The sequence below is a fragment of the Algibacter miyuki genome (assembly GCF_030409805.1).
GTDB classification, from domain to species: Bacteria; Bacteroidota; Bacteroidia; order Flavobacteriales; family Flavobacteriaceae; genus Algibacter; species Algibacter miyuki.
Genome location: NZ_JAUFQP010000010.1, coordinates 754,730 through 812,400 on the forward strand (window position 1 = coordinate 754,730; position 57,671 = coordinate 812,400).

59 protein-coding genes, 1 tRNA gene and 1 pseudogene (1 of these 61 cut by a window edge) are annotated in these 57,671 nt (G+C 33.6%); 42 read left to right on the forward strand and 19 right to left on the reverse strand.

Annotation, left to right across the window (positions count from 1 at the left end; translation table 11 throughout):
- The first annotated feature begins 6 nt into the window (after nucleotides 1-6).
- The 6 genes from QWY92_RS11190 to QWY92_RS11215 all read left to right on the forward strand — a co-directional run bounded on the left by QWY92_RS11190 (nucleotide 7) and on the right by QWY92_RS11215 (nucleotide 4,755).
- Complete coding sequence (locus tag QWY92_RS11190; RefSeq protein ID WP_290271273.1) at nucleotides 7-1,134, forward strand: peptidylprolyl isomerase; 1,128 nt, start codon at nucleotides 7-9, stop codon at nucleotides 1,132-1,134.
- Between the two features lie 62 nt (nucleotides 1,135-1,196).
- Nucleotides 1,197-2,123 carry a prolipoprotein diacylglyceryl transferase gene (gene lgt / locus QWY92_RS11195; protein WP_290271275.1) on the forward strand — a complete coding sequence of 309 codons (927 nt, stop codon included), beginning with the start codon at nucleotides 1,197-1,199 and terminating at the stop codon, nucleotides 2,121-2,123.
- A complete protein-coding gene (locus QWY92_RS11200) occupies nucleotides 2,110-2,610 on the forward strand; it encodes a DUF192 domain-containing protein (protein WP_290271277.1) in 501 nt (166 codons plus the stop codon). The genes lgt and QWY92_RS11200 overlap by 14 nt, the downstream gene beginning before the upstream one ends.
- 176 nt (nucleotides 2,611-2,786) lie before the next feature.
- Complete coding sequence (locus QWY92_RS11205) at nucleotides 2,787-3,044, forward strand: thioredoxin domain-containing protein (protein ID WP_290271279.1); 258 nt, start codon at nucleotides 2,787-2,789, stop codon at nucleotides 3,042-3,044.
- Nucleotides 3,023-3,541: a peptide-methionine (S)-S-oxide reductase gene (locus QWY92_RS11210; RefSeq protein WP_290271281.1), complete on the forward strand. Its 519-nt coding sequence runs from the start codon at nucleotides 3,023-3,025 to the stop codon at nucleotides 3,539-3,541. The genes QWY92_RS11205 and QWY92_RS11210 overlap by 22 nt, the downstream gene beginning before the upstream one ends.
- A complete protein-coding gene (locus QWY92_RS11215) occupies nucleotides 3,538-4,755 on the forward strand; it encodes a bifunctional alpha/beta hydrolase/OsmC family protein (RefSeq protein WP_290271283.1) in 1,218 nt (405 codons plus the stop codon). Before QWY92_RS11210 ends, QWY92_RS11215 begins: the two co-directional genes overlap by 4 nt.
- A 102-nt stretch (nucleotides 4,756-4,857) precedes the next feature.
- Here QWY92_RS11215 and QWY92_RS11220 read toward each other — a convergent pair whose 3' ends face one another.
- Nucleotides 4,858-5,439 (reverse strand): NUDIX hydrolase, encoded by a 582-nt coding sequence (locus tag QWY92_RS11220; RefSeq protein WP_290271285.1) that lies wholly within the window; start codon nucleotides 5,437-5,439, stop codon nucleotides 4,858-4,860.
- Nucleotides 5,440-5,569: 130 nt separating this feature from the next.
- On the opposite strand from QWY92_RS11220, the gene pyrE reads away from it, so the two are divergent.
- Nucleotides 5,570-6,214 (forward strand): orotate phosphoribosyltransferase, encoded by a 645-nt coding sequence (gene pyrE / locus QWY92_RS11225; RefSeq protein WP_290271287.1) that lies wholly within the window; start codon nucleotides 5,570-5,572, stop codon nucleotides 6,212-6,214.
- Nucleotides 6,215-6,296: 82 nt separating this feature from the next.
- Nucleotides 6,297-6,692 carry an SRPBCC family protein gene (locus QWY92_RS11230; protein ID WP_290271289.1) on the forward strand — a complete coding sequence of 132 codons (396 nt, stop codon included), beginning with the start codon at nucleotides 6,297-6,299 and terminating at the stop codon, nucleotides 6,690-6,692.
- Between the two features lie 10 nt (nucleotides 6,693-6,702).
- On the opposite strand, the gene QWY92_RS11235 is transcribed toward QWY92_RS11230, so the two are convergent.
- A complete protein-coding gene (locus QWY92_RS11235; protein ID WP_290271291.1) occupies nucleotides 6,703-7,434 on the reverse strand; it encodes a biotin--[acetyl-CoA-carboxylase] ligase in 732 nt (243 codons plus the stop codon).
- Nucleotides 7,435-7,527: 93 nt separating this feature from the next.
- Between QWY92_RS11235 and rsfS the strand changes: the two genes are divergently transcribed.
- The 6 genes from rsfS to QWY92_RS11265 all read left to right on the forward strand — a co-directional run bounded on the left by rsfS (nucleotide 7,528) and on the right by QWY92_RS11265 (nucleotide 12,410).
- Nucleotides 7,528-7,899, forward strand: a complete 372-nt coding sequence (gene rsfS / locus QWY92_RS11240) for a ribosome silencing factor (protein ID WP_290271293.1) — start codon at nucleotides 7,528-7,530, stop codon at nucleotides 7,897-7,899.
- A 9-nt stretch (nucleotides 7,900-7,908) separates the two neighbouring features.
- Nucleotides 7,909-9,858 carry an ATP-dependent zinc metalloprotease FtsH gene (gene ftsH / locus QWY92_RS11245; protein WP_290271295.1) on the forward strand — a complete coding sequence of 650 codons (1,950 nt, stop codon included), beginning with the start codon at nucleotides 7,909-7,911 and terminating at the stop codon, nucleotides 9,856-9,858.
- A gap of 127 nt (nucleotides 9,859-9,985) precedes the next feature.
- On the forward strand, nucleotides 9,986-10,594 hold the full coding sequence (locus QWY92_RS11250) for an LUD domain-containing protein (protein WP_290271297.1): 609 nt from the start codon (nucleotides 9,986-9,988) through the stop codon (nucleotides 10,592-10,594).
- 89 nt (nucleotides 10,595-10,683) lie between these two features.
- Nucleotides 10,684-11,505 carry a phosphatidate cytidylyltransferase gene (locus tag QWY92_RS11255; protein ID WP_290271299.1) on the forward strand — a complete coding sequence of 274 codons (822 nt, stop codon included), beginning with the start codon at nucleotides 10,684-10,686 and terminating at the stop codon, nucleotides 11,503-11,505.
- Nucleotides 11,495-12,154: a phosphatidylserine decarboxylase family protein gene (locus QWY92_RS11260; RefSeq protein ID WP_290271301.1), complete on the forward strand. Its 660-nt coding sequence runs from the start codon at nucleotides 11,495-11,497 to the stop codon at nucleotides 12,152-12,154. Before QWY92_RS11255 ends, QWY92_RS11260 begins: the two co-directional genes overlap by 11 nt.
- The gene (locus QWY92_RS11265) at nucleotides 12,144-12,410 is read left to right on the forward strand and encodes an acyl-CoA-binding protein (RefSeq protein ID WP_290271303.1); all 267 of its coding nucleotides are present in this window, start codon (nucleotides 12,144-12,146) and stop codon (nucleotides 12,408-12,410) included. The genes QWY92_RS11260 and QWY92_RS11265 overlap by 11 nt, the downstream gene beginning before the upstream one ends.
- A gap of 123 nt (nucleotides 12,411-12,533) precedes the next feature.
- Here the strand turns inward: QWY92_RS11265 and QWY92_RS11270 are convergent, their stop codons facing one another.
- Nucleotides 12,534-15,170: a valine--tRNA ligase gene (locus tag QWY92_RS11270; protein WP_290271305.1), complete on the reverse strand. Its 2,637-nt coding sequence runs from the start codon at nucleotides 15,168-15,170 to the stop codon at nucleotides 12,534-12,536.
- A 306-nt stretch (nucleotides 15,171-15,476) separates the two neighbouring features.
- On the opposite strand from QWY92_RS11270, the gene QWY92_RS11275 reads away from it, so the two are divergent.
- Complete coding sequence (locus QWY92_RS11275; protein WP_290271308.1) at nucleotides 15,477-15,893, forward strand: DUF1573 domain-containing protein; 417 nt, start codon at nucleotides 15,477-15,479, stop codon at nucleotides 15,891-15,893.
- A gap of 54 nt (nucleotides 15,894-15,947) precedes the next feature.
- Here QWY92_RS11275 and QWY92_RS11280 read toward each other — a convergent pair whose 3' ends face one another.
- Nucleotides 15,948-17,285 (reverse strand): aspartyl protease family protein, encoded by a 1,338-nt coding sequence (locus tag QWY92_RS11280; RefSeq protein ID WP_290271310.1) that lies wholly within the window; start codon nucleotides 17,283-17,285, stop codon nucleotides 15,948-15,950.
- Nucleotides 17,286-17,403: 118 nt separating this feature from the next.
- Here QWY92_RS11280 and QWY92_RS11285 point away from each other — a divergent pair, with 118 nt between their 5' ends.
- Genes QWY92_RS11285 through QWY92_RS11300 form a run of 4 tightly spaced genes read left to right on the forward strand, consistent with a single transcriptional unit; the run spans nucleotide 17,404 to nucleotide 20,990 of the window.
- Nucleotides 17,404-18,594 carry a pyridoxal phosphate-dependent aminotransferase gene (locus tag QWY92_RS11285; protein ID WP_290271311.1) on the forward strand — a complete coding sequence of 397 codons (1,191 nt, stop codon included), beginning with the start codon at nucleotides 17,404-17,406 and terminating at the stop codon, nucleotides 18,592-18,594.
- On the forward strand, nucleotides 18,594-19,607 hold the full coding sequence (murB, locus tag QWY92_RS11290) for a UDP-N-acetylmuramate dehydrogenase (protein ID WP_290271314.1): 1,014 nt from the start codon (nucleotides 18,594-18,596) through the stop codon (nucleotides 19,605-19,607). Before QWY92_RS11285 ends, murB begins: the two co-directional genes overlap by 1 nt.
- Before the next feature lie 52 nt (nucleotides 19,608-19,659).
- Nucleotides 19,660-20,190 carry an RNA polymerase sigma factor gene (locus tag QWY92_RS11295; RefSeq protein ID WP_290271315.1) on the forward strand — a complete coding sequence of 177 codons (531 nt, stop codon included), beginning with the start codon at nucleotides 19,660-19,662 and terminating at the stop codon, nucleotides 20,188-20,190.
- Between the two features lie 11 nt (nucleotides 20,191-20,201).
- Entirely contained in the window at nucleotides 20,202-20,990 is a 789-nt protein-coding gene (locus QWY92_RS11300; protein WP_290271317.1) for an anti-sigma factor, read from the forward strand.
- A 376-nt stretch (nucleotides 20,991-21,366) separates the two neighbouring features.
- On the opposite strand, the gene aqpZ is transcribed toward QWY92_RS11300, so the two are convergent.
- The gene (aqpZ, locus tag QWY92_RS11305; protein ID WP_290271319.1) at nucleotides 21,367-22,053 is read right to left on the reverse strand and encodes an aquaporin Z; all 687 of its coding nucleotides are present in this window, start codon (nucleotides 22,051-22,053) and stop codon (nucleotides 21,367-21,369) included.
- Between the two features lie 225 nt (nucleotides 22,054-22,278).
- Here aqpZ and QWY92_RS11310 point away from each other — a divergent pair, with 225 nt between their 5' ends.
- The 6 genes from QWY92_RS11310 (at nucleotide 22,279) to QWY92_RS11335 (ending at nucleotide 28,437) form a co-directional block, all read left to right on the forward strand.
- Nucleotides 22,279-22,482, forward strand: a complete 204-nt coding sequence (locus QWY92_RS11310; RefSeq protein ID WP_290271321.1) for a membrane or secreted protein — start codon at nucleotides 22,279-22,281, stop codon at nucleotides 22,480-22,482.
- 6 nt (nucleotides 22,483-22,488) lie between these two features.
- Complete coding sequence (locus QWY92_RS11315) at nucleotides 22,489-23,601, forward strand: glycosyltransferase (protein WP_290271322.1); 1,113 nt, start codon at nucleotides 22,489-22,491, stop codon at nucleotides 23,599-23,601.
- Entirely contained in the window at nucleotides 23,592-24,137 is a 546-nt protein-coding gene (locus QWY92_RS11320; protein WP_290271323.1) for an RNA polymerase sigma factor, read from the forward strand. The genes QWY92_RS11315 and QWY92_RS11320 overlap by 10 nt, the downstream gene beginning before the upstream one ends.
- A gap of 139 nt (nucleotides 24,138-24,276) precedes the next feature.
- Nucleotides 24,277-25,155 carry a lipoyl synthase gene (gene lipA / locus QWY92_RS11325; protein WP_290271325.1) on the forward strand — a complete coding sequence of 293 codons (879 nt, stop codon included), beginning with the start codon at nucleotides 24,277-24,279 and terminating at the stop codon, nucleotides 25,153-25,155.
- A 3-nt stretch (nucleotides 25,156-25,158) separates the two neighbouring features.
- Complete coding sequence (gene gap, locus QWY92_RS11330; protein WP_290271608.1) at nucleotides 25,159-26,175, forward strand: type I glyceraldehyde-3-phosphate dehydrogenase; 1,017 nt, start codon at nucleotides 25,159-25,161, stop codon at nucleotides 26,173-26,175.
- Nucleotides 26,176-26,202: 27 nt separating this feature from the next.
- On the forward strand, nucleotides 26,203-28,437 hold the full coding sequence (locus QWY92_RS11335; RefSeq protein ID WP_290271327.1) for an ATP-binding response regulator: 2,235 nt from the start codon (nucleotides 26,203-26,205) through the stop codon (nucleotides 28,435-28,437).
- Here QWY92_RS11335 and lpxK read toward each other — a convergent pair.
- Nucleotides 28,434-29,438, reverse strand: a complete 1,005-nt coding sequence (gene lpxK, locus QWY92_RS11340) for a tetraacyldisaccharide 4'-kinase (RefSeq protein WP_290271610.1) — start codon at nucleotides 29,436-29,438, stop codon at nucleotides 28,434-28,436. The genes QWY92_RS11335 and lpxK overlap by 4 nt on opposite strands.
- A gap of 47 nt (nucleotides 29,439-29,485) precedes the next feature.
- Between lpxK and QWY92_RS11345 the strand changes: the two genes are divergently transcribed.
- The 8 genes from QWY92_RS11345 to QWY92_RS11380 all read left to right on the forward strand — a co-directional run bounded on the left by QWY92_RS11345 (nucleotide 29,486) and on the right by QWY92_RS11380 (nucleotide 37,502).
- On the forward strand, nucleotides 29,486-30,580 hold the full coding sequence (locus tag QWY92_RS11345; RefSeq protein WP_290271329.1) for a Nif3-like dinuclear metal center hexameric protein: 1,095 nt from the start codon (nucleotides 29,486-29,488) through the stop codon (nucleotides 30,578-30,580).
- 3 nt (nucleotides 30,581-30,583) lie between these two features.
- On the forward strand, nucleotides 30,584-31,363 hold the full coding sequence (locus QWY92_RS11350; RefSeq protein WP_290271330.1) for a zinc ribbon domain-containing protein: 780 nt from the start codon (nucleotides 30,584-30,586) through the stop codon (nucleotides 31,361-31,363).
- Nucleotides 31,364-31,648: 285 nt separating this feature from the next.
- A complete protein-coding gene (msrA, locus tag QWY92_RS11355; protein WP_290271332.1) occupies nucleotides 31,649-32,308 on the forward strand; it encodes a peptide-methionine (S)-S-oxide reductase MsrA in 660 nt (219 codons plus the stop codon).
- An 81-nt stretch (nucleotides 32,309-32,389) separates the two neighbouring features.
- Nucleotides 32,390-33,352 carry an MBL fold metallo-hydrolase gene (locus QWY92_RS11360; protein ID WP_290271334.1) on the forward strand — a complete coding sequence of 321 codons (963 nt, stop codon included), beginning with the start codon at nucleotides 32,390-32,392 and terminating at the stop codon, nucleotides 33,350-33,352.
- A gap of 131 nt (nucleotides 33,353-33,483) precedes the next feature.
- Nucleotides 33,484-34,902, forward strand: a complete 1,419-nt coding sequence (locus tag QWY92_RS11365) for an FAD-dependent oxidoreductase (RefSeq protein WP_290271613.1) — start codon at nucleotides 33,484-33,486, stop codon at nucleotides 34,900-34,902.
- A 123-nt stretch (nucleotides 34,903-35,025) separates the two neighbouring features.
- Nucleotides 35,026-35,589, forward strand: coding sequence for a TetR/AcrR family transcriptional regulator (locus tag QWY92_RS11370; RefSeq protein ID WP_290271336.1), 564 nt, complete (start codon nucleotides 35,026-35,028; stop codon nucleotides 35,587-35,589).
- Between the two features lie 57 nt (nucleotides 35,590-35,646).
- Entirely contained in the window at nucleotides 35,647-36,393 is a 747-nt protein-coding gene (locus tag QWY92_RS11375; protein ID WP_290271338.1) for an SDR family NAD(P)-dependent oxidoreductase, read from the forward strand.
- Nucleotides 36,394-36,527: 134 nt separating this feature from the next.
- Nucleotides 36,528-37,502, forward strand: coding sequence for an alpha/beta fold hydrolase (locus QWY92_RS11380; protein ID WP_290271340.1), 975 nt, complete (start codon nucleotides 36,528-36,530; stop codon nucleotides 37,500-37,502).
- Between the two features lie 13 nt (nucleotides 37,503-37,515).
- Here the strand turns inward: QWY92_RS11380 and QWY92_RS11385 are convergent, their stop codons facing one another.
- On the reverse strand, nucleotides 37,516-38,316 hold the full coding sequence (locus QWY92_RS11385; protein WP_290271342.1) for a class I SAM-dependent methyltransferase: 801 nt from the start codon (nucleotides 38,314-38,316) through the stop codon (nucleotides 37,516-37,518).
- 31 nt (nucleotides 38,317-38,347) lie between these two features.
- Between QWY92_RS11385 and QWY92_RS11390 the strand changes: the two genes are divergently transcribed.
- The 4 genes and pseudogenes from QWY92_RS11390 (at nucleotide 38,348) to rpe (ending at nucleotide 41,411) form a co-directional block, all read left to right on the forward strand.
- Complete coding sequence (locus tag QWY92_RS11390; protein WP_290271344.1) at nucleotides 38,348-39,013, forward strand: hypothetical protein; 666 nt, start codon at nucleotides 38,348-38,350, stop codon at nucleotides 39,011-39,013.
- Nucleotides 39,014-39,238: 225 nt separating this feature from the next.
- The gene (locus QWY92_RS11395) at nucleotides 39,239-40,102 is read left to right on the forward strand and encodes a sigma-70 family RNA polymerase sigma factor (RefSeq protein ID WP_034041378.1); all 864 of its coding nucleotides are present in this window, start codon (nucleotides 39,239-39,241) and stop codon (nucleotides 40,100-40,102) included.
- 246 nt (nucleotides 40,103-40,348) lie between these two features.
- Nucleotides 40,349-40,707, forward strand: a pseudogene (locus QWY92_RS11400) (BLUF domain-containing protein).
- A 41-nt stretch (nucleotides 40,708-40,748) separates the two neighbouring features.
- Nucleotides 40,749-41,411 (forward strand): ribulose-phosphate 3-epimerase, encoded by a 663-nt coding sequence (gene rpe / locus QWY92_RS11405; RefSeq protein ID WP_290271348.1) that lies wholly within the window; start codon nucleotides 40,749-40,751, stop codon nucleotides 41,409-41,411.
- Here rpe and QWY92_RS11410 read toward each other — a convergent pair.
- Nucleotides 41,408-41,827: a CBS domain-containing protein gene (locus QWY92_RS11410; protein ID WP_290271351.1), complete on the reverse strand. Its 420-nt coding sequence runs from the start codon at nucleotides 41,825-41,827 to the stop codon at nucleotides 41,408-41,410. The two genes, rpe and QWY92_RS11410, sit on opposite strands and share 4 nt — an antisense overlap.
- A 107-nt stretch (nucleotides 41,828-41,934) precedes the next feature.
- The gene (locus tag QWY92_RS11415; RefSeq protein ID WP_290271353.1) at nucleotides 41,935-42,354 is read right to left on the reverse strand and encodes a CBS domain-containing protein; all 420 of its coding nucleotides are present in this window, start codon (nucleotides 42,352-42,354) and stop codon (nucleotides 41,935-41,937) included.
- 733 nt (nucleotides 42,355-43,087) lie between these two features.
- Here QWY92_RS11415 and QWY92_RS11420 point away from each other — a divergent pair.
- The 5 genes from QWY92_RS11420 to QWY92_RS11440 all read left to right on the forward strand — a co-directional run bounded on the left by QWY92_RS11420 (nucleotide 43,088) and on the right by QWY92_RS11440 (nucleotide 46,266).
- Entirely contained in the window at nucleotides 43,088-43,750 is a 663-nt protein-coding gene (locus QWY92_RS11420) for a DUF4145 domain-containing protein (protein WP_290271355.1), read from the forward strand.
- Nucleotides 43,751-43,899: 149 nt separating this feature from the next.
- Nucleotides 43,900-44,094 carry a PLDc N-terminal domain-containing protein gene (locus QWY92_RS11425; protein ID WP_290271614.1) on the forward strand — a complete coding sequence of 65 codons (195 nt, stop codon included), beginning with the start codon at nucleotides 43,900-43,902 and terminating at the stop codon, nucleotides 44,092-44,094.
- Nucleotides 44,095-44,293: 199 nt separating this feature from the next.
- Complete coding sequence (locus tag QWY92_RS11430) at nucleotides 44,294-44,725, forward strand: MarR family winged helix-turn-helix transcriptional regulator (RefSeq protein WP_290271357.1); 432 nt, start codon at nucleotides 44,294-44,296, stop codon at nucleotides 44,723-44,725.
- A gap of 48 nt (nucleotides 44,726-44,773) precedes the next feature.
- Nucleotides 44,774-45,535: a DUF4405 domain-containing protein gene (locus QWY92_RS11435; protein ID WP_290271359.1), complete on the forward strand. Its 762-nt coding sequence runs from the start codon at nucleotides 44,774-44,776 to the stop codon at nucleotides 45,533-45,535.
- Nucleotides 45,536-45,540: 5 nt separating this feature from the next.
- A complete protein-coding gene (locus QWY92_RS11440; protein ID WP_290271361.1) occupies nucleotides 45,541-46,266 on the forward strand; it encodes a siderophore-interacting protein in 726 nt (241 codons plus the stop codon).
- A gap of 360 nt (nucleotides 46,267-46,626) precedes the next feature.
- Here QWY92_RS11440 and QWY92_RS11445 read toward each other — a convergent pair.
- The 10 genes from QWY92_RS11445 to mraY form a co-directional block, all read right to left on the reverse strand.
- Nucleotides 46,627-46,700: transfer RNA gene (locus tag QWY92_RS11445), tRNA-Arg, on the reverse strand.
- A 23-nt stretch (nucleotides 46,701-46,723) separates the two neighbouring features.
- Complete coding sequence (locus tag QWY92_RS11450) at nucleotides 46,724-47,173, reverse strand: GatB/YqeY domain-containing protein (protein WP_290271363.1); 450 nt, start codon at nucleotides 47,171-47,173, stop codon at nucleotides 46,724-46,726.
- Between the two features lie 151 nt (nucleotides 47,174-47,324).
- On the reverse strand, nucleotides 47,325-49,349 hold the full coding sequence (gene ftsZ / locus QWY92_RS11455) for a cell division protein FtsZ (protein WP_290271364.1): 2,025 nt from the start codon (nucleotides 49,347-49,349) through the stop codon (nucleotides 47,325-47,327).
- Between the two features lie 57 nt (nucleotides 49,350-49,406).
- A complete protein-coding gene (ftsA, locus tag QWY92_RS11460; RefSeq protein WP_290271365.1) occupies nucleotides 49,407-50,735 on the reverse strand; it encodes a cell division protein FtsA in 1,329 nt (442 codons plus the stop codon).
- Between the two features lie 3 nt (nucleotides 50,736-50,738).
- Nucleotides 50,739-51,431 (reverse strand): cell division protein FtsQ/DivIB, encoded by a 693-nt coding sequence (locus QWY92_RS11465; RefSeq protein ID WP_336622095.1) that lies wholly within the window; start codon nucleotides 51,429-51,431, stop codon nucleotides 50,739-50,741.
- 16 nt (nucleotides 51,432-51,447) lie between these two features.
- Nucleotides 51,448-52,800, reverse strand: a complete 1,353-nt coding sequence (murC, locus tag QWY92_RS11470) for a UDP-N-acetylmuramate--L-alanine ligase (protein WP_290271367.1) — start codon at nucleotides 52,798-52,800, stop codon at nucleotides 51,448-51,450.
- Nucleotides 52,801-53,895, reverse strand: coding sequence for an undecaprenyldiphospho-muramoylpentapeptide beta-N-acetylglucosaminyltransferase (murG, locus tag QWY92_RS11475; RefSeq protein ID WP_290271368.1), 1,095 nt, complete (start codon nucleotides 53,893-53,895; stop codon nucleotides 52,801-52,803).
- A 64-nt stretch (nucleotides 53,896-53,959) separates the two neighbouring features.
- A complete protein-coding gene (locus QWY92_RS11480) occupies nucleotides 53,960-55,153 on the reverse strand; it encodes an FtsW/RodA/SpoVE family cell cycle protein (protein ID WP_290271369.1) in 1,194 nt (397 codons plus the stop codon).
- Nucleotides 55,154-55,205: 52 nt separating this feature from the next.
- Nucleotides 55,206-56,546 carry a UDP-N-acetylmuramoyl-L-alanine--D-glutamate ligase gene (murD, locus tag QWY92_RS11485; protein WP_290271371.1) on the reverse strand — a complete coding sequence of 447 codons (1,341 nt, stop codon included), beginning with the start codon at nucleotides 56,544-56,546 and terminating at the stop codon, nucleotides 55,206-55,208.
- Between the two features lie 44 nt (nucleotides 56,547-56,590).
- A protein-coding gene (gene mraY, locus QWY92_RS11490; RefSeq protein ID WP_290271372.1) for a phospho-N-acetylmuramoyl-pentapeptide-transferase crosses the window boundary here: on the reverse strand, nucleotides 56,591-57,671 show its 3' portion. 161 nt of this gene lie beyond the right edge of the window; the window shows 1,081 of its 1,242 coding nt (coding positions 162-1,242); its start codon lies beyond the right edge, outside the window; the stop codon is at nucleotides 56,591-56,593.

The window sequence follows — 57,671 nt, forward strand, 5'->3', positions numbered from 1 at the left end:
ACTACCATGCATTTATTAAAAAACGTTTTTAAACTTGTACTACTAACACTGGCGTTAAACCTAACATCTTGTAAAGCGCAATATCCCGATTTAGAAGATGGTATTTATGCCGAATTCATTACCACCAAAGGCGTTATGCTTGCTCAATTAACTTATAAGGAAACACCTATAACCGTCGCAAACTTTGTGTCACTTGCTGAAGGTGAAAATACTATGGTTGATAAAGCTTTCAAGAAAAAGAAATTCTATAACGGATTAATATTTCATCGAGTTATAGACCAATTTATGATTCAAGCTGGCGATCCAACAGGAACCGGATCGGGAAATCCAGGTTATAAATTCATGGATGAATTCACCGATAGTTTAAAACATGACAAACCCGGTGTTTTATCGATGGCTAATTCAGGTCCAAACACCAATGGCAGTCAATTTTTTATCACGGAAATCCCTAAGCCTCATTTAAACAATAAACACAGCGTTTTTGGCCAATTAATTTCAGGTTTAGATGTTCAAGATTCCATATCTAATGTTCCTGTCGACAGAAATAACAAACCACTAGAACCTGTTGTTATTGAAGAATTAAACATTATAAGAAAAGGTAAAGAAGCTAAAAAGTTCGATGCTCCAAATATTTTTGTAAAACATTTTGCTGAAGCGGAACGATTAGAAAAAGAAAAAAAGGAAAAAGCCGCTGCTATTTTAAAAGCAACACAAGATAGATTTAAAGCGCTAAAAGCCAAAGCAATCACATTACCTTCAGGACTTCAATATATTATAACCGAAAAAGGAAAAGGGATCAAACTTCCAGAAACCGCCGAAATTTCAACACATTATGCGGTTTATTTTGAAGATGGAAAAATATTAGAAACTAGCAAGCTTGAAATTGCTGAAGCTTTAGACATTGTAAACGAGCGAAGAAAAGCACAAAATGGCTACCAACCTATCACTGCCGATATTGGCCCAGATGCTAGAATGATTGCGGGTTTTAAAGAAGGCTTACAACAACTAAGTGTTGGAGACAAAGCGACCTTATTTATACCATACCATTTAGCTTATGGCGAATCGGGAACCCGAGGTATTCCTGCAAAATCGAATATTATTTTTGAAGTTGAAGTTTTAGAACTTCTTAATTAATTTATAAAACCATACCATATTACACACATACAACGTACCTTTTGCGTTGAAACACAAAACTTATGCAAGTATTAAAATTTGATTGGAATCCGGTAACAGGAATCGACATAATTGGAAATTTCAAAATTCATTTTTACAGCCTCATGTGGGTTACCGCCTTTGTCATTGGTTGGTATATTATGAAACGTATTTTTACCAAAGAAAAAATAGCGATAGAATATTTAGACCCTCTATTTATTTACACCGTTTTAGCCACCATGATTGGGGCACGTTTAGGGCATGTTATTTTCTATCAATCAGAATTAATATCTCAAGATTTCTTCAGTATTTTTCTTCCTTTTAAATTCAAAGGCGGTTTTGAATTCACCGGTTTTCAAGGCTTAGCAAGCCATGGTGCCGCTATTGGCATTATTATAGGGATGTATTTATACCGCAGAAAATATAACTACAAATCTATACTTTGGATTTTAGATCGTATTGTAATTCCTGTAGCTTCGGGTGCTATTTTTATCAGAATTGGAAATTTCATAAACTCTGAAATTATAGGAAAAATAACAGATTCTAGTTTTGGTGTTCGTTTTATTCAAGATGAATATTATAAAAGTGAAATCATGCAACGTACCGGTATAAACAATGTTCAAGACGCCTACAGTGCTGTTACTAATAACCCTCAATTTTCAGCCTTATTAGAAGCCGTACCATATAGACATCCTGCACAATTATACGAATCGTTTTGCTATATTTTCGTGTTTTTAATTCTATTATATTTTTATGTAAAAACGCCTAAAGCGAACCAAACAGGCTTTCTTTTTGGCTTGTTTTTAGTATTACTTTGGACGGTAAGATTCTTTGTCGAATTTGTAAAAGAAGCACAAGTAGACGAGCGTGCTACATGGGCATTAAACACTGGACAATGGCTAAGTGTTCCTTTTGTTCTATTAGGACTTTACTTCATGTTTATGTACAAACCGAAACATGCAGTTAAATAAAATGTTTGCGAAAAGAGCCGGACTCATATTAGGGCTAACTATTGGAATACTCTCATTTTACAATTGTAAAGATGATAAGAAAACAATAACCCAAACTGAAGTTAATTTCAATAAAGAAGGAACGTTAAGCATTTTAAAAAACGATACTTCTAAAATAGATTTAGATATCGAATTTGCTGATACCGATTTCGATATTCAAACAGGTTTAATGTACCGAAGTAGCATGGAAAAGCTACAAGGCATGCTTTTTGTTTTTGAAGATGAAACCGAACGGTATTTTTATATGAAAAACACAAAAATACCGCTTGACCTTATTTATATCGATGCAGATAAAAACATTGTGAGCTTTCAGAAAAACGCCAAACCTTTTGATGAAACCTCACTCCCATCCAACGAACCAGCAAAATATGTTTTAGAAGTAAATGCAGGAATGGTTGATGTTTGGGGAGTTTCGGTTGGGGATTCCATTTCATTTATAGCCGATTAAAAAAGGATAATTTAAAAGAAAATCACCCTTTTTTCTCTCTTTCTATTCTAATAGTTTATTCTGATTTCAAAAGCTACATTTTGTTTTAATCCTGCTTTAGCTTTGGTATTAAACGAAACCCTGTAATGTAAGCTCCATAATCTCGACCAAAACACCATATTATTAAGAAAATAATTATGGATTCTCAAACTTCGGATATCATACTTTACGGCGCACAACGATGCCATAAAACCCAATATTATCAATTATTTCTAGAAGAAAAAAAACGAGGCTTCACCTTTCTAGACGTTGAAGAAAACAACAGCGCTTCCGAAGATTTGCGTAACCTATACAAAAACAGAAAGCTTAATTTCCCAACGATTACAATAGGTAAAAAAAAGTTAAGAAATCCATCGAACATAGAACTCAATAAATGGATAGAAAAACTAAAATAGCTTTAGGCGGCGGGTGCCATTGGTGTACCGAAGCTGTTTTTCAATCATTAAAAGGTGTCAATAAGGTTGAGCAAGGTTACGTGGCTTCCCATGGAATAAATTCTAATTTTTCCGAAGCCGTAATTGTTCATTTTCAACCGGAGAAAATCAGCCTAAAAACATTAATAGAGGTTCATTTATTAACACATAAAAGCACGAGTAATCACTCGATGCGTATTAAATATAGATCGGCTATTTATACGTTTTCCGAAGTACAACAAAAAGAAGCCTTATCTTTATTAGATGAATTTAAATCGAAAAGTGATTCTAACATAATAACACAAGTGTATCCTTTTTCAGCATTTGAACCGTCGCGAAATGAAATTCAGAATTATTATCGGCAAAATCCTGAAAAACCATTTTGCAAACAATTTATTAATCCGAAATTACAACTTCTTTTACAGCACTTTTCAAACTATGTAAACGAAGACAATATAAAACATACAGACCAAAAATGAAAAGCACAAAACTACAAATAGAAAACAAAGATGGCATAGCATTACAAGCTTATCTAGAATTACCTGCCAACCAAAAACCCAATTATTACGCCATATTTGCGCACTGTTTTACATGTACAAGTTCTTTAAGTGCGGTAAAAAACATTAGTCGCGCCCTAACCAATCATGGTTTTGGAGTAGTTCGATTCGATTTTACAGGTTTAGGGAAAAGCGAAGGCGATTTTGCAGATAGTCATTTTTCGGCTAATGTAAACGATTTAATTGCGGTAAGCGAATACATGGCATCCAATTACGAAGCACCTTCCCTATTAGTCGGACACTCGTTAGGTGGTGCGGCTGTAATTTCGGCAGCAGCAAAGCTAGACAATGTTAAAGCCGTTGCCACCATTGGTGCGCCCGCCACAGTGGACCATGTAACACATTTATTCTCGCATAGCATAGACGATCTTGAGGAAAAAGGCCCTACAAAAGTCAATATTGGAGGTCGTCCTTTTAAAATTGACAAAGCTTTTATTGAAGATTTTGGCAAAACCGATTTACCTACTGTAGTAAAAAATCTAAGAAAGCCCATTTTAATAATGCATTCGCCCACAGATACTATTGTGGGTATTAAAAATGCGGAACAAATTTATCACCAAGCCCATCACCCGAAAAGTTTTGTTACCTTAGATCAAGCCGACCATTTACTAAGCAATACTAGAGATAGTAATTATGCTGGAAATTTAATTGGTACTTGGGTACAGCGCTATTTTCCGACGAAGGAAAATATAATGCTAGACCCTAATAATGAACAATTGGTTGGACATTTAAACTTAGTGGAAGATAATTTCACCACCTCTATTCAAACTAAGAATCATAGTTTAATTGCAGATGAACCTGCTTCCGTAGGTGGCAACGATTTTGGTCCATCGCCATACGAATACTTAAATGCCGCATTAGTAGCTTGCACGGCAATGACTTTAAAAATGTATGCGGAACGTAAAAAATGGGATTTACAAGAAGTTTTCGTGTATGTTACCCATGCCAGAAAACATAGCGACGATTTAGGTATTGAAACAGATACCCCAACCCGTTTAGATTTTATTAGTAAGAAACTGAAATTTGTTGGAGACTTGGACGATAAGCAAAAAGAGAAACTAAAAGAAATAGCCTCAAAATGCCCAGTACATAAAACATTAGCTAGTGAAGTTGTTTTTGAAACTAGTATAATTTAACAAAGCTAACTGAACAATAATAAATACTAAGAGCGATAACATTCAAATGATTAACTTCTGAATATTATCGCTCTTTTATTTTAAATAAAGTTTTCTTTCAACCTAAAATAACAATTTGATATTAGGATAAGAATTTTCTAAAGCCTTAGCTGTTTTCTTTTTACCAAGCCATTTCACTTTAGTAATCCCTTCCTTTTTCTGTGGTTTTAAGTCGCCCGTAAAACTAGTTTTCATTTCAAACCAATAGGTCACCTTTATTTTATAACGTCCGTTTCTTTTAAAAATATGGTAAGTTGTTTCAAGAGGTTTAACAATCTCTAAACCTTCAACTTTAGTTTCTTCCTCAACTTCACGAATGGCAGTCTCTTCAATAGTTTCACCATCTTCAGCTTTTCCTTTAGGTAAATCCCATTTATCATTTCGGTAAATAAATAGTACTTTTCCTTCATCATTATAAACTTTTCCTCCGCCAGCAACCACATTAGGTAGCTTTTTCAAAAACTTACTAAGTAATTTACTTTCATTTTTATGCGTAAGTCTAACTTCTTGTAAATCGGTTTTATTCAATTTTCGAATCGCGCGATAAAGCAAAACCCGTTTAAGCTTGTATGTTTTATAGCCTTCACCCTTTTCTGTATTTGTTGTTAATACAATAGGTTTATTATTTACAAAAATCTTATGCATAGTTAGATTCGTTTATTTTGATATGGTAAAAATATCATTTTTACTCACAATCTAGTTGTTGTTGAAAAAAAAATTTTTTATTCCATTTACAACTTTAAAATAAAAGCAAATTTATCCGTAATTTTACAGCATGATATTTAACAAAGAAACTGCCAAAAAAACAGCCGAAGTTTTATTGCAAGTTAACGCCATAAAACTAAGTCCGAATGAACCTTTTACTTGGGCTTCTGGCTGGAAATCTCCAATTTATTGCGACAATCGCATCATTTTATCATATCCATCAATCCGTAATTATGTGAGCCAAACTATGGCAAAACATATTGAGGAAAAATATGGAAAACCAGACGTTATTGCTGGTGTTGCCACTGGCGCTATTGGTATAGGTATGTTGGTTGCCCAAGTATTGGGTTTACCTTTTATTTATGTGAGACCAGATGCTAAAGGGCACGGACGCAAAAACCAAATTGAAGGCCATATTGAAAGCGGACAAACTGTTGTTGTTGTTGAAGATTTAATTAGCACCGGCAAAAGTAGTTTAAACGCCGTAAAAGCACTTAAAGAAGCCGATATAAAAGTGAAAGGCATGGTTGCTATTTTTACATATGGTTTTGATGTGGCTGCCAAAAACTTTGAAACAGAAAATATTACTTTAAACACCTTGAGTAATTACGAAAATCTACTGGAACAAGCCTTAGACACCAACTATATTGCTGAAAAAGAATTAAAAACTTTATCGGAATGGAATTCCAATCCTAGTGAATGGAATGCTATTTGATATAAACAGGTTAATTGTTAGACTGTAAAATCTTTTTTTTAACGAGTAACAGCCCAACTTAACCGAACATAAAACATATATAATGAATTTAGAATCTCCAAAAGTTAACGTTAGCAAATCGCCTCAAGAAGTTTTTAGCTTTTTAGCAGACGTAAAAAACTTTGAATCTTTAATGCCTGAAAACATTAGTAAATTTGAAGTTTTAGGTAACGATAAATTTCTTTTTGCTTTAAAAGGCATGCCAGAAATTATTTTAGAAAAAAAGGAAGTTATTCCTCCAAATAAAATTGTTTTAGGTGCCGCAGGCGGAAAATTAGATTTTTCTTTAATTGGTAATATTGTTGAAACTGCAGACGGAAATAGCGATGTGCATTTATCGTTTTCGGGCGATTTCAACCCTATGATGGCTATGATGATTAAAGGCCCAATTACCAATTTTATTAAAACCTTAGTGAATAATATGCCTAAAGCCATTTAGAGCAAAAGTATTAGTACAATAGCGAAATTTCTTTTAAATCGAATACTTTTAAAATATCGTCTTCGAGCAAAACTTGAAGTTTCCCATCGTTGGAAACCCCTTTTATAAAACCAGAAAACATCAAACCTTCAGCATTTTTAAATGTTGAAGGTTTATTTTTTCGGAACAAATGAGTTTCATAAGTAGATTTTAAAAATTCTAAATTTCCGGTTTGTAAAATTTCAAAATAATATTTCAAATTTAAAACCACTGCAAGTAACACTTCATCTAAAACAAAAACCTTTCCCGAAATCAATTTTAAAGACGAAGCTTGAGGTAAATTATCGAACTCCGTTTGGTTTACATTTAATCCAATTCCGATTATTGAGGCTTGTAACTGACTTTGTTTTATGACATTTTCAATTAAAACACCACAAATTTTCTTATTCTCTGACAAAATGTCGTTAGGCCATTTTATACTTATTTTGGGTATTGCCAACTCCTGCAACGTTTTTAACACTGCCAAAGCGGTTACCATACTGATATAAAAACTATGCTCTACATGGATTCCCGAAACATCCTTGAAGCAACTAAAGGTAAGGTTTTTGGAAGATTCCGAAGCCCAAACAGTTCCCATTTGCCCACGACCTAAGGTTTGGTTTTTAGTTGAAATTATAGTAAAATCTTCCACAATGTCTTGGCTAATTAATTCGCGTAAATAGCTGTTTGTAGAATTGGTGGCATCAAGTTTGATTATTCGCATAAGGAAGTTATTGTAATACTCTGAAATCTTATGATTATTTTAAAGGATAAAGAACTAAAAAAATAATAACTTTGCACAAATTAAATAAATTTAATGGCGAAACAAAATATAAACACAGACCAATTAATAGCGACCATACTTAGTGGTATTGAAGACGTTAAAGGAAAAGAAATAAATATACTAGATTTAAGAGAAATTGAAAACACGGTTTGTGATTACTTTATTGTTTGCGAGGGAACTTCAAACACTCAAGTATCCGCTATAGTAAATTCGGTTCAGAAAAAAGTTAGCAAAGAACTTAAAGATAATCCTTGGCACACTGAAGGCGCTGATAATGCGGAATGGGTGTTGATTGATTACGTTAATGTTGTAGTGCATGTTTTCCAAAAACAAATTAGAGAATATTACGACATCGAGAGTCTTTGGGGTGATGCAAAAATGACCAAAATCGAAACGAGTTACTAAAACACAGACATGGCAGACGACAAAAAAAACACAAAGGATAAAAAGCCTAAGTTTAGCCCGTATTGGATTTACGGTATAATTATAGCACTTTTTTTAGGATTTCAAGTATTTAGTGGTGCAAGCTATCAAGAAGGTAACTTAACAACACCATCAGATTTTTTCAAATTCTTGAAAGATGGCGATGTGGCTCGCGTTGATATTGTAAAAAACACACGCGTAGCAAAAGTTTACTTAACTAAAGGTGCCGAGGCTAAAGACATTCATAAAAATGCAGTGCCTCAAACTTTTATTCCTTCTGCAACAAAATTACCGAATTATAAATTTGAATTTGGTGACTTACAGAACTTTGAAAACGAATTAAATGAAGCTACTGCAGATTTAACTACAAAACCTGTGGTTAAATTTGATACCGAAACAAACGATTGGAGTAATTTACTTATGGGTATTTTACCTTTTATTTTACTTATTGGTGTTTGGGTATTTATTATGCGTAGAATGTCTGGTGGTGCCGGTGGCGGAGCAGGCGGACAAATTTTCAACATAGGAAAATCTAAAGCTAAACTTTTTGACGAAAATACAGAAGTTAAAACAACTTTTAAAGATGTTGCAGGTTTAGAAGGAGCTAAAGAAGAAGTACAAGAAATTGTAGATTTCCTTAAATTCCCTGAAAAATACACAACATTAGGTGGTAAAATACCAAAAGGAGCTCTACTTGTAGGACCTCCAGGAACAGGAAAAACCTTATTAGCTAAAGCTGTTGCTGGTGAAGCTAAAGTGCCATTTTTCTCTTTATCAGGTTCTGATTTTGTTGAAATGTTTGTTGGTGTAGGTGCATCTCGTGTTAGAGATTTATTTAAACAAGCAAAAGAAAAATCGCCTTCTATTATTTTTATAGATGAAATTGATGCTATTGGTCGCGCTAGAGGCAAAAACGCCATGTCTGGAAGTAATGATGAACGTGAAAACACGTTAAACCAATTACTAACGGAAATGGATGGTTTTGGTACCAACACAAACGTTATTGTTATTGCAGCAACCAACAGAGCCGATATTTTAGATAAAGCCTTAATGCGTGCAGGACGTTTTGATAGACAAATTTTTGTTGATTTACCTAACTTAAACGAACGTAAAGCTATTTTTGAAGTTCACCTTAGACCACTTAAAAAAGCGCCAGGTTTAGATATCGAATTCTTATCTAAACAAACGCCAGGTTTCTCTGGAGCCGATATCGCTAACTTATGTAACGAAGCCGCTTTAATTGCTGCACGAACAAATAAAAAAGCTGTTGAGAAACAAGATTTCTTAGACGCTGTAGATAGAATTATTGGAGGTTTAGAACGCAGAAGTAACTTATTTTCTGTTGAAGAAAAACGCACCATCGCTTATCACGAAGCAGGTCATGCTGTTGTAAGTTGGTTCTTAGAACATGCCGATCCGTTGGTAAAAGTAACTATTGTACCTCGTGGCCGATCGTTAGGTGCTGCATGGTATTTACCGCAAGAAGCCTACATTACAAGAACAAATAAATTTCTTGATGAAATTTGTGTTACAATGGGCGGAAGAGCTGCTGAAAAAATTATTTTTGATGAAATTTCTACGGGTGCCTTAGGCGATTTAGAAAGCGTTACCAAAAAAGCGAAAGCCATGGTAATGATTTACGGCCTGAACGAAAAGGTTGGAAACATTACATATTATGATCCGGCTGGAGAAAGTGGTTTTGTAAAACCATACTCTGAAAAAACAGCAGAACTTATTGATAATGAGATTAAAGACATTATCGAAGTTCAATATCAAAGAGCCGTTGAATTATTATCTTCTAAGAAAGATTTATTAGACAAATTAGCTCAGAGATTAATTGAAAGAGAAGTGATATTTAAAGACGATTTAGAAGAGTTATTAGGAATCTCTCCTTTTAAGAAGAGCCCAGCAATAATCGCTAAAACGGAAGAAGAAGAATAAATAAGGATATACAAAATATAAATTTTGTTAAGCTTTTTGTAAAAATCTTAAATTAATCGTATGGTTAGTTTAAGATTTTTTATATTTGAGAAATCCCAAAGAAAAATAGTTAATTGCACACAGCTAAATGAGTCTTTTTAGAAAACTTTTTGGTTTAAAACCTGATAAGAAATCAGAGGAACTAGAATCAACAGACCGCGGCAGATATATGCCAGAAGTAAAGCTGCCCATAGACGAAAAGTTTACTATAAACTTTAAAGCTAATGGCGGAAAATTTCTGTATTGCGAAAATATATCTGAAGTTTACCAAAATCTTCAAAATATCATTGAAGAGAACGCTTGGGTCTCTAAAAACGTACTATTATTAGATGAAAATTTAAAAGACCAATTTAAAGGCGAGCAATTAAATTCTACACGGGTGATTAGCGATGCGACCTATTTTTTAACAACTTGTGAAAACTTGATTGCTAACGATGGTTCTTTACTTATTTCTTCAAATCAAATTTTTGAAAAAAAATTAATAGAACTCCCTTTAAACTTTGTAGTATTCGGGACTACGAGCCAAATTGTTGAAAATATAGGCGAAGGTTTAAGAGGCATAAAAAACAACAACCGAACTAAAATACCTACTAATATTACCACCATAAAACATTTTAAATCTCAAGACGACAAAGATTTTTTAACTTATGGTAGTAGCTCCAAAAACTTATATTTATTACTTTTAGAAGATTTATAAGTTACACCATCTATGATTAAAACATTAATCGTACAAACCAAACCTCAACCAGGAGCTGCTTGTATTTACATTAAAACTAACAACTAACCATGAAAGAAACTCTCATCCGATCGCTTTCAGGCTTACTTTATGTTGTTATACTTATAGCATGTTTACAATTTGAATACGCCATTACCGTACTTTTATTCGTTTTTGGTATCATCAGTATTCAAGAATTTAAAAAATTAACGCAGCTTAAAAGTAACATTCCATACCTTATATTTATTGTACTTTATGGTTTAATAGCTTATTACAAACTCTTTAAACTAGACTTAGAAGCAGCAAACGATGCCATTCAGGTACTTACAGTCCTTACTATTTTTGTGCTTCTTTTTTTAATAAGAGATTTGTTCTCAAAAAAAATCATTCCTTTATTTAGTTCTAAGCGTTTTTTACTCACGACCTTCTACATTACAAGCGGTTTTATATTCTTGTTTTTAATTGCTAATTATTATGAAGACTACAACCCTAACATTTTATTAGGTGGTTTTATATTAGTTTGGGTGAATGATACTTTTGCGTATTTAGTGGGAAAAAACTTTGGAAAACAGAAGCTTTTTGAAAAAATTTCACCTAAAAAAACAGTAGAAGGCTTTCTTGGCGGACTGTTTTTTGCCTGTGTAGCCAGTTATTTTATTGCTAATTACACAGAAATTCTAAACTCTACATATTGGCTTATTTTAAGCATAATCATCAGTGTATTCGGTACTTTAGGCGATTTAATCGAATCGAAATTTAAGCGTCAAGCCCAAGTAAAAGACAGTGGAACTATTATGCCTGGCCATGGAGGGCTCTTAGATCGCTTAGATAGTATTATATTTGCAGCACCTTTTATATATTTGTTTTTAAGAATTTTGCACTATGTTTCATAAAGAAGGAAATAAAATTATCCTAATCACGCTCATCGTAGTTGTGGCCTTATTTTTATTAATTGATGGTTTTATTGCTATTTACTGGCTTAGAACCTTATTAATGATTACTGTATTGGCTTTTTTAATCATCATCCTTCAATTTTTCAGAAACCCAAAACGCCACACCACGTTAGACACTAAAAATGTTGTATCTCCAGTTGATGGTAAAGTTGTGGTTATTGAAGAAGTTTTTGAAAAAGAATATTTCAAAGAAAAACGATTACAGGTTAGCGTTTTCATGTCGCCAATAAATGTACACGTAACACGTTACCCTATCGGTGGAAATGTTGTTTTCAGCAAGTACCATCCAGGAAAGTTTTTAGTAGCATGGCACCCAAAAGCTAGTGAAGAAAACGAACGTACAACCGTTGTGGTAGAAAACGAAACTTACGGCAAAGTATTATACCGTCAAATTGCGGGAGCTTTAGCCAAACGTATAGTAAATTACGCTAAAGTAGATGATAAAGCAATACAAGGTGCCGACTCTGGATTTATAAAATTTGGTTCAAGAGTTGATTTATTCTTACCTTTGGACACTAAAATTAAAGTAGAACTTAACCAAAAAGTTCGCGGAGGCGAAAGTGTTATTGCAGAAGTTAATGATAAATAAAGACTTAGAAATACAGTTTGAAGATGCCGTAAAGCGGGTAAATGCACATGCAGACCCTTTTCCTGCAGACACTTTATTGAAGCTATACGCCTACTATAAAAAGGCTACCAACGATTATAGTCGCCCAAAAAGCAAGAAACCTATTATCAATGCTTTTAAAACTAACGCCTTATTTCAAGTAAAAAATATTACTAAAGAAGAAGCCATGGAAACCTATATTGAGTTGGTTAATAATTACTTTTTATACCGAGAATAAAAACACTTCTGAAAACTACTTTTACAGAAGTTGATATAAATAAAAAAGCACTAACGATTTAAAAATCATTAGTGCTTTTTTTATGTTCTATTTCATAATACAATCGTAAAACGATTACACCATCTAACCTAAGCTTACTAAACTTGCTTGTAGCGTTTCAATTTTAGCTAAAGCATCGGCTTCCTTCTTACGTTCGTTAGCTATAACTTGTTCTGGTGCGCCAGCAACAAAACGTTCGTTAGAGAGCTTCTTTTGAACTGATTTTAGAAAACCTTCGGTGTATTTAAGTTCTTCTGAAAGTTTCTTAATTTCAGCTTCAACATCAATAGCGCCTTCCATCGGAATAAAATATTCGTTGGCCTTCACTCTAAAAGTTAAAGCACCTTCAACAGGTTCTGACACATAATCTACCGCTTCTAAGTTACCCAATTTAGCAATAACCTCATCGAATGTTTTATCGGTATTTTCATTATTAATTACAGAAAACCCAATAGCATCTTTAAAGGCGATATTCTTTTCTTTCCTTACCGTTCTTATTCCTGAAATAACTTCTGAAGCAAATTCAAATTGAGAAATAATAGTTTGATTAATAGGCTGTATGGTTGGCCATTTTGCAACAATTAAGGCATCTTCCGGAGTTCTTTCAGAAATATATTGCCAAATATCTTCCGTTAAAAAAGGCATAAATGGATGTAATATTTTTAAGTTGTCTTCAAAAACAGCCATTACTTTATTATAAGTCGTTGCATCAATTGGCTGCTGGTATTCTGGTTTTACAATTTCTAATAACCATCCACAGAAATCATCGTAAATAAGTTTATAAATCGCCATTAAAGCATCACTTAATCGATACTTACTAAAATGATCTTCAATATCTACTAAAGCCGCATTAAACTTGGCTTGGTACCAATCTAAAGCAATTTTACTAGAGTTTGGTTGTGGAATAGTTTCGCTTACCTCCCAAAGATTTGTTAGATTAAAAGCATTCCATATTTTATTTCCGAATCCTTTTCCTTGTTGGCAAAGTGCTTCATCAAACATTAAATCATTTCCGGCTGCCGAACTCAATAGTAATCCAACACGAACACCATCGGCACTATATTCTTCAATAAGTTTTAAAGCATCAGGAGAATTCCCTAAACTTTTACTCATTTTTCGGCGTTGCTTATCGCGAACTAAGCCTGTTAAGTATACGTTGTTAAAGGGTTTTTCATCTTTATACTCGTAACCTGCAATAATCATTCTAGCTACCCAAAAGAATAAAATATCTGGTCCGGTAACCAAATCGTTGGTTGGGTAGTAATATTTAATTTCTTCATTTTCTGGATTTCTAATACCATCGAAAACAGACATGGGCCATAACCAAGACGAGAACCAAGTATCTAACGCATCGGTATCTTGTGTTAAGTCTTCAACTTTTAAATCCGTTTTGCCCGTTGCTTTTTGTGCTTTTTCCAAAGCTGCTTCAATATTTTCGGCAACTACAAAATCTTCTTTTCCGTCGCCATAGAAGTAAGCTGGAATTTGTTGCCCCCACAGTAACTGACGAGAAATATTCCAGTCGCGAATATTTTCCATCCAATGACGATAGGTGTTTTCAAATTTCTTTGGAAATAATTTAATTTCGGAATTTTCACCTAAAACAGCTTCAATCGCAGGTTTTACCAGTTCCTCCATTTTAAGGAACCATTGATCGGACAGGCGAGGTTCGATAACCGCTTTTGTTCTTTCAGAAGTTCCTACTTTATTGATATGTGTTTCCGTTTTTACTAAAACACCTAAAGCCTCAAGTTCCTTTGCTACAGATTTTCTTGCAACAAAACGATCTTGACCTTCAAATTGTAAACCAAAACTATTTAAAGAGGCATCTTCATTAAAAATATCGATTACTTCTAAGTTGTGCTTATCTCCTAAAACCTTATCATTTTCATCGTGTGCAGGTGTTACTTTTAAACAACCTGTACCAAATTCAAGATCGACATACTCGTCTTCAATAATTGGAATTACTCTACCGCAAATGGGAACGATTGCTTTTTTTCCACGTAAGTGAACAAAACGCTCATCGTTCGGGTTTATACATATAGCAGAATCGCCAAAAATTGTTTCAGGTCTTGTAGTTGCAATGGTTAACACATCGTCACTACCTTCTATTTTATAATTAATATAATATAAGTTTCCTTGACGTTCCTCATGAATCACTTCTTCATCAGAAAGTGTTGTTTTAGCTTCTGGATCCCAGTTTACCATACGGTAACCACGATAAATTAAGCCTTTGTCATGTAAATCGATAAATACTTTTATCACGGCTTCCGACATATCGTCGTCCATGGTAAATTTCGTTCTATCCCAATCGCAAGAACATCCTAATTTTTTCAACTGCTCTAAAATTACGCCACCATATTCGTGCGTCCATTCCCAAGCGTGTTCTAAAAACTCTTCGCGAGTTAAATCGTTTTTATCAATGCCTTGTTCCTTTAACTTCGCAACAACTTTAGCTTCGGTAGCAATAGAGGCGTGATCGGTTCCTGGAACCCAACATGCATTTTTGCCCTGCAAGCGCGCATGACGAATTAAAACATCTTGAATAGTATTATTAAGCATGTGCCCCATGTGCAATACACCTGTAACGTTTGGCGGCGGAATTACAATAGTGTAAGGTTCTCTTTCATCGGGTGTTGAATGAAAATAATTATGTTTCATCCAGTAATCGTACCACTTACTTTCTACCTGACTTGCATCATATTTTGATGGAATTTGCATACTTTGGAATAGTTTTTGAATATTGAAATACAAAAGTACTTATATTTCTTTTTCTGTGAAAGCAATAAGCGGTATTGCAACCATATTAAACCAATACGCTTCAACATTTTTAAATGAATTCACTAAAAGGAGTATGTACGGATACTAGGTTAAAGGTGTTAATTAATATGTATTTCACCCATTATTCTTGTAGATGACAGGAAAAGTGAGTACTTTTGATTTAGTTATTACGAATAACAACAATAAAATGACCCCAAATAAAACGGGTATTAATTGTATCAAACATAGAATATTAAATAAAAAGTTATGAAAAAGATTATTACAATTTTATTTATCGGATTAATGAGCTATGCAGTAAATGCACAGGCTAAGATTGAATTTAAATCGGATACTATCGATTATGGAACTATAGAAAAAGGTGCCAATGGTGTTCGCGAATTTGAATTTACCAACACAGGAAACGAGCCTTTAATTGTATCTAAAGTATCGTCTAGTTGTGGATGTACTATCCCTAAAAAACCAGACGCTCCAATTATGCCAGGAAAAACAGGTGTTATTGAGGTAAAATACGATACAAACCGTGTTAACCCAATTAGAAAAACAATTACTGTAATTTCTAACGCTGTAACACCAACAGTAGCCTTAAAAATTAAAGGTTTAGTTATTGAAGCGAACACTCAAAGTGTTTTACAGAAAAAAGAGAAGAGTATTGTACAACAATAGACTCTAAAAATAATATTTAAAAAAGGCTTAAAACAATCTTGTTTTAAGCCTTTTCTATTTAAAAACAGATTCTAACTTAAAGTAATACGTCAAAATTTCGCCTTGCCGTTCTACTTTTAATTTAATTCGTTTACCTACATCTTCATAAAATAGGTGCATTAATTTTTGTAACGAATATTCGTAGCTCGGTTGATTATTGATATACAAAATATTATCTCCTATTTGCAAGCCTACTTTCTCGGCCGGCGAACCTTTTCGCAATTCAACAATAACATAAACAGGTTTTAATGAAATATTATAACTTGGACTAAATACAATTTTAGTATCATCGGAAACCCCATTCTCATTTTGGCTCTTATTTTTCGATACAAAACGCTCAGCTTCTTTAATCAACCTAACGCCGTTATGCTCTAACTCGATTCCGCTTTTATTATATCCAAAGGCATCTTTAAAATACATGTTTTTTTTGAAGGTTACTTTTGCTTTTTGGTAATCGAAAATAATATTGAACCGTTTTAATATTTCGCCAGACACACTCCCATGTCTCCGCTTATTCCCCAACGCATGCCCAATAGAAAGAGAATCAGGAAAAGCGACATTCGGATTTTTAATAATGTATTTATTTAAATGAAAGGCTTTAATTTTAGATCGCTTTCCGTAAACACTTCCGCTTAAACCATGCCCAAGAAAATCTTCAAAATAAGGATTCTTAGTCGTTATACCTTGGTCTTCATTTTCAAATAACCATAAAGCATCACTGCCGCCAGAATCGATTAATAATTTTACAGGAATAAGATTATCATTTATATCAATCTCACCATTTATATACGGCTTGTTATTATAGAACTCCAAACTAAACACTTCACAAGAACGGCATGCCTTATATTTATACTTTTTATGGTTTGTAAACCGTAAAAACTTTCGTGCATAATTTATTTCAACCACTAAATCCTTAAAAACATCAAAACCTATAATGCCGTGCACCGGAATACCCAGCCTAGGACTAAAGTTTAAATTAGAGTCATGAATGGCATAAACATCTTGATTAATTTTAACAGCATCTCCAATTTTAAAAATATTGTTTTCAGATTGTAAAGCTTCAATAGATTCTCCGCCACCTAAACCTCTAAGGCGTATTTTTGTTGGATTTTTTATTTTTAACGAATCGGATATATTCAAAAAATTAAAAATAATAGGTTTACTCACGCCTGAATCTAACAAAAAGGATAGCGTAACACCATTAATTTCAACAGGAATGATAATTAAGTTATTAATGAGCTTAAACTTAATTTTATCGACTCCTCGCTTATTATTTACCACAAAACGATTTTGTGAATAACCTAAATTACCCACCAACACAAATAAAATTAGAACGTAAAGCGTCTTTTTCATGTTAAATAAAAACCATTCTTTATCAATTTAGTAATCTTTGTTACAATTACACCATTAACCCCATGTTTTTAAACAACTTTAAGTTATTTTTTGCAACTTTGTACACAAACAAACACAAATGCCAACAATATCAAAAAAAGGGCAGCTTATGCCCCAGTCTCCTATACGTAAGTTAGTTCCTTATGCTGAAGATGCAATAAAAAGAGGAAAATCGATTTACCATTTAAATATTGGACAACCAGATATTAAAACACCTCAAGTCGCCTTAGATGCTGTTAAAAACAACACCATCGAGACGCTTTCATATTCTAGATCGCAAGGTTCAGACGAGTACCGGGAAAAGTTGGCTACGTACTACAAAAAACATCAAATAAATATCACTTTAGAAGATATTATTGTTACCGTGGGCGCCAGCGAAGCTTTACAGTTTTTATTCAGCAGCATTATGGATCCTGGTGACGAGGTTATTATTCCGGAACCATTTTATGCAAATTACACGGCCTTCTCTACAGCTTCGGGTGTAAACGTAGTACCTGCTATTTGCGACATTGACGATAATTTTGCTTTACCAACAATTGAAGCTTTCGAGGCATTAATAACACCTAATACGAAAGCCATTTTAATTTGTAACCCAGGTAATCCTACAGGATATTTATATTCTGAAGAAGAAATAAAAAAGCTAGCTAAAATTGCGATAAAACACGATTTATATTTAGTAGCTGACGAGGTTTACCGCGAATTTGTTTACGATGGCGCAACCCACTATTCAATTCTTCAAGAGGAAAACATTAGCCAGAATGCGGTTATTATCGATTCGGTTTCTAAACGATACAGCATGTGTGGCGCACGTGTAGGTTGTTTAATTTCTAAAAACAAGGCACTTATGCAAACCGTTTTGAAATTTGCACAAGCCCGTTTAAGTCCGCCAACCTATGCACAACTGGCTAGTGAAGCTGCTTTAGAAACACCTCAAAGTTATTTTGATGATGTTATTGAAGAATATGTAGAACGACGTAACACGTTAATTACTGAATTACAGAAAATAGAAAACATAAAAGTTGCCATTCCAAAAGGGGCATTTTACTGTATTGTCGAATTACCCGTAAAAAATACCGATCATTTTGCACAATGGCTTTTAGAAGATTTTGACATCGATGGCGAAACTGTTATGGTTGCTCCTGCAGCCGGATTTTACTCAACACCAGGCGTTGGTTTAAATCAAATTCGTATTGCTTATGTACTCAAAAAAGACAGCCTAATCAAAGCGGTAAATATCTTAAAACAAGCATTAAAAGCATATAAAGACTAGTGCAAATACATAATAACATATCATTAAAACCGTATAATACCTTCGGAATAGATGCCCATGCAAAACACTTTGCTACCGTATCTAACATTGAAGAATTAACATCGGTGCTTCAACTAAAAACATACCCGAACAAACTTATTCTTGGAGGCGGAAGTAATATGCTACTCACCAAAGATTTTGATGGTTTGGCGCTTCATATTAATTTAAAAGGCATTGCTATTGTTTCCGAAGATGATACTTCGGTTATTGTAGAAGCTCAAGCTGGTGAAAACTGGCACGAGTTTGTGCTTTGGTGTTTAAAACAGGATTTTGGTGGTTTGGAAAACCTATCGTTAATCCCTGGAAATGTGGGCACCACTCCAATACAAAATATAGGAGCTTATGGTATTGAAATAAAAGATACTTTTGAAAGTTGCGATGGAATCAGTTTAAACACTTTTGAAACAAAAACATTTACCAAACTAGAATGTAAGTTTGGTTATCGAAATTCTATTTTCAAACAAGATTATAAAGGACAATATATTATTACCTCTGTACGTTTTAAGCTTACAAAAAAGAATCATAAATTAAATATTAATTATGGCACCATTGCTAATGAACTTGAAACAAAAGGTATAAAAAACCCAACTATTCAAGACATATCAAAAGCCGTAATTGCTATTAGGGAAAGTAAACTGCCAAACCCAAAAGATATTGGTAACAGCGGTAGCTTTTTTAAAAACCCTGTGATTGAAAAATCGCAATTTAACCAATTAATTAAAAATTTTCCAGATATGCCAAATTATCCTGTTTCAGAACAGAACGTTAAAGTTCCGGCGGGCTGGCTTATAGAAAAAGCCGGTTTTAAAGGTAAAACATTTGGCGAATATGGGGTACACAAAAACCAAGCCTTAGTGCTTGTGAACTATGGTAATGCTAAAGGTTCGGATATTTTAAAGCTCTCAAAACTTATTCAAAAAACAATAGAACGCCTTTTTAATATATCCATCGAAGCTGAAGTAAATATCTTATAATAAAAGAAACTCTAACTTTGGTATCTTTGCATATCATAAAACCAATTTTATATTGATTTCAGCAATAGAAAAAGAAATAGTTTATTTATTACAGCGTGGCGATAAAAAAGCTATATCGTTGTTATATGAAAACTATGCAGACTCTTTATTTGGCGTTATTCAAAAAGTAATAACCGATGAGGATACGGCTCAAGATGTTTTACAAGAAACTTTTGTAAAAATTTGGCGCTACGCAAAAAAATACGATGCCAGTAAAGCCAAACTATTTACATGGTTATACCGTATTGCTTATAATACTGCTATAGATAAAGTTAGATCTTTAAAGAATAAAACTACAAAAGAAGTCCAATTAGAAAATTCAGCCGTATATAAGATAACAACCAATCAGTTAAACGAGGAAGTACTTGATATAAAAAAGCATCTAAATACTTTGGATGAAAAATATCAAATTGTTATAAACGCCCTATTTTTTGAAGGGATGACCCAACAAGAAGCTAGCGACGAACTTGAAATTCCGCTAGGGACTATAAAATCGAGATTAAAAATTGGATTGCGTGAATTAAAAAAAATCTACAATCCGTAAATAACCAAGTCATGAATGAGAAAATAAACATTTTTTTAAGTTCTGGCCTATTAGAAAAATATCTACTAGGTGACACAAATTCTGTTGAAACAGAACAAGTGGAATCTTATATTTCAAAATACCCAGAAGTACAGAATGCCTACAACACACTTCAAGATAACCTTGAAATGGTTGCCAAAGTAAATGCTGTAGAAGCGCCTAAATTTATCTTAGATACTATTTTAGACGAACTAGACGAGAAAGCTGTAATAACGCTTCAACCAAAAAAGCGCTATAAATCATGGTACAAATACACCGTTGCCGCGAGTGTTGTTGCTTTACTTTTTGCAGGTACCTCCTATTTTTTATATGACCAAAACAAAAACCTTTCTGAGGAAAACCAAGTGGTTGTAGACGAAATATTTGACTTAAGAGGTGATATTGAGCAAAACAACATCATGCTTGATAATGTTATGAGGCAATTATTAAAGCTTAATAATCCTGAAACCCAAAAATATATTATCTCTGGAAACGAGCGTGCTAAAAACTTAAAAACTGTAGCTTATATAAATCCTAAAGAAAAAACATCAATGATTGATGTGGTTTCTTTACCAGAATTACCAGAAGAACAATGTTACCAAATATGGGCTGAGTTACAAGGTAAAATGATAAGTTTAGGTATTTTAAATGAAGCTGACCGTAAATTAATGAATTTACCATACGCTGATAATGCTTTAGCATTAACGATTACGATAGAGCCTAAAGGTGGTAATACTGTAGCTTCGGTAGAAAATTCGGTTGCTGAAATTAGCTTACATTAAAATATACTTTTGCAAAACTAAAGCAAACTAAACATTAAAGCCTCATTTACAAATAAATGAGGCTTTTTTATGTCTTCTATATAAATGCTCTATTTTGAAAAAGAGTTAGTCTTAATAGCTCTATCTCGTTTTCATTTGTAAAACTTATAATTAAACATACACTTTCAACCTTAAAGCAAACTGGAAAACAGCTTTGTGAATCCATTAATTTCTCCCTAAATCTTCAAAAAAGAGCATTTATGTCAACACTACAAACTTATTAATCCATTAATATCATAAATTATAAAAGCCCCATTTATAAATAAATGAGGCTTTCTGCTACTAATAAACTCTTATACAGTTCCTCTTGAACTGCTATAACTGGGCTTATTTCTATCTATTCTTTGTCGAATAATGCTTTATGTATAAATCCGGCAACAATAGCCCCCGCAATTGGAGCTATCCAAAACAGCCAAAGTTGCCCCACAAATTCGCCTCCTGCAAATAAGGCCTGGCTTGTAGAACGCGCTGGATTAACCGATGTGTTAGTAATTGGAATACTAATTAGGTGAATTAATGTTAAACCTAAACCAATCGCTATTGGCGCAAACCCTTTAGGAGCTCTAGAGTTTGTGCTTCCCAAAATAATTAAAAGGAAAAACATAGTTAATAGAAACTCCGCAATTAATGCTGCCGTCATAGAATAACCATCCGGAGACAATTCACCATAACCATTTGCAGCGAAACCACCTATAGTTTGAAAATCGGCTTTATTACTCAAAATTAAATACAACGCTCCTGCTGCAGCAAAAGCACCAATCAACTGAGCAACAATATAGCCCACTAAATCTTTAGCATCAAATTTTCCACCAGCCCATAAACCTAAAGATACCGCTGGGTTAAAATGCCCGCCAGAAATATGTCCTACCGCATAAGCCATTGTTAAAACAGTAAGACCGAAGGCTAAAGCAACTCCCATAAAGCCAATTCCTAATTCTGGGTATCCTGCTGCAAATACGGCACTACCACATCCTCCAAAAACAAGCCAAAAGGTTCCGAAAAATTCGGCAAATAATTTTTTCATAAATAATAAATTTTAAATCGGTTATATATTTGTAATCCGCTCTGTAACTATATCTTAGACACCCATAAATTTAATAGGTCACATTTCCTTTATTTTGAATTCCTTTATTAATTGTTAAAATCATATCTTTGCAGCAAAATTATTACACTGTAGTTTAAAGGTCGATTTGAAAGTTTATTTCGCCTTTTTCGACTACAATAAAAAACTAAAAATCATCATTATAATATGAAACTTTTACTGATAACTATTGTTTTGTTAGGCATAGGTGTTGCTGGTATTGCCATTAAAATATGGGCAAAAAAAGACGGAAAATTTGCCGGAACTTGCGCTAGCCAAAACCCGATGCTTAATAAAGAAGGTGAGTCTTGTGGTTTTTGTGGAAAAACGCCAGAACAATATGCCGATTGTAACGAACCTCAACATTCTTAATATTTAATGGTATTACTTGATTTTTTATGCTACGCATTTATTGCAGTAGTTTTCATTCAAGTGGTTTATTATCTTTTTATTTTCGGAAATTTTGCTTTTCTAAAACAAAAGAAACCATCTTCAAAAAACATTCCGGTTTCGGTTATTATTTGTGCAAAAAATGAAGCTGAAAACTTAAAAAACTTTCTACCATCTATAATCAATCAAGATTATCCAGAATTTGAAATTGTTTTAATTAACGACGACTCAAACGATGACACTCTCGAAATTATTGAAGAATTTGCACAAGCACACCACATTATAAAAATTGTTAATGTAAAAAATGTGGAAGCTTTTTGGGGAAACAAAAAATATGCATTAACACTAGGGATTAAAGCATCTAAATATGATTATTTACTTTTTTCAGATGCCGATTGCCAACCGGTATCCAATACTTGGATAAAGGAAATGAGTGCGCATTTCAGCAATAAAAAATCAATTGTTTTAGGTTATGGCGGGTATGCTAAAGTGAAACATTCCTTTTTAAATAAACTCATCCGTTTTGAAACGGTAATGACGGCTGTTCAATATTTTTCTTTTGCAAAAATGGGTATGCCATACATGGGTGTTGGTCGGAATTTAGCATATACCAAAAATGAATTTTTCAATGCTAATGGTTTTATTAAACACATAAAAGTGCGCTCGGGCGACGACGATTTATTTATAAACGAAGTAGCAAACTCCAAAAACACAGCCATTAGTTTTTCCTCTGGAAGTTTTACAAGTTCAATTCCAGAAACTCGTTTTAAAGCTTGGATTAAGCAGAAAAGACGTCACGTGTCAACAGCAAAACTTTACAAACCAAAACATAAAATGCTATTGGGTTTATTTTACCTATCTAACGTTTTGTTTTGGATTATGGCCTTAATTTTATTAGCAATCACGTACAATTGGATGCTTGTTTTGGGATTATTTTTATTACGCATCAGTATTCAATATCTAATTATCGGGTTTTCGTCGAAAAAATTAAAAGAATTAGATATTTTACTTTTACTTCCTGTATTAGAAATTACCCTCATCATTTCTCAATTTGTCATTTTTATAAATAACTTAATCTCAAAACCAGATTTTTGGAAATAAACGAAGCCATAAAACGCGCCAAGTCTAACGACCAAAAGGCCTTTAATTTCCTATTACATTTATATTGGGACGATGTTTATGGGTTTCAATTAAAACGTATTCAGAATGAAAACGATGCGGAAGATGTTACCATTCAAACATTTTCGCGTGCTTTTGACCGTATTGAAACCTTTGATGAAAATTACACTTTTAAAACATGGCTGATTACCATTTCTAAAAATATCCATATTGATTTACTTCGGAAGGAAAAAAATTCAATTAGCCAAGTCATTTCAAATACCGATAAAAAAGCATTTCAAGTTCTAGACGAATCGCCTTCACCTGAAGATGAATTAATAACCAAACAACATTTAGCAAAATTACTGCGCGACATAAAAAAATTAAAACCGCACTACCAAGAAATTATCAACTTGCGCTATTTCCAGGAATTAAGCTACAAAGAAATATCAAAAGAACTCAACGAGCCCATGAACAACGTAAAAGTTAAACTTTTAAGGGCTAGAAAATTACTTGCAGAAATTATTCAAGAAAAATAGCCTGACTGATTACCTTTAGCACTACTCTACTAGAATTATCAACAACAACTCCTCTCCTATTTATCCATTTAGTATCACAAAACAAGACCCTTTTTTAATAGAATACTTTGTATATTTGTAGTCTACATTTTTTAGATCTATGGATACCAAAACAGTTTCAAATATACTACCCGAACGTCAACCCAAACCAAAATGGTTACGCGTTAAACTTCCAACAGGGAAAAAATATACCGAATTACGAGGTTTAGTTGACAAATACAATCTAAATACTATTTGTGCTTCGGGAAGTTGCCCTAATATGGGCGAATGTTGGGGAGAAGGCACAGCAACTTTTATGATTTTAGGAAATGTTTGTACCCGATCGTGTGGGTTTTGTGGTGTAAAAACCGGAAGACCAGAAACCGTAGATTGGGACGAGCCTGAAAAAGTAGCACGCTCTATTAAAATTATGAAAATAAAGCATGCCGTTTTAACAAGTGTAGATCGGGATGATTTAAAAGATATGGGCAGCATTATGTGGAGCGAAACCGTAAAGGCCGTTCGCAGAATGAACCCAGAAACCACGCTTGAAACTTTAATACCCGATTTTCAAGGTATTGAACAACATTTAGATCGCATTATTGATGTGGCTCCAGAAGTTGTATCGCATAACATTGAAACCGTTAGACGACTCACTAGAGAGGTACGCATACAAGCCAAATACGACCGTAGTATGGGCGTTTTAAAATACTTAAAACAAAACGGACAACGCAGAACTAAATCTGGAATTATGCTTGGTTTAGGTGAAACACGCGAAGAAGTAATTGAAACCCTTCACGACCTAAAAGCCAACGATGTAGATGTGGTTACTATTGGGCAATATTTACAACCGAGCAAAAAACACTTACCGGTAAAACAATTTATAAACCCCGATCAATTTAAAGAATACGAAGCTATTGGGTTAGATTTAGGTTTCCGCCATGTAGAAAGTAGCGCACTGGTAAGATCGTCATACAAAGCACAAAAACACATAAACTAAATGATGATTCGTGTTGCTATAAACGGTTTTGGACGTATTGGACGTCGCGTTTTCAGGTTACTTCAAAACCACAAAAAGATAGAAGTTGTCGCTATAAACGATTTAGCCGATGCTAAAACATTAAGTCATTTATTGAAATATGATAGTGTACACGGACTTTTCAACGGAACTGTTTCTAGTGATGAAAATCATATTATTGCGAATACTAAAAAAGTAGCACTTTTAAACAATAATCATCCGAAACATATTGATTGGGCTCCCTATAACATTGATTTTGTAATTGAAGCAACTGGTAAATTTAAAACAACCGAAGATTTACAATTTCATATAACAAATGGAGCAAAACAAGTTATTTTAAGTGTTCCACCCGTAGAGGATGACACTAAAATTATTGTACTTGGCGTAAACGATGATAGTATTGATGGCACTGAAACCATAATATCTAACGCTTCGTGCACCACCAACAATGCTGCTCCGATGATCGATATTATCAATAAACTTTGCGGTATTAATCAAGCTTATATTACCACGGTACACTCTTACACAACCGATCAAAGTTTACATGACCAACCACACCGAGACTTGCGCCGTTCTCGAGCGGCAAGCCAATCTATTGTTCCAACAACAACAGGAGCAGCAAAAGCATTGACTAAAATATTCCCAGAATTATCCGACGTTATTGGTGGCTGTGGCATTCGTGTGCCAGTTATCAATGGCTCCTTAACAGATATTACATTCAACGTAAAACGAACCGTAACTATCAGTGATATAAATACTGCTTTTTTAGAAGCTTCAAAAAGCAATTACAAAGGCATTCTAGAATACACTGAAGATCCGATAGTATCCATTGATATTGTTGGCAATACGCACTCCTGTATTTTCGATTCACAAATGACTTCAGTCATCGGAAACATGGTGAAAATTATTGGTTGGTATGATAATGAAACTGGGTATTCATCAAGAATTATTGACTTAATATGTAATTTAACTGAAAAAAGTAAACTTTTATCGAACAAATAGTTATATTTGTTTGTAACTCATGTTTGTATGTTCAAAATTAAACACTATCTAATTGCTCTTGCAATGCTCTTTAGCGCTGTACTTTGGTCTCAAGAATCTATTGATACCGACCCAGAGCTTAATAAAAATAGGATAGATTACTTTATTAAGCAAGCACAATCATCATTTGAAAATCAAAATTATAAAGACGCATTAACGCATTTAGATCAAGCCTTAAAATTTGCCGAAAAAGATGACATAAAAAAAAGCATCGGGATTATTTACATTTTCAAAGGCCAATTAGAGCTTCACAAAGGTAAAACCGAGAATGCTATTATTGCATTAAACAAATCTATAGAGCTACAACGTTTAATTAAAGACAATGCCAATTTAGGCCATTCTTACAGTGTTTTAGGCGAAGTTTTTTTACATAAAAAAGACTACAAAAAAGCCTTAGATTATTTTATTTCATCTAAAAACTTGTTTTCCGAAGAAGGTTTAGAAAACAAACTTACCGAAACCTTACTTTTAGAAGGAAAAGCGTATATTCTTTTAAACAATTACGAAAAAGCTAGAACAACCTTAGAGCAAACCCTAGCACTATCTCTAAAAAATAATAACAAGCTACTACAAAGCAAAGCCTCTATTAGTTTAGGTAAAGTTTACGACCAGCTAAACCAACAAGCAAAAGCCTTAAAGACCACAACACAAGGCCTTGAAATAGCAAACGACCTTAAACTTATTCCGCAGCGCACCGAAGCCTATTTAGTTTTAAGCGATATTAATAATAGTCTAAATGATTATAAACGTTCTAGAGATTATTTAAAAGATTATCTCAACCTCACAGACTCCATTAAAAACCTAAATAGCAGCACGTTAAACAGTGAAGAAATAAGTATAACTTATAAAAACACTAAAGAGGAATTAGAAAAAACTGCCGAAAAATTAGCGAAACAAGAAGATAAAAATAGTTTTAATACGCTAATTTCAATTTTAAGTGTCGCTTTAATTACTATACTATCTTTACTAACATTGTCGTTATATAAAAACAACAACATACGTTTAAAGACAAATAATATGCTCCACAGAAAAAACGGAGAACTTATTTTAGCTAAAGAAAAAGCAGAGCTTGCCTCTAAAACCAAAGCCAACTTTTTATCCACTGTAACGCACGAGCTTAGAACGCCCCTTTATGCCGTTACTGGTTTAAGTAATATGCTATTGGAAGAAAATCCAAAACCAGAACAAATTCAGCATTTAAAATCGCTTAAATTTTCGGGAGATTATCTACTCACTTTTATTAATGACATCCTTCAAATTAACAAAATTGAAGCCAATAAAGTAGATTTAGAGCCAGAACCATTCAACCTAAATAAAAAAATAAATAATATTGTTTTAGCGCTAAGTAATTCTGCGGAAGACAATAATGTTAAACTACATTTTGAGTACGATAAAGATTTGCCAGAAAACTTTATTGCCGATCAGTTAAAAATATCTCAAATTCTAATAAACCTAGTTGGTAATTCTATTAAATTCACCAAAGATGGTGATATATGGATTCGTGTTTACAAAATCGATCAGGTGGATAAAATCTACACCCTTCGTTTTGAAATAGAAGATAATGGCATTGGTATTACCCAAGAAAAACAAGATCACATGTTTGAGAGTTTCTCTCAAGGCTCTATTCAAATTAATAGAAAATACGGTGGAACAGGCTTAGGTCTATCCATTGTAAAAGGTTTAATTGAAATTTTAAAAGGGCAAATTTACCTTAAAAGTGAACTCGGAAAAGGCACCACTTTTTATTTCGAAATCCCTATTGAATACAGCACCATAAAAGAAGCCGTAGAAGTGAAAACAACTTATTTTAAAGGAAATTCTGAGGAATTAGACTTAAAGAATGTCAAAATATTAGTAGTTGAAGATAACAAAATCAACCAAATGATTACAAAAAAGATTCTGACTAAAATGGATCTGCATTGTGATATTATTGATAACGGAGAAGAAGCTGTTGAAATGATAAAGTCGAACGATTACAACATCATTTTAATGGATATTCATATGCCAGGAATTAGTGGTATTGAAGCTACAAAAATTATTAGAACCTTCGATAAAGATTTAACCATATTTGCGCTTACAGCCGTAACTATTGAAGATAAAATGCATGAATTTGACGAAGCTGGTTTTACGGATATCATACCAAAACCTTTCAAACAAGATGAGTTTGAGAAAAAGCTTTACAATGCATTGTCTTCTAAAAAAGATACCTCTACATCGGTTTAAGCCTTTAAATACAACTTTAAAACACGTATAAATTCGGCTTCCCTATCAACAGAAACGGTTATTGGTAAGTAAAACAACTTACCCTTTAAAGATGCGTAATCTTTAAGGCGCATATAGTCCTTTTCAGTAGTAAGAATTAATTCTTTTTTGCTAAGTTCTTCAATTTCAATTTCAGAAAAATCGTGATGATCGTTAAAATTTAAATGCTCAAACTTTAAGTTTTTAGATTCTAAAAAATCAACTAAAGGTTTCGGATTCGCAATTCCTGTAACCAAAGTAAACGTGTTTAATGCATTAATCTCTAAGCGCTCTTTATCAGAAAATAAACAATCGGCATAAGTAATAGCACTAAAAAATACTTGTTGATTTTTATTAGGAGCAATACATTTGAAAATCTGTTGTTTTTCATTTTCAGATAAATTACTCGGACATTTAGTCACCACAATTACCTGTGCTCTATTTGCGCCACGTCTAGGTTCTCGTAAATTCCCGGTTGGTAAAACCACATCCTTAAAATATGGATTCTCATAAGTGGTAAGTAATATATTAAAACCCGCTTTTACCTTTCGGTGCTGAAAAGCATCATCTAGCAAAATAACATCAGGTGTATTTCCCAAAGCCATCAACTTTTCAATTCCATTTTGCCTATCAGCATCCACTGCCACCAAAACGTCGTCCTTAAATTTATTGTAAAACTGAAAAGGCTCATCGCCCAAAACTTCCGCGGAAGCGTTGTCATTTCCTAACTGAAACCCTTTACTTTTTCGTTTATATCCTCGACTCAATGTAGCAATCTTAAAGTCTGCCTTCAACAACTTAATCAAATACTCAATCATTGGTGTTTTTCCGGTGCCTCCCGTACTTAAATTCCCTACACAAATCACCGGAAAATCGTAAGACTTAGATTTTTTAAAGCCTAAATCAAACAACTTATTCCGCAACCAAGTCACCAAATAATAAATGGGCATCACGGGAAACAAAAGGTATCTTAATAATTTCATCACAACGAAAGTAATTATTTTATCTTTGAAGTAAAACTTAATTAAATATGATTATTCAAGACGTTATAAATCATTTAGAAGAATTAGCGCCATTGGCTTACGCCGAAGACTTTGATAATGTAGGGCTTCTTGTTGGTGATAAACATGCCAAGCTCACCGGTGTTTTAGTTACTTTAGATACTTTAGAAGCCGTAGTAGACGAGGCTATTGCCGAAAATTGCAACTTAATAATAAGCTTCCACCCTATTATTTTTAAAGGATTAAAAAAAATAACCGGCAAAAACTATGTCGAGCGCGTGGTATTAAAAGCTATTAAAAACGATATTGCCATATACAGTATGCACACTGCATTAGATAACGCTTCGCAAGGTGTAAACCACATGATTTGCAATCAACTCGAACTTATAAACCAACACATTTTAACACCACAAAGTGGTACTATAAAAAAACTAACCACTTATGCTCCAGAAAATGACGCTAACGCCGTACGAAACGCTTTATTTGCTGCAGGAGCCGGTAGTATTGGTAATTACACCCAGTGCAGTTTTAATACCAACGGCATTGGCACTTATAATGGCAACGAAAACTCCAACCCCGTTATAGGCGAAAAAGGAAAAACAGAAATAGCCAAGGAAACTAAAATAACCGTAACCTTCGCAAAACATCTAGAATCAAAAATTTTAGATACGCTATTTAAAATGGATTTTTACGAGGAAATAGCATACGAAATAACCACCCTAGAAAACAAAAACCAACATATTGGCATGGGCATGATTGGCGAATTTCAAACCCCAATGGAACAGTCTGCCTTTTTAAGCCATTTAAAAACTAAAATGAACACCGGATTTATCCGTCACTCCGCATTTACAAATAAAAACATAAAAAAAGTAGCCGTTTTAGGCGGCTCGGGCAGCTTCGCAATTAATGCCGCTAAAGCAGCTGGTGCTGATGCTTTTGTAACGGCCGATTTAAAATATCACGACTTTTTTATGGCCGAAAACCAAATTCTATTGGCCGATATTGGGCATTACGAAAGTGAACAGTTCACAAAAAATCTTTTAGTTGTGTATCTTACAAAAAAAATCACTAATTTTGCAATCATTTTATCAAAGATAAATACCAATCCTGTTAAGTATTTTTAAAATATGGCTAAAAAGAAAGAAGTAACTGTTGAGGAGCGCTTAAGAGCTTTATACGATTTGCAAATCATTGATTCTCGTATAGATGAAATAAGAAATGTTCGAGGAGAACTGCCTTTAGAAGTTCGAGATTTAGAAGATGAAGTTGCTGGCTTAAATATACGATTAGAAAAACTTGTTGCAAGTTTGGAAGTTATAGACAACGACATCACTGGAAAGAAAAATTTAATTGAAGAAGCTAAAACTTTAATTAAAAAATACAGTGAGCAACAAAAAAACGTTCGTAACAATCGTGAATTCAACTCTTTAACAAAAGAAGTAGAATTTCAAGAATTAGAAATTGAATTAGCTGAAAAGCACATTAAAGAATTCAAAGTTCAAATCGAGCAAAAGAAAGTTGTTATTTCAGACACTAAAGACCGTTTAAAAGAACGCCAAACACACCTGAAACACAAGAAAAACGAATTAGACGCTATTTTAGCAGAAACCGAAAAGGAAGAGCTAGCATTAATTCAAAAATCTGAAGATTACAAAACGCAAATCGAAGCTCGTTTAGTTGCAGCTTACAATAGAATTCGCAAAAACGTGAAGAATGGTTTAGCCGTTGTACCAATCGAAAGAGGTGCATCTGGAGGGTCTTTCTTTACTATTCCACCGCAAGTGCAAGTAGAAATTGCTTCACGCAAAAAGGTTATTACCGATGAGCACAGTGGACGTATTTTAGTAGACGCCGCTTTAGCCGAAGAGCAAAGAGCAAAAATGGAAAAAATGTTTTCTAAACTATAATCCATTTTCAATACATAAAAAAAGCCTTTAGTTAATCTAGAGGCTTTTTTTTATGCCTAAATTTTTAGCGATCCCTTCGGGCGGGCTTTCCTCTAAAGTTTTGGCTCGATGCGCGCCTCGCCAAAAGCTACCGTTGCAATCCCTATCGCGAGCCACATTGCTAAAAAACAGAATAACTTGCCATCAAAAAGCCTATTCTAAAATAACCTGCCAATTAATTTTACATAACTCATTTTAAGTTTTCATAACTTTATACGTCTAAACCCTGAGAACAAAATATATTTCATGAAACATATTATCCCAATACTAGCCCTAGCCTTATTATTTAGCTGCCAAAACACAGCACAAACCAGTAAAGCACAACAAAACGTACAACAAGCCCAACCAGTAGAAGTTGCCATAAAAAAAGGAAAAGCTCGTGCCTACTTTGCCAGCGGATGCTTTTGGTGCGTAGAAGCCATATACGAAAGCGTAAAAGGTGTCGATGAGTCCATTTCGGGCTATTCTGGTGGCCATACAAAAAACCCAACCTACGCAGCCAGTAACACCGGCAAAACAGGACATGCTGAAGCTGTAGAAATCATTTACGATCCCGAAGTGGTTAGTTTTGAGACCTTGGTTGATGTATATTTCGCATCTCAAAATCTAACTCAAGTTAACGGACAAGGAAATGACAGAGGTTCGCAATACCGTTCTATCCTCTTTTACCAAAACGATGCACAAAAGCAAGTTATTGTAAGCAAAAAAGAAGCCTTAGAAAAAAAGCTCAACATCAAAATTGCCGCAGAAATTTATCCGTTTCAAAAGTTCTGGGTTGCCGAAGATTATCACCAAAACTATGAAAAACGCCATCCGGAAAATGGTTACATTCGTAATGTATCGGTACCAAGATTAAACAGGTTTAAAGCTAATTTTCCGAAGGCACTATTAAAAGACAACCATTAATTTATTTATATGACTCACTTGATATTACTAATTAATTTGAGTAACTTCCTTTAATCATAAAATAATTAAGTACAATCGTAAATGAGTAAATATTACATCTTATTTTTCACAGTATTTATTCTGTCTTGTTCCAATAAAAAAGTTTTAGCAAAAAACATCCCAGAAGAAACAATAATAGATAATACATCCCTTGTTATTCTTGGAACAATACAAGATGCCGGATCGCCACAAATTGGCTGTAAAAAAGACTGTTGCGTCAATCTATTTAAAAATCCAGACCCTACTAGAAAAATAGTTTCATTAGGATTAATTGATACCGAAAATAATAAAAGTTATCTTTTTGAAGCAACGCCAGATATTGCAACTCAAATGAAAATGCTTATCAAATATAACAAGCAAACAGAGCAAGAATTAGCAGATGGTATTTTTTTAACACATGCCCATATAGGGCACTATACAGGTTTAATGTTTCTTGGCAAAGAAGCCATGAATAGTAAAAATATGCCCGTATACGCTATGCCTAACATGAAAACATTTCTTACTGAAAACGGGCCGTGGAGCCAATTAGTAAGCAATAGCAATATAAAACTCGAATTATTAGAAAATGAAAAACCTGTTCAATTATCCAAATCGATAAGCGTTACTCCTATTTTAGTTCCGCATCGCGATGAGTTTTCAGAAACCGTTGGTTATCGTATTTCTGGCCCTAATAAAACGGCGCTATTTATTCCCGATATCGACAAATGGGCTAAATGGAATAAAAACATAACCGATGAAATTAAAAAAGTAGATTATGCCTTTTTGGATGCTACCTTTTATAGCGGACAAGAAATTAACAACAGACCTATTAGCGAAATTGCTCACCCATTTATTATAGAAAGTTTAGAGCAGTTTAAATCTCTAAAAAAGCAAGATAGAAGCAAAGTCGTTTTTATTCATTTCAACCATACAAATCCAGTAATTAATACGAATAGTAAAGCTCATAAAGATGTCATAGAACAAGGATTTAAAATAGGTAAAATCAATGATGTCTTTAAACTCTAATTCATTCCGTTAAGCATTATTCAGTATGATACATATTAAGCTACACCTTATTAAATTTTGAGCTGTAAGAAAATTTACCTAAATTGATTTGCCGTTAAATTGCTATATTTTATAAAAAACCTACTAACCAAATTCATAAAAACATGAACAACATCTTATTGTATGGTGCCGATTGGTGCCCAGATTGTAGAAGAGCTAAAGCCTATTTAAAAGAAAATAATATCGATTTTACTTTTGTAGATGTCGATTTAGATAAAGAAGCCACAGCCCAAGTTGAAGCCATAAACAATGGCAAACGGATTATTCCAACCATTATTATTGACGACAAATCTTATACCAATCCAGACAATATTCAGTTAGCAAGCGTTTTAGGAATAAATGCTGTAGGCCACGTACAATTATTTGGTGCCGATTGGTGCCCAGATTGCCGACGAGCAAAAAGTTTTTTGAGAGACAATGGCATTAATTTCGAATTTATTGATGTAGACCAACACGATTGGGCCACAGAAAAAGTGGAAGAAATTAATAACGGTAAACGTATTATTCCTACCGTTTTAATTAACAGCAAACCTTACACCAACCCAGACAACACAGAACTTACCAAATTACTTTCCATAAATATTGAAAAGCAACACAAAATTTTCGACACTATTATTATTGGGGGAGGCGCGGCTGGTTTAACCACTTCCATATATGCACAAAGGGATCGTTTTGATACTTTGATTTTAGAGAAATCAACCATTGGTGGCAATGCTTTTTTAACCGAAAAAATTGAAAATTACCCAGGGTTTCAGTCTATCTCAGGACCATTATTAATGGAGAAAATGGAAGAACAAGCCAAAACTTACGGAGCCACGATTAAAACAGGCGAAGAAGTTGTTAATATTGAGAAAAAAGATAATCTCTTTTCAATAAAAACAAAAGGCGACACCTATTTAGGTAAATCTGTCGTGTTATCTACGGGTTCTACTTATAGAAAATTAGGTATTCCAAACGAAGAAGCCTTAATTGGATCGGGTATTCACTTTTGTGCCACTTGCGATGGTGCATTTTACAGAGACAAAGATATTATCGTTATTGGCGGTGGAAATTCAGCACTTGAAGAAGGTATCTTTTTAGCTGGTTTTTGTAAAAGCGTTAAAATAGTGCATCGTTCTAAATATTTTTCAGCCTCTAAAACCTATGTTGAAAAACTAGAAAGTATTGAAAATATTTCAACTCACATGAATAAATCATCTCTTGAATTTATCTCAGATGATAAAGGCTTATTTGAAGGCGTGAAACTAAAAGACAATGAAACCCAAGAGGAATCGGTATTAACAGCCGATGGATTATTTATATTTATTGGTTTAATTCCAAATACACAATCTTTTAAAAATATAGTCGATTTAGATTCACGAGGTTTTATTCAAACGAAAGGACTAGCTGAAACTTCAGTAAAAGGTATATTTGCAGCAGGCGATTGTCGTGAAGGTGCTATTGCACAGGTGGCAGCTGCAACTGGCGAAGGTGTTTTAGCGAGCTACGGCATTCGAAGTTTTTTAAAATAAAAGTCTTATTTAAATATAGGAATCGGAGGTGTTTACAATATGTAGATTCCCCTTTTTTATCATCTTAAAACAAAAAAACAGACAGACCTGTCTGTTTATAAATAATTTATATATATTTGCAGTATGAAACATTCTGAAATAAAAAATAGAATCATTGAAACGGCTTCGTTCTTATTTTATCAGAACGGTTATAACTCCACAGGAATCAATGAAATTATTTCAGAAGCTGGTATTGCAAAAGCAACGCTTTACAATCATTTTAAATCTAAAGAAGAAATTTGCCTAGCTTATCTTAAATATAAAAACACAAGTTTTATTGAAGATATAGAAGCCTACACCGCATCTAAACCAAAAGGAAAAGCTCAAATTTTAGCTATTTTTGATTTTCTTGAACTCTTTTTCAAAGATAAAGATTTTAACGGTTGTTGGTGTATTAAAACCGTTTCTGAAATTCCGAAAGACAACGAAATTATAAGAGCAGAAATTCAATCGCAAAAACATAGTTTTATTGATTTAATATCAAAACTTATTACGAATAATTTAGAAAATGTAAAAGAAGCCCAAGTTAAATCTCTTGCCAGACAAATATACTTACTCTACGAAGGCGCTGTTGGCGAAAGCCATTTACACCAAGACAATTGGCCAATAAAAGAAACAAAACAATTATGTTCGCAGATCATATCTTAAAAAAATTTGCATAAACAAAGACAGACTTGTCTGTTTATTTATAAAAAAATAAATAACATGAAAGAATTCGAAAACAAAGTAGCCTTAGTCATAGGTGGAACAAGTGGTATTGGTAACGCAACAGCAAACAGCTTGCTAGAAGGCGGTGCAACTGTACATATTGTAGGTAGAAATATTGACAAAGTAGCCGATGCTCCAAATTTAGTTAAACATGCCGTAAACATTTCTAATACAGACGAAGTAGATACACTAGTGTCCAAAATTTCAGCGTTAGACAACTTAGATTTTCTAGTAAATGCCTCAGGTATTTTTGGACCAAAACCATTTTTAGATCATACTATGGAAGATTATAACTCTTATTTAGATTTAAATAGAGGGTTCTTTTTCATCACTCAAAGTGCCGCTAAAAAAATGAAAGCCACTCAAGGAGGTTCTATTGTAAACGTAGGTTCTATGTGGGCTAAGCAAGCTGTAAAAGCAACACCATCTACAGCTTATTCTATGCAAAAAGCAGGCTTACATTCTTTAACACAACATTTAGCAATGGAATTAGCAGAAGATAACATTCGTGTTAATGCCGTATCTCCTGCCTTAGTAAACACACCTGTGTATCATGGTGTTTTTGGAGGAGAACAAGCTGCTGCAGAAGCTTTGGTTGGTTTTAATGGCTTTCACCCTATTGGACGTTTTGGAGAATCTCAAGATGTAGCAAACAGTATTGTATTTTTACTTTCAGACAAAGCATCATGGGTTACGGGTGCTATTTGGGATACCGATGGTGGTGTTATGGCTGGTAGAAATTAAATACCAACACACATCAATAAAATATAGCGATTTGAAACAGTACTTCAAGTCGCTGTGTTTTTTTTAATTTAGTACCTTCTGAATCCAAAATACGGTCTATTCTATAAGGTAAACCGTATTCAAAAAACTTTCAAATGAAATCATTATTAAGCATACTAATATTAACGCTTGCCTTCTTTTCTTGTAAAACAAGCCTAAATAACAAAGCCTCAAAAGATAGTTATTTCCTACCTCCTGCTACAACATATAATTATGCAGAAATTGATAGTGTAAAATTGTTTTACAGAGCTGCTGGTGATAAAAACAATCCAGTTATCGTGTTACTTCATGGTTATCCATCATCTTCACATTCCTATAGAAATTTAATCCCTATGTTATCCACGCATTATTATGTTATTGCGCCAGATAATTTAGGCTCGGGTTATAGCGCTCACCTAGACCCAGAAACCACCAAATACACCTTTGATTTATTAGCCGATTATACTCAGAAACTGATAAATAAGCTCCACATAAAAAACTATGTTATGTACATGCAAGATTTTGGAGCACCCGTAGGTTATAGAATGATGATGGAAAACCCTAACCGCATAGATGCTTTAATTGTACAAAATGCTAATGCTTATCTTGATGGTTTAACCGAAAAAAGGCAACACTTTTTTAGAACAGCTCAATCCGACACCTCTAAAACACAATATGATTTTTTATACAGCCTAACCGGAAAAGATGCCGTGATTAACAAGCAGTATTTATTTGATTTGGATGAAACAAATATGAATGTTCAAAGTCCGGATGCTTGGACACACGATTTGGCTTTTCTAAATTCAAAAAAAGATAGAGACATACAGGTACAACTATTTCAGGATTACAACACCAATTTATTGAGCTATCCACAATGGCAAAACATGTTAAATAAAAATCAACCCAAAACATTAATTGTATGGGGTAAAAAAGATTTAAAATTTAATGCAAATGGCGCTAAAGCTTACTTAAAAGATTTGCCAAACGCAGAGCTTCACCTTTTGGATGCTGGGCATTTTGCTGCTGAAGAAAAAACAAGAGAAATAGCCGAGTTAATCTTGAAATTTTTAGAAAAACATGATATAAAATAAAAAAGCTACTTTCCTAAACCTTAGTCGCTTTTAAAGTGAAAATTAAAGGATATAATTTATCCTGCGTTACAAACATACCATTATCAGTTTCAATTAAATTCGGCAATACATTATAAGGACTCTCATTATGTTCGGTTAAATATTGGATGTGTAACCCGGCTTCGGTAAGTGCCGAAATCACTTCACCTAAACCATGATTCCATCCATACTCCTTGCTCGTTATTGCCGCTTTTTGGTTAGCGTATGTTCCTTCATATTCTTCATAAATTACCTCATCCTGCATATAACCATAAGTCATTATTGGTTTTTCATTTAAATAATCAAACATCCAAACTATGGGGTGAAACTCTGCCATAAAAAAAGTCCCCCCTTGTTTCAGGCGTTCGGCTATCATTTTTCCCCAAGGTTTTAAATCGGGCAACCACCCAATAACGCCATAACTTGTAAATACAATATCGAATTCTTCTTTTATATACTGAGACGTTTCCAAGACATTGCAACATACAAACTGAGCATCTAACTCCAATTCTTCATTTAAAGATTTTGCAAGTTTTATACCCTCATCACTTAAATCTACACCAGTGCTTTTAGCTCCTAACCTACTCCAACTTAAAGTATCTTGTCCAAAATGACATTGCAAATGAAGAAGTGATTTCCCTTGTACATCACCCAAAGCGTCCAACTCATAAGGCATTAAAGAAGACTTTCCTTTTTTAAAAGCTTCCATATTATACATATCACTTTTGGCATGTACTTTTACTTTTTCGTTCCAGGTGGCTTTATTGGTTTTAAAATATTTAGTGTTATTTGTCATCTTCAAAGTATCTTTACAAAAAATCTAAATTATGAAAAACTTCATCTACATAACGCTAATAGCTCTATTAATTACAGCTTGTAAAGACAATACCAAATCAATTCCGGAAGAGAAACCATTAACCATTGCTGAAAAAATAGCCCATGCGCACGGTTTTGAAAATTGGAAAAATGTAAATGAGATTGATTTCACTTTTAACGTAGATACAGATAGCACTCATTTTGAAAGACGCTGGGTTTGGAAACCTAAAACAAACCATGTTATCGCAATTTCGGCCACAGACACGATTAGTTACAACCGTTCGGCCGTGGATTCTATTAGTATGAAAGCAGATCGTGGTTTTATAAACGATAAATTTTGGTTACTTATTCCGTTTCAATTAGTTTGGGATTCTGGTACAACCATTTCAGAGCCTGTTATAACAGAAGCACCAATAAGTAAAACGGCTTTAAATAAAATAACCTTAACCTATTCTAACGAAGGCGGCTACACACCAAGTGATGCGTATGATATTTTTTATGATGATGATTACCGTATTCAAGAGTGGATTTTCAGAAAAGGTAATCAGGAAAAACCATCTATGATGACCACTTTTGAAGATTATCAAGATTTCAATGGCATTACTCTTGCTTTAAGTCATAAAAAACCTGAAGGTTCATGGAATTTAAACTTTACAAATATTAAAATATCGAAATAATACAGTTTACTTAATTTTAGTGTTTCTACATTACGAATTCGGCAAATACATGATGTACAACAAAATAATTCAATAAAACGTACGCCATAATGTGACTATTCTTGTTAAATCGTATCTAAAGAATAAGGGATAATAAATATTTATCAGTTTTCTTGTAACATTTTTCAATGGTTCTACGTATAACTATTGAATACCTTAAAGAAATACTAAACACATAATTATATAATGAGACAACTAAAAATTACCAAGCAGGTTACTAATAGAGAGACCGCTTCTTTAGACAAATACCTTCAAGAAATTGGAAAAGTTGACTTAATTACTGCTGATGAAGAAGTAGAATTAGCACAACGTATAAAAGCTGGAGACCAAATTGCTTTAGAAAAATTAACTAAGGCTAATTTACGTTTCGTAGTATCGGTGGCTAAACAATACCAAAACCAAGGCCTTACTTTACCCGATTTAATTAATGAAGGTAACTTAGGTTTAATTAAGGCTGCACAACGTTTTGATGAAACGCGTGGTTTTAAATTTATCTCTTATGCCGTTTGGTGGATTCGTCAATCTATTCTTCAAGCCTTAGCTGAGCAATCTCGTATTGTACGTTTACCGTTGAATAAAATTGGATCGATAAATAAGATAAATAAAACATTTGCTTTTTTAGAACAAAGTCATGAACGTCCACCTTCTGCTGAAGAAATTGCAAAAGAATTGGATATGACTATTAACGATGTTAAGGAGTCAATGAAAAACTCGGGACGTCACGTAAGTATGGATGCGCCTTTAGTTGAAGGTGAAGATTCTAACTTATACGATGTATTAAATTCTGGTGAATCGCCAAATCCAGATCGTGAATTATTACACGAATCTTTACGTACAGAAATTGAGCGTGCTTTGGAAACACTAACACCTCGTGAAGCTGACGTTATTCGTTTATACTTTGGTTTAGGTAACCAACACCCAATGACTTTAGAAGAAATTGGAGAAACATTCGATTTAACACGTGAACGTGTACGTCAAATTAAAGAAAAAGCTATTCGTAGACTAAAACATACGTCTAGAAGTAAAATATTAAAAACATATTTAGGTTAGTAATACCAAAGTATTACGACTAAATTACAACTACAAACAGTTACAACATAACTGTTCGTTTTTTGATTGATGAAAGAACCCGCGGCTGATTACCGCGGGTTTATTCATTTATAAAACTTTGATTTTTAAAATCTTACAACAAACATCTCTCCGTAAGATTTATCTTAAATAAAATATTAGTATTATATTTGGGTTATGCTAAAAACTATCTGTTACAAAAGCAAGGTGAAATTATCTCTAAAAATCATGGAGTTCGAAGCTTTGTTTAATGGTACACAAACTCGAAATGATAAAAATAATATCACTGGTGTTTTAGTAAAAAAAGACAAGTTTTTTTTCAAATTCTAGAAGGCAAGGCAGAGGTGGTAGACTCCCTTTTTGAAACTATCAAACAAGATTCTAGACATTCTAATATTACCGAGCTCTTAAATAAAACCATTACACATATTAGTTTTAGCGCCTTTAATACGGGTTACTCCGTTATCGCAGACATAGATTCTCTTTACAGCTTACAAAACTATGTGATGGACTTAAATGAAAAAGATATCGAAAACAGCGGTCACTTCTTAGAAATTATTGAAGACCTATTAAGGCTTGGCAAATAAAAATCCTTAGCTTTGCGCAAACAATACAAAAACAATCTAAAATGTCTTCCAAATTAATTGCGCCTTCTATGCTAGCTGCCGATTTCGGCAATTTACAACGTGATACCGAAATGGTTAATAACAGTGATGCCGATTGGTTTCACATCGATGTTATGGACGGGCATTTTGTACCAAATATTTCTTATGGTATGCCTGTAATTGCAGCTATTAAAAAACACGCAACGAAACCATTAGATGTACATTTAATGATTGAAAAACCAGAACGTTATATTGAAGAATTCGCCAAAGTTGGTGCCGATATTATCACCGTTCATCATGAATCAACAGTACACTTACACCGCACACTTACTCAAATTGAAGATGCTGGTTGTAAAGCAGGTGTTGTTTTAAACCTAACCACTCCTATTTCTGTTTTAGAAGATATTCTACCTAAATGTTATATGGTTTTACTGATGTCTATAAACCCAGGTTTTGGTGGGCAGAAGTTTGAAGACATGACATATAATCGGGTAAAAAAACTTCGTAAAATGATTACTGACCAAGGTTTAAATACCCGAATTGAAATTGACGGTGGTGTTACCGATAAAAATATTCAAAAATTAGTTGAAGCTGGCGCTGATGTTTTTGTCGCTGGAAGTCACGTTTTTAAAAGTGATAACCAAACAGAAACCATTAAGCAATTAAAGGCTTTAGCTAACTCTTAAAATTCTCTAATAAAATAGTTTAATAAATCGGTTGTGGTAACAATCCCTACCAAGTCACCCTTATCGACTACTGGTAGTGCGTGAAATTCTCTATTAGCTAATATTAAAGCAACATCTTTAATATTAGTTTCTGGAGAAACGGTTACTACATTTTTAACCATAACTTGCTCTATTGTAAAGCTATTAAGCACAACAGCATCTAGACCAACATTCTGGCTTGGAGCAAATTCAGGAATGCTAATTCGCATTAAATCTGTATAACTTAGCATACCAATAATACATTCTCCCGAAACTACAGGTATATGTTTAATTCTATGTCTGTTAAAAAGCATTTCTGCGCGCTTTAAATCGTCTGATCGGGTTAAACCTATAATTGTTTTAGTCATTATACTAGAAACTGGTACGTGCGCTCTCATGATGTTCTGTTTTAATTACTTACGTAAATTTAAGTTAAAATTCATATCGATTTTATGACAAATATCATTTTTACGAAAATATTTATCAGAGCATAAGAATTATCTCACTAAAATTGTTTCAACAAATATTTTATCAAATCGGTAGTAGTAACAATACCTTTTAACTTATTATTATCTACTACTGGAAGTGCATGAAATTCTTTAGACGCTAATATCTCGGCAACTTCTTTTATTGAGTTTGCAGAAGAAACAGTAACAATATTTCGTTTCATCACCTGATCGATAGTAAACATATTATATACCATAACATCTGCAACGCTATCATCATCATTGGTTATATCGGCAAAACTAAGTCGTAACAAGTCGCTATAACTAAGCATACCCACAATTACATTACCATTAACTACAGGAATATGTCTTATTTTATGTTTTTTAAATAAATGCTCTGCAGTTTCTAATTTGTCGCTTTTTTTTAATGAGATGACATCTTGAGTCATTATCATTGAAATTGGTGCTTTTCGTATCATAACATTATAGCTTTAGTTGATAGTATAAAATTACGGAAGTTTAGCTTCATTTTACATGATAAAAGTCATAACTAAAACTCTAGTAATGAGCAAAATTGAAGTGAAAATTAAAAAAAGTGAAAGCGGTAATCTATGCGTTTTAATTCAAATACGAGAATAATAAACTTAAGCCATTTGTTTAATAAATAGATTTATTATATTTAGTGCTATATGGATCTATAGATAATACTAACTATATATCTTTGTTGGCATTAATTTAACAACATTAACTCTTAAATAATTATGAGATTCTTACATTATCTAAAGTATTTATTTATAATAGTAAGTATTACTATTTTTACTTTATATATTCTGGACAATGAATATATAACAAAACCCATACTTGTAACTAGTTATATTTTAATCTTCCTTGTACCTATATTAAATAGATATAAAAAGTAACGGAATTCTTACTAACGCAAAAAGGACCTTTTTATGAGGTAAATAAAAAAAGTTTCTAAAACCGACCAATGATTATCGGATTTTGACTTAAGTCTGGAAAACCACTCTATCCAATTAAAAATTGAATAAGTACAATTTTGAGCAAAATGGCAGAATTGAGCAACGAACGGAATTTCTTAAAAAAAATTGTAACAATAAACATTTTAACAAACAATTTGTTACGTTGAAAAATCTCTGCTTTTTCTAACGAACAAATCTTATACGAAACCGTTGGGCACAATTAAAAAAAACTATGAGATATCAAATACAATGTGATCATGACAAAATTGAATTAGAAGATCTACCTTCTGAATGCCCAAATTGTCATAAATCGATAACACCTAACCCTTTATTTGGACATTATTGTGAAGTAAATGACCTCACAGAAGTTTTTTTATTTTGTCCAGATAAGGAATGTAAAAAATCATTTATTGGATATTATCATTACATGGGTGAAAATTCATATTCTTTTATAGGAAAAACGAGCAAAGGAACTTTAATTGGTAGAAAATTCCCTAAATCTATTGAGGAAACCTCAACTGATTTCATCAAAATTTATAATCAATCTTTAATAGCTGAACAGCAAGAATTAAATGAAATTTGTGGGGTTGGATATAGAAAGTCTTTAGAGTTTTTAATAAAAGATTACGCCATATCTATCAACTTAAGTCAAAAAGAAAAAATTGAAAAAAGCACACTTTCTCAATGTATAAATAATTTTATTACTGACTCAAGAATTCAATCAGTTGCTAAACGAGCTTCTTGGATTGGAAATGATGAAACTCATTATGTAAGAAAGTGGGAAAGTAAAAATTTAAAGGATTTGAAAAAATTAATTGATTTAACTATTCATTGGATTGAAATGGAGATATTAACTTTAACTTTTGAGGAGGAAATGCCTGATAAGAAAAAATAAAAGTGCACAACACCATGTAAACAAAAAGACTGGTTTAACTTTCGGTTTTATAGAATTTTAAGAAAGGTACAACAGAAAAACTATCATGCGGAATTAAAAAAACTGAATAAAAAAAATATAATATGAATAACTTAATGAATGATTCCTCAATGGGACTTTTTATATGGCAAGCTATAATTCTAATATCAATTGGACTTTGGATCTATTGTTTGATTGACATTTTAAAAAATAAGTTTGCTCAAAATGATAAAATAATTTGGATTTTAGTAGTCATATTAATTCCATTTATTGGTTCGTTATTGTACTTATTTATTGGGAAAAACAAGAAACTGAAATCAAACTAATACATAAAGTACTAAAAGTCAACAATGTATAAAATAATTGCGGTTTAGTGCTTAATCTAAGTCCGCTACGCGCCTGTAACACCCTCTATACAAAATCGTTATTAGCAACGAAAAAAAAAATCAAAACAAAACAAAGTGAATTATCATAGTAAACTTAATTAGTTTTTATTAAATTTGTTGACTAATCAACATTTGTTAGATGAAAAAATATGTGTTTACAGGTTCGGTTGGCTATTTAACCACTACCATTTCTCGAATATTACAACAAAAATTACAAGCCAGATTTAAAAATACAGGAGCGAATACAACTCCAGAACAATGGCGATTATTGGTAGTAATATCTAACGAAGGAGAAATGAATCAAAGTCAGCTTGCTGAACTACAACATAAAGATAGAGCCGCAATAAAACGATTAATTGATCATTTAGAAAAAAAGAACCTAGTAACCAGAAAATCGGGAAAAGACTCTAGGTCTCATACCATTGCACTAACCCAAGAAGGTAAAAAGATGGTTCAAGTTTTTACTAAAGCATCTAAAGAAACCGTTAATGAAGCATTAAGCTGTTTTACAGAAGAAGAAGCAAAAAACCTAAATCAACTTCTTAATAAATTACTTAATAATATTAAATAAAAATTTACATCAATTGTTGATTAATCAACAATTAGACTGAAAATAAATATGAAAAATTCAAAAAAAAACACAGGAAATACCAATAAAACACGTGTCATTCTAGACTTGTTTTTCTTTATCTTAATGATTGCTGTACTTATACCACAAAGTACAGGAATCGCCATACATGAATGGTTAAGTTTTATAATCTTAATACCTTTCTTTTTACATCTAATAATTAATTGGAATTGGATTGCAAGCTATTCTAAAAATCTGTTCAAAAAGCCATTACGAAAAACCAAGTTCGATTACTTTTTCAATTGGATTTTATATATAGACATGCTATTGGTAACCGTTTCTGGTTTAGTAATTTCTGAAGCTGCTTTACCTGCAATAGGCATCCATTTTAATATTAATCCGTTTTGGACTACAATTCACAATGCATCAGCAACCCTATTTATTGCCCTTTTAGGAATTCATCTCGCTTTACATTGGAAATGGATTGTAAAAACACTTCAAAAATTAAAGTTCCTATCCGATTTGCATCATATAAAACAAATCACAACAATATTTCGTAATCGTAAAACAGAATTCCTAATTCTTATCGCTCTTAGTATTATTCTTTCCCTAGCAATCTGGCTCCTGGAATTTACAAGTTGGGCAGAAACCATAACACATAACAGTACGCCAAAAACAGCAGAGGGATCAAAACAACCAGCTATACAATGGTTAATTTATGTACTTCCGTTACTAAAAGTAACTGTCTTTTTGTGCGTTCCTGCCGTTTTAACAAGAGTAATTATTTATTTAAAAGCAAAACTGAAAAACTAAAAATTATGGCATTCATAGAAAACATCATCAAAAAAATAATGGATAATGGCGTAATTACTTCCAAAGAACAACTCTCCAAAACCGTATATAAAATTGAAATCCAAAGTGAGGCCGTAAAAACAATGGATTTTGTACCAGGCTGTTTTATTCGCTTAGGAGTTGGTATAGGTCAAGAAGCCAGCTCAAAAAAAGATATGGTAAGAAGCTATTCCATTTGGAGTATAGATAAAGACAAAAATACATTTAGCCTTGCCATAGCCACACATAGCAATGGCATTGGTGCGCAATGGGTTAAAGACTGTAGGGTTGGCGATACTGTTTACTACAAAACAAAAAGAGGAAAATTCACCGTAGATACTACTGCAGATAGCTATTTAATGATTGGCGACCTATCTGCATTATCGCATTTATATATCATCAATAGATATTTATCTAAAGATAAACAGGTAGAAAGCATTATTTATAACAAGAATATTACAGAATTATACGCAGATATAGATAATGAAAAACCATTTAACTTTTATAGTATAGAAGACAATAATACAAAAGAAATTATAGCCAAAATAGAACATTTATTGCCGCAACTAAAAGGTGTAAAAATGGCATATATTGCAGGAGATAGTAGGGTTTGTATTGCTATAAACAACTATTTAAGAAAAGAGCTTAAATGGGACACAAAACAAATTAAAACGAAACCCTTTTGGAATCCTGACAAAAAAGGATTAGAATAAAAAGCCATACCTCTACCCTCCTCTATATAGTTAATCGCTAGTTATCGTCTAATCACGAAAAACCTCACGGATTTTCTGAATTTAAAAACGGACAATTTTATAGCGCAATTAAAAAAGGTGTAATGGAATTAATAGAAAAGTGGAAATAAACACGGTTGGCAACAACTTTTATAAACGACTGCCATTGTAAGCTTATTTAAGAAAAGCTTAGCAAGTTTTCTATGTTGTAATTTGTATTTACTAATTGGTTACTGAAACAGCTCACAAACTCATAATCGTACTGTAAATCGAACCATTTAAGTATGTAAACAAAAAACACTTTAAAAACTCGAACAACAAGTAATTAAAGTGTTTTTAATGTGACCGCGAAGGGATTCGAACCCCCAACCCTCAGAGCCGAAATCTGATATTCTATCCAGTTGAACTACGCAGCCATTTTCCGCTTAAGCGGTATATTTTAACTTAATTTTTGTTTCACTATAGCTGATATGGTTTTACCATCGGCCTGGCCTGCCAATTCTTGACTTACCATACCCATAACTTTCCCCATATCTTTCATACCGCTTGCTCCAACTTTATCGATGGTGGCAACCACTACTTTTTCTATTTCTTCATCGGTTAAAGCCTCTGGCAAAAACTGAGCAATAACATCGGCCTCTGCTAATTCTGGCGTAGCTAAATCTTCGCGTCCTTGCTCTAAATAAATAGCAGCACTATCACGACGTTGTTTTACTTGTTTTTGAAGTATTTTAAGCTCCTGATCTTCTGTGATATCTTCTTTAGCTCCACTTTCAGTTTGCGCTAATAATATAGCAGACTTTACTGCACGCAACGCTGTTAAAGCTGTTTGATCTTTAGATTTCATTGCGGCTTTAAGCGCCGTCATTACTTCTTCTTGTAAAGCCATTTTTCGATTTATTTAGTATGCGAAGATAAAAAAAAGTTATAATTAAAGCATTGGATTACAAATTAGTTTACACCTCATTTTTAGAAAAACGCATAAAAAAAACCCGAAAAGCGTTGTCAACTTTTCGGGTTCAGAATTTAGTAGTTAAACTTTAATCTACATTATCATGTAAATAAGAGTTATTGCTTCTTACTTGTATATCATCATTATCATCTAAACCTATACTAGTTCTAGAAAAATCGGTATCCGAAGAATGCTTTGAAGCTTCTAAATTAACACCTTGACGTTTATATGCTGGCACTTTTTCTATATCATCAATTTTTGCATTATTGAATTTATAGTTGAAATCCTTCATTTTACGACGACGTTCTGCAGCGCGTTCTTTCAATAATTCTGAAATTGGCGTGTTCATTGGGTCGATATCTTCTTCCTCTTCAATATTTTGTACTGGAGCTTCTTTCTCAACTACTTTTCTTTCAAAAACAACATCTTCTTCAACAGGTTCTGCTTTAGCTTTGTTTGCTGCTTTTTTCTTAATTGAAAAAGAATCTTCCTCTTCTTCTAAATAATCGTCTAAAGCATAACGTACATCACCCGTTGGTTTCGATTCCGTTACCGGAACAACTTCAACATGGTCGTTTACTGAAATATTTTTTACATTATCTTCATTAAGACTGAATGTAATTTTCTCTTCTTTAATTTCCTGAACTTCTACTTTTTCAGCTTTTGGTTCTGGCTCATTACTTATCGGCAAATCGAATGTTAGTGTGATTTGTTTCTCTTCTTCAAACTCGTCAGTAATAACTTCAAAATTAGATTCATCTTGAAAATCGGTAACTGGTTCGTTTTTAGATTTTATAATGAAATCGTCTTCATCTTCAATATCAACACGAACTTCATCATAAACTACATTGATATTTTTTAAAATATCTGAAGAAGAAATCAAATCGATATCTTTTGGAGGCGATGATAATTTTTGCTTTCTTACCATGCTTTTATCAAAAAAAGACAATTCGTCGTCTTCGTCTAAATCTAGCGTATGTTTTACTACTTTAGGCGCTTCAACCTTTACTTCTTTTACTACTGGAGGGGCAACAACTTCAGCTTCTATTTCTTTTACCTTTAATTCTTTCTCTTCACTTAAAGAATGAATTACTTTTTTGGTTTCGGTATTCGAAATTTCGTCTTGTTGTTCAATATTAAAACCTGTTGCAATAATGGTTACTGCAATAGATTCGTCTAAAGATTCATCTTCACCAACACCCATAATAATGTTAGCACCATGGCCAGCTTCATTTTGAATATGATCATTTATTTCTCCAATTTCATCAATAGTAATTTCTTGAGCACCTGAAACAATAAGAAGCAATACATTTTTAGCTCCTGTAATTTTATTATCATTCAATAATGGCGAATCTAAAGCTTTACGGATAGCATCTGGCGCACGGTTTTGCCCCGAGGCTAATGCAGACCCCATAATAGCTGTACCACTATTACTTAATACGGTTTTAGCATCACGTAAATCAATATTTTGCGTGTAGTGATGTGTAATAACTTCGGCTATACCACGAGCAGCGGTAGATAAGACTTCATCGGCTTTGGAGAAACCAGCTTTAAAACCAAGGTTTCCGTAAACTTCACGAAGTTTATTGTTGTTAATTACAATTAATGAATCGACCATACCTCTCAATTTTTCGATACCTTTTTGAGATTGTTCAATTCGCATTTTACCTTCAAACTGAAATGGCATAGTTACAATTCCAACCGTTAAAATGTCTAAATCTTTAGCCATTTTAGCAATAATAGGCGCTGCACCTGTACCGGTACCACCACCCATTCCGGCTGTGATAAACACCATTTTGGTATTGCTATCTAACATTTGAGAGATGTCGTCAAAACTTTCTACTGCCGATTGCTCGCCAATATCGGGGTTTGCGCCTGCTCCCAACCCTTCGGTTAAATTAAGACCTAATTGTATTTTGTTGGGCACACCACTGTTTTGTAAGGCTTGTGCATCGGTATTACATACGTAAAAATCGACACCTTTGATACCTTGTTGGAACATGTGATTAATGGCATTACTACCGCCACCACCAACGCCAATAACTTTGATAACATTTGATTGATTTTTAGGTAAATCAAATGCAATGCTTTCGAATTCTTTGTTGCTGCTCATAATTCTGTTTTACTGAGATTTTGGACTAAATATTTTTTATTCAATGGATTTCTAATACTACTCTGCGTTATCTAAAAAATCTTTAACGCGATCTGTTAACTTATCTAAAAAAGAACGTCTTTCCACAACAGGTTCTTTTTTCACTTCTTCTACAGGTTGTTCTTCTACAACAGGTTCTGTTTCTTCCACAACCTCTTCTTCGACTTCCTGTTCTATTTTTTTACGTTCCTGACGCTTAATTCCGTCTAAAACTAAACCTACTGCTGTAGCAAAAAGCGGACTAGTAACGTCTTCATCACTATCGCCTGCTAAATGCTCGTTGGGGTAACCTATTCTGGTATCCATACCAGTGATGTACTCCACCAATTGTTTTAAGTGCTTCAATTGACTTCCGCCTCCTGTTAAAACAATACCTGCAATAAGGTTTTTCTTTTGTTCTTCGTGTCCGTAGTTTTTAATTTCAACATAAACCTGTTCTATAATTTCCACAACACGTGCGTGGATAATTTTTGAAAGGTTTTTTAACGTAATTTCCTTTGGCTCACGACCACGTAAACCTGGAATAGATACTATTTCGTTGTCTTTATTTTCTCCTGGCCACGCCGACCCAAATTTTATTTTTAATAATTCGGCTTGCTTTTCAATAATCGAGCAACCTTCTTTTATATCTTCTGTAATAACATTTCCTCCAAAAGGAATCACCGCTGTATGGCGAATGATACCATCTCTGAAAATAGCCAAATCAGTGGTTCCGCCTCCGATATCAATAAGTGCGACTCCCGCTTCTTTTTCTTCTTGACTTAACACCGCATTTGCTGATGCTAAAGGTTCTAAAGTGATGCCTTCTAAATTTAAATCGGCACTCTGGATACAACGTCCTACATTTCTAATAGATGACACTTGCCCTACTACCACATGAAAATTAGCTTCTAAACGACCGCCATACATTCCGATAGGCTCCATAATTTCAGCCTGACCATCCACTTTATACTCCTGAGGAAGTACATGGATAATTTCTTCACCTGGAAGCATAACCAACTTATGTACTTGATTGATTAAACGATCAATATCGTCATCATCAATAACTACTTCAGAATTTGCTCTGGTAATATAATCGCTATGTTGTAAACTTCTAATATGTTGCCCAGCAATACCCACGGTAACACCTTCAATTTTAAGTCCCGCAGCAGCTTCCGCTTCTTGAACGGCTTGCTGTATAGATTGAATGGTTTGTGTAATATTATTTACAACCCCACGGTGCACACCTAAACTTTTAGACTTACCAATACCTAAAATTTCAAGTTTGCCGTATTCATTTTTACGACCAATCATAGCCACAATTTTTGTGGTTCCGATATCTAATCCTACTGATATGTTATGTTCCATGGTTTATATTTTGGTACACACGACTTGGTTATCGAACTGCAAATTCACTTTACTATAATTATCCAGTGTTTTTTCCTTGATGTTTTTTAGGTAAAACGCTTTCAAATTATTTATTTTCTTATCTATTAAATTCAAATCTCCTAATTGCACTAAGAAACGACATTGTCTTAACTTTAAAAACAACACGTTATTAGCGCTTTGATGAATTTCTATAACATTCGTTTTTAAAAATTCGTCGTCTCTAATTTTTGTTGCAATTTTAAAGACATTTTTTAAGTTATTTTTCTCAATAAATCCCGTTACAAGTGGCACACGAGCCGAAAAATTATTTGATAAAGGCATGTAAAAACCTTCGTCATCAATATAATAAGACGCATTAGTACTCACTCTTGCTATTGGTGTTCTTTGTTCTATTTCGGCGTTAAGTGTTCCATTTACAGCAACATACACTTCCGCACTCTTAATCATGGGGTTCGATTTGAGGGCATTTTCTAACTTAGACAAATCTAAAGATTCTTTAGAAACATTTTCAGCAGAACTGTAATTTTGTATTAACAATTTACTAACAGCCTCATTTGTAATGAATAAGTTATTTTCTCCCATAAATTTCACAGCCGGACTAGAAACCACACGCACCTTATTTCTACCCGAAGCAAAGGCGAATAAAAAGCCCACTACAACTAGTAAAATCAGCATCTTTATGTTATTCCAATTAATTCGCACCGCTTAATTCTTTTTTTATATATTTTACTTGCTCTCCAATATCACCTGCTCCTATGGTTAAAACCACTTGCGCGTTACTTTTTTTAATTTCTGAAAGCAAATTTTCTTTACTTACTACTTGTTTATTTTCTCCTGATACTTTGCGCAATAACCATTCCGAGGTGACTCCTTCGATTGGTAATTCTCTAGCTGGATAAATATCTAATAATATCAACTCATCAAATTGCGATAAACTTTTCCCAAATTCATCACTAAAGTCTTGTGTTCGACTAAATAAATGTGGCTGAAAAACAGCTAACACTTTTTTATTAGGATACATTTCGCGTACTGCTTGATGTACTGCATTAATTTCTTCTGGATGATGCGCATAATCATCGATATACACCAAATCATCCGTTTTAATCTGATACGAAAAACGTCTTTTAACACCTTTAAAAGATGCTAATGCCTCAGCGAGCTGTTTGGTTGGGCAACCATACTCTACAGCCATCGCCAAAGCCAATAAAGCATTCGACAAATTATGTCTTCCAGGTAGGCTAAACTCTATATTTTCCAACAGCATGCTTGGCGTTCTCACATCAAACACATACACACCATTTACAATTTTTATATTTTGAACCGAATAATCGGCATCATCTTCAATACCATAGGTAATACCATTTAATGGCAACCCGTTTTTTACAAATAATTTTCCATTTGGCTTTAACCGTTTTGAAAAAGCTTCGAATGTTTTTTCTAATTCAGCAGCATCACCATAAATATCTAAATGATCAGCATCCATAGATGTAATTCCAGCTAAATTTGGCGAAAGCGTTAAAAATGAACGATCAAACTCATCAGCTTCAACAACTGAAACTTCAGTCCCTTTTAAAATTAAATTGGAATCGTAATTCTCACTAATCCCACCTAGAAACGCTGTAAGCGGCACATCACATTCATGTAACAAATGCCCTAAAATACTGGTTGTTGTTGTTTTTCCATGGGTTCCTGCAACCGCTAAACACACTGTGTTTTCCGTAATTAAACCTAAAATTTCCGAACGTTTTAAAACCTTAAAACCATTTGTTTTAAAGTAATTTAATTCTGAATGGCCTTTCGGAACAGCTGGCGTATAAACCACCAACGTATTTTCAGCATTTAAAAACGTAGCATCAATTTGTTCAACAGCATCTTCAAAATGAACTTGCATACCCAAATCTACCAAACTATCTGTGATAGCCGATGGCGTCTTATCATAACCACCCACCAACTTATTGGTTGTATTAAAATAACGCGCCAAAGCGCTCATGCCAATGCCACCAATGCCAATAAAATAAACGTTATGTATAGTATCTAAATTCATTTACTTTTTAAGAAGTTTTTCAACTTCGTCTGCGATATCTTTTGTTGCATTTACTAATGCTAATTTTTTAATATTTCTACCTAATTCGGCTTGACGTTCGGGTGCTGCAATAAGTTGCGAGAACTTATTTTCGAAATCAGCTTCTAAATCTTCTTCTTTTATAATCAAGGCCGCATCTTTATCTACGACTGCCATGGCGTTTTTGGTCTGATGATCTTCCGCAACATTTGGCGACGGAATAAAAATAACAGGTTTACCTACAATACAAAGCTCGGAAACAGAACCTGCACCCGCCCTAGAAATCACCACATCAGCAGCTGCATAAGCCAAATCCATGTTATTTAAAAACTCATGAACTTGCACATATTTTGTGTTGCCATTAATTTTATATTGTTTGTAATACAGCTTTCCGCATTGCCAAATAACCTGAACATTCTGAACATCAAAAAAGTCCAACTTTTTTTCAATTAACTGGTTCACACGTCGCGCCCCTAAACTTCCTCCGATAACCAAAAGCGTAATCTTTCCTTCTTTTAAATTGAAATATTTTATAGCTTCTTCTCGTTTATCATCGATATCGAGTAAACCTTGACGCACCGGGTTACCTGTTTTTATTATTTTTTCATTCGGAAAAAAACGTTCCAAATTATCGTAAGCCACACATATTTTTTTAGCCTTTGAAGCTAAAAATTTATTCGTAATTCCAGGATACGAATTTTGTTCCTGAAGTAAAGTTGGCACCCCCTTAAAGTTTGCCACTTGCAATAAAGGCCCACTTGCAAACCCTCCTGTACCAATAGCAACATCGGGCTTAAAGTTTTTTATGATACGTAACGCATTCCATAAACTACTAATTAGCTTAAACGGAAACATCAAATTCTTTAAGGTTAGCTTACGCTGAATACCCGAAATCCAAAGGCCTTTTATAGCATAACCTGCTTGTGGCACTTTTTCCATTTCCATACGGTCGCTTGCGCCAACAAACAAAAATTCGGCATCAGGGAAACGCACTTTTAGCTCGTTCGCTATAGCGATTGCAGGATAAATATGTCCTCCTGTTCCACCTCCCGATAATATAATTTTGTACGGTTTCATGCCTTTATTTTTTCCCCGAAAGGGAAACTTTTATTCTTTTTTAATTAATTTATTTTTTTCAACTCTAGATAGCTTCCGACAGGATTTCCAACGGATTATCTTCATTAATTTCTTGCTCTTTAATTTCTTCGCGTTTCGCACTCACGCTTAATATAATCCCGATCGCTAAACAGGTCATCCAAATAGATGTTCCGCCACTACTAATTAATGGTAATGTTTGTCCTGTTACAGGAAATAACTCTACGGCAACTGCCATATTTATCAAAGCCTGAAACACAATAGGCAAACCAACACCTAGCACCAATAACTTTCCGAAAAACGTATCTGATTTTTGTGAAACAATCACAATACGAAACAACAACCACATATATAATATCATGATTGAAAAACCTCCAATTAAGCCATATTCTTCAATAATTATAGCAAAAATAAAATCGGAAGACGACTGTGGCAATGCATGTTTCTGAATGCTTTTCCCTGGACCAACACCAGTAACACCACCAGATGCAATGGCTATTTTCGCCTTTTGAATTTGATAATCGGCATCGGTATCTTCCTTATTCGAATAGTTTTTAATTCTATTTTCCCAAGTAGTCACTTTTACATGTAATGGTCCCGAAGTTAATTTTGCAACCATAATAAAAAGCACCAAAGCAATAAAGCCCGTGCCTAATATAACCGCTAAATAACGTACAGGATACCCACCGAGAAACACTAAAATCATCACCATTAAAAACATAATCGCTGCGGTAGAAAAGTTGGAAGGCAATATTAACGCCAACACTACAAAAACTGGGCCCCATAGCGGCAAAATAGACGATTTAAACGTGATAACTTCATCCTTTATCTTCGACATGTAGCGCGCTACAAAAACCATTAAAACCACAAAAGCCAAGGTTGATGTTTGAAAAGACAAGCCTACCACCGGTATTTTAATCCAACGACTAGCACTCGCACCGCCCATAACCGTGCCCTGCATCATGGTAATAACCAACAACACAAAAACCACAGGAAGCATCACTAAAGACAAGCCTTTAAAATAACGATACGGTATTTTATGTACGCCATACATAATACCAAACCCTAAAACTAAATGCATAAAGTGCTTTACAAAAGAAATAAAAGTATTTCCATCATATTTACTGTACGCCAAATCACTAGCCGCGCTGTACACGGGTAGAAACGACAGTATTGCCAATAGCGCTACAATAGCCCATATTAACCGATCTCCTTTTATGTTTTTAAATAACGCTTGCATTCACATATGCCTTTTTAGGCTTCTTTTTTTTACAATTCTTTTATAAAATGGATTATAATTTCCTAACTGCATCTTTAAATTGACGCCCTCTATCTTCATAATTTTCGAATAAATCGAAACTTGCACAAGCCGGAGATAACAACACACTATCACCTGTTTCTGCCATTTTATAAGCTATTTTTACGGCCTCGCCCATAAACTGTGTTTCAACAATAACATCTACCATATTACCAAATGTGCTCATCAGTTTTTCATTATCAGCACCCAAACAGATAATCGCTTTTACTTTTTCGTTTACAAACTGAAATAATTCTTCATAATTATTCCCTTTATCAACACCACCAACAATCCAAACAGTTGGCGAACTCATGCTTTCTAAAGCAAAATAAGTAGCATTTACGTTGGTTGCTTTTGAATCGTTTATATATTGAACTTTATTAATTTTTAACACATTCTCCAACCTGTGTTCTACACCTTGAAAATTCTCTAGACTCTCACGAATCGTTTGTTTTCTAATTTTAAGCAAATGCGCTACAGTCGATGCTGCCATGGCATTTTTAATATTGTGTTTTCCTTCTAGTGTTAAGTTATTAGTTGGCATAATTATATGGGTGTTATCTATTGTTATTTTTATATTGTTTTCTTTGTCTAAATACGCGCCATTCTCAATGGCTTTTACTAATGAAAATGGCAATAATGTGGCCTGAACCGGATTGTTTTTTAAATAATTCACAATCACCTCGTCATCGGCATCATAAATCAAATAATCATCTTTTGTTTGATTCATGGTTACCCTAAATTTAGAAGCGATATAATTATCAAAATTATAATCGTATCGATCTAAATGATCGGGTGTAATATTTGTTATTACAGCAATTTTCGGTTTAAAATCAACAATATCATCTAACTGAAAACTGCTAATTTCTAATACATAATTCTCAAAATCGTTCTCTAGAATTTGCTTAGCAAAACTATCACCAATATTCCCCGCTAAACCCACATCTAATTCTTGCTGTAAAATGTGATGCGCTAAGGTCGCCGTTGTTGTTTTACCATTACTTCCGGTGATCGCAACCAAAGTGGCATTGGTAAATTTGGAAGCAAATTCAATTTCTGAAACTATTGTAATTCCTTTTTCCCGGATTTGTTTCACTAAAGGCGCTTTATCTGGAATTCCTGGGCTTTTCATGATGATATCGGCATTCAGAATTTTATCTTCAGAATGTTTCTCATCTTCCCATTCAATAGCATTATTTATAAGAACGTTTTTATATTTCTCTTTTATTTTTCCCTTATCGGAAACAAAAACATCAAAATCTTTAGCCATAGCCAAAAGCGCGGTTCCTACCCCACTTTCTCCTCCACCTAATATGACAATTCTACGTTTTTTCATTTTTAATTATTTGCAATATTTACTCTCATAAACACAACAACATGTTATCTTATTTTTAATGTTACTATTGAAAGTATCGCTAACAAAATGCCAACAATCCAAAACCTGGTAACAATTTTACTTTCGTGATATCCTGATTTTTGATAATGATGATGTAAGGGCGACATTTTGAAAATACGTCGGCCTTCACCATATTTTTTCTTCGTGTACTTAAACCAACTTACCTGCATAACTACCGATAAGTTTTCAGCTAAAAAGATCCCGCAAAGCACTGGTATTAACCACTCTTTACGCACTGCAATAGCTATAACAGCGATAATTCCACCGATTGTTAAACTCCCCGTATCTCCCATAAAAACTTGAGCCGGATAGGTATTATACCAAAGAAAACCAATTAACGCTCCAACAAAGGCCGCTATATAAATTGTGATTTCTTCAACCCGAGGGATATACATAATATTGAGATATTCAGAAAAAATAATATTACCAGAAACCCAAGCAAAAATCCCTAATGTAAGCACAATAATGGCTGACGTTCCTGCTGCAAGACCATCGATTCCATCTGTTAAATTAGCCCCGTTAGAAACGGCTGCAATTATAAAAATAGTTACTAGGATAAAAATTATCCAAGCATATTTTTCTAAATCCGGACTAATCCATGTGATTAACTTGGCGTATTCAATTTCATTTCCTTTCACAAAAGGAATAGTTGTTTTAGTCGATTTCGTTTCGGCCGCGAATAACTTCGATGGCGCTATATCTGGGTTTTCTACCAATAATGCACGTTGTTCTTCTATTGGCAATTTTTCCTTCATGGTAACATCTTGATGAAAAAACAATGTACTGCCCACTATAATCCCTAAACCAACTTGCCCTAAAATTTTAAAACGCCCTTTTAAACCTTCTTTATCATTTTTAAACTTCTTTAAATAATCGTCTATAAAACCAATAACCCCCATCCAAATGGTGGTAATAATTAATAAAATGATGTAAATATTGGAAAGTTTAGCCAATAAAACCACCGGAATTAAAGTTGCTAGAATGATAATGATTCCGCCCATCGTTGGCGTACCTGCTTTTTCTTTTTGTCCATCTAAACCTAAATCACGAATAGTTTCACCCATT

Coding starts and splice junctions, on each gene's coding strand:
- QWY92_RS11235 (WP_290271291.1), bottom strand. CDS start 7,434: ATGCGAATAATCAAACTTGATGCCACCAATTCTACAAACAGCTATTTA.
- QWY92_RS11215 (WP_290271283.1), top strand. CDS start 3,538: ATGAAAAGCACAAAACTACAAATAGAAAACAAAGATGGCATAGCATTA.
- QWY92_RS11420 (WP_290271355.1), top strand. CDS start 43,088: ATGAGATATCAAATACAATGTGATCATGACAAAATTGAATTAGAAGAT.
- QWY92_RS11360 (WP_290271334.1), top strand. CDS start 32,390: ATGAGTAAATATTACATCTTATTTTTCACAGTATTTATTCTGTCTTGT.
- QWY92_RS11410 (WP_290271351.1), bottom strand. CDS start 41,827: ATGAGAGCGCACGTACCAGTTTCTAGTATAATGACTAAAACAATTATA.
- QWY92_RS11270 (WP_290271305.1), bottom strand. CDS start 15,170: ATGCAAATTCCATCAAAATATGATGCAAGTCAGGTAGAAAGTAAGTGG.
- QWY92_RS11250 (WP_290271297.1), top strand. CDS start 9,986: ATGAGTCTTTTTAGAAAACTTTTTGGTTTAAAACCTGATAAGAAATCA.
- aqpZ (WP_290271319.1), bottom strand. CDS start 22,053: ATGAAAAAATTATTTGCCGAATTTTTCGGAACCTTTTGGCTTGTTTTT.
- msrA (WP_290271332.1), top strand. CDS start 31,649: ATGAAACATATTATCCCAATACTAGCCCTAGCCTTATTATTTAGCTGC.
- QWY92_RS11285 (WP_290271311.1), top strand. CDS start 17,404: ATGCCAACAATATCAAAAAAAGGGCAGCTTATGCCCCAGTCTCCTATA.
- QWY92_RS11435 (WP_290271359.1), top strand. CDS start 44,774: ATGAAAAATTCAAAAAAAAACACAGGAAATACCAATAAAACACGTGTC.
- QWY92_RS11230 (WP_290271289.1), top strand. CDS start 6,297: ATGAATTTAGAATCTCCAAAAGTTAACGTTAGCAAATCGCCTCAAGAA.
- QWY92_RS11395 (WP_034041378.1), top strand. CDS start 39,239: ATGAGACAACTAAAAATTACCAAGCAGGTTACTAATAGAGAGACCGCT.
- QWY92_RS11200 (WP_290271277.1), top strand. CDS start 2,110: ATGCAGTTAAATAAAATGTTTGCGAAAAGAGCCGGACTCATATTAGGG.
- QWY92_RS11275 (WP_290271308.1), top strand. CDS start 15,477: ATGAAAAAGATTATTACAATTTTATTTATCGGATTAATGAGCTATGCA.
- pyrE (WP_290271287.1), top strand. CDS start 5,570: ATGATATTTAACAAAGAAACTGCCAAAAAAACAGCCGAAGTTTTATTG.
- QWY92_RS11430 (WP_290271357.1), top strand. CDS start 44,294: ATGAAAAAATATGTGTTTACAGGTTCGGTTGGCTATTTAACCACTACC.
- QWY92_RS11385 (WP_290271342.1), bottom strand. CDS start 38,316: ATGACAAATAACACTAAATATTTTAAAACCAATAAAGCCACCTGGAAC.
- rpe (WP_290271348.1), top strand. CDS start 40,749: ATGTCTTCCAAATTAATTGCGCCTTCTATGCTAGCTGCCGATTTCGGC.
- QWY92_RS11260 (WP_290271301.1), top strand. CDS start 11,495: ATGTTTCATAAAGAAGGAAATAAAATTATCCTAATCACGCTCATCGTA.
- QWY92_RS11210 (WP_290271281.1), top strand. CDS start 3,023: ATGGATAGAAAAACTAAAATAGCTTTAGGCGGCGGGTGCCATTGGTGT.
- QWY92_RS11265 (WP_290271303.1), top strand. CDS start 12,144: ATGATAAATAAAGACTTAGAAATACAGTTTGAAGATGCCGTAAAGCGG.
- QWY92_RS11370 (WP_290271336.1), top strand. CDS start 35,026: ATGAAACATTCTGAAATAAAAAATAGAATCATTGAAACGGCTTCGTTC.
- QWY92_RS11415 (WP_290271353.1), bottom strand. CDS start 42,354: ATGATACGAAAAGCACCAATTTCAATGATAATGACTCAAGATGTCATC.
- QWY92_RS11310 (WP_290271321.1), top strand. CDS start 22,279: ATGAAACTTTTACTGATAACTATTGTTTTGTTAGGCATAGGTGTTGCT.
- QWY92_RS11450 (WP_290271363.1), bottom strand. CDS start 47,173: ATGGCTTTACAAGAAGAAGTAATGACGGCGCTTAAAGCCGCAATGAAA.
- murD (WP_290271371.1), bottom strand. CDS start 56,546: ATGAAAAAACGTAGAATTGTCATATTAGGTGGAGGAGAAAGTGGGGTA.
- QWY92_RS11375 (WP_290271338.1), top strand. CDS start 35,647: ATGAAAGAATTCGAAAACAAAGTAGCCTTAGTCATAGGTGGAACAAGT.
- lipA (WP_290271325.1), top strand. CDS start 24,277: ATGGATACCAAAACAGTTTCAAATATACTACCCGAACGTCAACCCAAA.
- rsfS (WP_290271293.1), top strand. CDS start 7,528: ATGGCGAAACAAAATATAAACACAGACCAATTAATAGCGACCATACTT.
- QWY92_RS11440 (WP_290271361.1), top strand. CDS start 45,541: ATGGCATTCATAGAAAACATCATCAAAAAAATAATGGATAATGGCGTA.
- lpxK (WP_290271610.1), bottom strand. CDS start 29,438: ATGAAATTATTAAGATACCTTTTGTTTCCCGTGATGCCCATTTATTAT.
- QWY92_RS11190 (WP_290271273.1), top strand. CDS start 7: ATGCATTTATTAAAAAACGTTTTTAAACTTGTACTACTAACACTGGCG.
- gap (WP_290271608.1), top strand. CDS start 25,159: ATGATTCGTGTTGCTATAAACGGTTTTGGACGTATTGGACGTCGCGTT.
- QWY92_RS11255 (WP_290271299.1), top strand. CDS start 10,684: ATGAAAGAAACTCTCATCCGATCGCTTTCAGGCTTACTTTATGTTGTT.
- lgt (WP_290271275.1), top strand. CDS start 1,197: ATGCAAGTATTAAAATTTGATTGGAATCCGGTAACAGGAATCGACATA.
- QWY92_RS11280 (WP_290271310.1), bottom strand. CDS start 17,285: ATGAAAAAGACGCTTTACGTTCTAATTTTATTTGTGTTGGTGGGTAAT.
- QWY92_RS11350 (WP_290271330.1), top strand. CDS start 30,584: ATGGCTAAAAAGAAAGAAGTAACTGTTGAGGAGCGCTTAAGAGCTTTA.
- QWY92_RS11480 (WP_290271369.1), bottom strand. CDS start 55,153: ATGCAAGCGTTATTTAAAAACATAAAAGGAGATCGGTTAATATGGGCT.
- QWY92_RS11465 (WP_336622095.1), bottom strand. CDS start 51,431: ATGCTGATTTTACTAGTTGTAGTGGGCTTTTTATTCGCCTTTGCTTCG.
- murG (WP_290271368.1), bottom strand. CDS start 53,895: ATGAAACCGTACAAAATTATATTATCGGGAGGTGGAACAGGAGGACAT.
- ftsZ (WP_290271364.1), bottom strand. CDS start 49,349: ATGAGCAGCAACAAAGAATTCGAAAGCATTGCATTTGATTTACCTAAA.
- ftsA (WP_290271365.1), bottom strand. CDS start 50,735: ATGGAACATAACATATCAGTAGGATTAGATATCGGAACCACAAAAATT.
- ftsH (WP_290271295.1), top strand. CDS start 7,909: ATGGCAGACGACAAAAAAAACACAAAGGATAAAAAGCCTAAGTTTAGC.
- QWY92_RS11380 (WP_290271340.1), top strand. CDS start 36,528: ATGAAATCATTATTAAGCATACTAATATTAACGCTTGCCTTCTTTTCT.
- QWY92_RS11390 (WP_290271344.1), top strand. CDS start 38,348: ATGAAAAACTTCATCTACATAACGCTAATAGCTCTATTAATTACAGCT.
- QWY92_RS11335 (WP_290271327.1), top strand. CDS start 26,203: ATGTTCAAAATTAAACACTATCTAATTGCTCTTGCAATGCTCTTTAGC.
- QWY92_RS11345 (WP_290271329.1), top strand. CDS start 29,486: ATGATTATTCAAGACGTTATAAATCATTTAGAAGAATTAGCGCCATTG.
- QWY92_RS11205 (WP_290271279.1), top strand. CDS start 2,787: ATGGATTCTCAAACTTCGGATATCATACTTTACGGCGCACAACGATGC.
- QWY92_RS11300 (WP_290271317.1), top strand. CDS start 20,202: ATGAATGAGAAAATAAACATTTTTTTAAGTTCTGGCCTATTAGAAAAA.
- murC (WP_290271367.1), bottom strand. CDS start 52,800: ATGAATTTAGATACTATACATAACGTTTATTTTATTGGCATTGGTGGC.
- QWY92_RS11220 (WP_290271285.1), bottom strand. CDS start 5,439: ATGCATAAGATTTTTGTAAATAATAAACCTATTGTATTAACAACAAAT.
- QWY92_RS11425 (WP_290271614.1), top strand. CDS start 43,900: ATGGGACTTTTTATATGGCAAGCTATAATTCTAATATCAATTGGACTT.
- QWY92_RS11315 (WP_290271322.1), top strand. CDS start 22,489: ATGGTATTACTTGATTTTTTATGCTACGCATTTATTGCAGTAGTTTTC.